The following is a 55,037-nucleotide window of genomic DNA, read 5'->3' as shown; positions in this document are numbered from 1 at the left end:
GAGGCCGTTGTGATGGTTTGGGCTGTCCTGGCCGTGCAACAGGCAGACAGGCCATCCCTCCGGTTGGAGAGATGGCCTGTCTGGCAGGGACGGAAGGGGTTTTCAGGCGACCTCGAATCCCAGACTGTTCAGGGCCTTTTCAGCCAGGTCCCGGTCCTGCTCGTAGGTACCGCCGGAGACGCCAATGCCGCCGATCAGCTGCCCCCCGGCAAAAATGGGGCATCCACCGCCTACGGCCACAAGGTGGGGTCTGCTGGCGAGGGGGGCCATGTGGGGGTTCTGCACGAGCTGGTTCCAGACATGGGTCGGCTGACCGAAGGAGCAGGCCGTCCATGCTTTGTCGATGGCGATCTCGACCGTCAGGAAGGCTGTTCCATCATGGCGGGCAAAGGCCTGGAGATGCCCGCCTGCATCCATGATGGCGACAGAAACGGGAATCTTCTGTGCAGCTCCTTCTTTGAGGACAGCCTGCACGAGGCTGTTGGCGGCCTCACAGGTGATGGTGGCCTGTGAGACATGGTGTCTGGTAGTCATTTCTGAGGACTCCTTGCTTTTGACTGTTCCCATGCCTGTTCATGCCATGATCCGGGTCACGGCGGCCATGATCTGCTCCGCACCGGGGATGTAGGCTTTCTCCAGCACGGGCGAGAAGGGCACGGGCGTGTGTGGGGCACTGACCATCTGCGGGGCGGCTTTCAGGCTGGTGAAGCACTGCCCGGTGACCTGCGCCACGATGTCGGTGGCCATGTTGCAGCGGGGATGGGCCTCATCAGCCGCTACAAGCCGACCTGTTTTCTGTACGGACTTCAGGACTGTGGCAATGTCCAGCGGGGAGAGAGTCCGCAGGTCTATGACATCGGCCTCGATTCCCGTTTCCGCCAGCCGGGTGGCGGCCTCCAGTGCCCGGGGGACCATGGGCCCGTAGGTGACGATGGAGACGTCATGTCCTTCCCTGGCGAGATGGGCCTGCCCGAAGGGAATGGCGTAAGGAGCCTCGGCAACGGGGCCGGTCGTCTCATAGAGATATTTCGGCTCGCAGAAGATCACGGGGCCCCGGTCCCGGATGGCCTCGATCATCAGCCCCTTGGCATCATGCGGCGTGTTGGGGCAGACGACCTTCAGGCCCGGAATGTGGGTGAACATGGCCGTCAGCATCTGGGAGTGCTGCGCCGCACCATTGATGCCCGCCCCGACCATCGTGCGGACGACAAGCGGGATTTCGGCCGTGCCGCCGAACATGTAGCGCATCTTGGCAGCCTGGTTCAGCAGCTGGTCGAAGCAGACGCCCATGAAGTCGATGAACGGGACTTCCGCCACGACGGGGAAGCCGGAGAGGGCGGCCCCGACGGCAGCCCCGACATAGGCCATCTCGGTGGGGGGCGCATCAATCACCCGGTCACCATAGCGGGTATAGAGCCCCCTGGTGACACCAAGCACGCCACCCCATGTATCCGTTTCTCCCCCAGCATCGACACCACCGGCGGTGTCCTGCCCGAAGATGAGCAGTTTCGGGTCTCTGGCCATTTCCTGATCCAGAGCTTCGTTGATGGCTGATTTCAGCGAGACATGTCTGGTCATGACAGATTTTCCTTCAGATGATGGGTTCAGCAGGAGACGTACACGCCGTCATGGAGTTCATTCAGGGCAGGGTGCGGGGCCTTGAGGGCTTCCTGCACGGAAGCATCGACCAGCTGCTCCACGTCCCGGTCCACTGCTTCCAGTTCTGCCGGGCTGAGGCCTGATGTCTGGGCGAAGCGGCGCAGGCAGTCCCGTTCCTCCCAGGCGTTCTTCACGTCTCCGGCAGGGCGGTAACGCTGGGTGTCTCCCTCAAAATGGCCGTAAAAACGGACGGTTCGGCATTCCAGAAGAACAGGTCCGCCTCCGGCCCGCATTCTGGCGATAAGCTCCCCGGCAGCACGGTAGACGGCGAAGAAATCCAGCCCGTCCACCGTGACGGCAGGCATGCCGAAGCCTCTGGCCCGGTCCTCATAGCTGCTGACGGAGGTTGTCCTGTGCTGTGGTGTGGACTGGGCATAACCGTTGTTCTCCACGACGAACATCAGGGGCAGCTTCCAGACGCTGGCCAGATTCATGCTCTCCAGCACGGCGCCTTCATTCACGCCGCCATCACCACCGAAGACGACGGCAACATGGCCCTTGCCCTCCAGCCTGTCGGCGAGGGCGGCACCACAGGCCAGTGGAGCCCCGGCCCCAAGGATGCCATTGGCCCCCAGCATGCCCTTGCTCAGGTCGGCAATGTGCATGGAGCCGCCCTTGCCCTTGCAGATGCCGCCCTGCCGCCCGTGAATTTCCTTCATCATGGCCATGACATCGACACCCTTGGCGATGCAGTGGCCGTGGCCACGATGGGTGCTGGCGATCTGGTCCTGATCGGTCAGATGGCTGCAAATGCCGACGGCCACCGCTTCCTGTCCCGCATAGAGATGGGTGAAGCCCGGGATGATGCCAGCCTTGAAGTCCTCATGCAGACGGTTCTCGAACGTACGGATCGTCTTCATGCGCCGGTAGGCGGACAGAAGGATGTCATGGGATATGTCTGTTTTTCCAGTATGTTGCATGACTGTCTCCATAGTGACCTTGATGCGGTTCAACGCCTCGTCTGGTCTGGTGTTACAGTCTTTTTCTAGGGTTTCATCATGGCGCAGCGGTAGAAGGATCCTGCGCAAAGCTTGCCTTATTTTCCATAAATGGAGGGGCGTTCCGTACAGGCCGGGATAAAGAACGGGCCGCCTCCCGGTGGAAGACGGCCCGTCATCAGGCTGGTATCGTGCTGGAAGGTACGGTCAGAGATAGTCCGCCAGAGACATGTTCTTCATGTCGGCGATGAGCGAGAAGGAGGCCTTCAGCTGGAGGCTGAGGTCCGAGGAGCGTGTGGCCACCTCGGCCAGATTGACGTTCAGGCCGTTGGAGAGCTGTTCTTTCACCATCAGCTGAAGGCTGGAATAGATGCCCTGCTGGCGTGTCAGGGTGTTCTGCGTCACGCCGACGCTGGTGTTCATGTCGATGAGCTGGTTGGCTGTTGTTCCCAGTGAGGTATGCAGCTGGCGGACGAGATTGGTGAAGCCGGGTGTGGTCGTGTCCATTCCCTTCATGGACGTCATGATCATCATGTCCCGCATGAGGTCCCGGATGGGGGAGCCGGTGGACGTGCTGCTGGCCTGCCCGCCCTGTGTGGCGACCGGGCCGGTCTGGACGGTGGAGCCGTCCGGCCCGATGATGGCGGAAGCCTGAAGAGCCCCTGCCTGTTCGGCAGGTTGTGACAGAGCCTGAGAGAAGACGCTCATGCTGGCACTGTTGTCCGCACTGGCGGCGGTGGCCTGGCTGAAGACTGTCCCGCTGTTGCCGTCCTTCAGGCCGGAAACGATCTGGGAGATGGTATGGGCCAGCGTGCTGTCATTCAGTGTTGAGGGGGAGGTGACGGGCGCTGTGGATGTGTTCTGTCCAGCAAAGATGAAGCTGCTGCCATCGGATGTGTTGAGGATCGTTCCCAGGCTGCCCAGCCCTGTCCGGGCGCTGTCAGCTGCGGTTGTGGTGGATGCTTTTTCTCCGCCCTCAGAGGAGAGCATGCTCAGCAGTTGGGAGTTGAGGGACTGTGCCAGATCAGTGACCTGCTTGAGGGCTGTGGAGCTGAGAGAGAGGCGGTTCTGTACCGAAGACAGGTTGCTCTGATAGCCCGTCAGCTCGGCCAGTTTCGGGCTGAGGGACAGGATGGTCTGCCGGTCACTGCCCAACCCGGAAATGCTGGACGATGTCGTCCCCTGTGAGGTCTGCCACGCAATGTCTGTCTGCTCGGATTCAATCTGTCTGATGCCTGTGTTGAGGATCAGGTTTGCACCGGCGGCGCCATATTGGCTGACATTCATGCTCATGGGTGGCACTCCTGTGATGGTCTGTAGGGTGAGGGGGGCAGGTCAGGGTAGGGCCTGCCCGGTTTCATTGCCGGGCAGGCTGCCATGTGGGGGCAGTCCGTCAGTGGACGGCATCCAGCAGCGTGCTGAACATGGACTGCACCATGGAGACGACCTTGGCATTGGCTGCGTAAGAGTTTTTCAGGGACACGATGGCGGACATCTGGCTGTTGACATCCACACCAGAGACATTGGCAACCTTTGTCGTGAGGGATGTCTTGATGGATGTTGCCGTGGAGAGGTCACTGCTGTTCTGGCTGATCACCCCGGCCTGGCTGCTGGTGAGGGAGGTTGCCAGCTGTGTAAGCCCTTGCGTGCCGTCATAGCCCGTGGCCTGTGTGCCATCTGGCCCGAGAGAGGTGGAGGGTGCCGCCAGGGAGCCGGATGTGCTGGCGCTGCCCATGGCTTTGTTCAGCACGGCATTGGCGAGGGCGCTGGTCTGTCCACCATCGCTGTTGGCTGTCAGCAGGGACGGAGTCTGCTGATAGTCCGTGGAGACGGCAATCCTGGAGGAGAGCCCGACCAGACCTGCTGGTGCTGTTTTGGTCGGATCGCTGGAGAGGGGCTGCGTCCCGCCATTGGTGAAGAGGGGCACTCCGGCCGCCTTGAAGCGGTTTATCAGCGTGTATGAGAAGGAATCGAGCTGCGCCTGCATCTGTGGATAGGTCTGGTCCCGCAGGGTCAGGTTGGCACCCAGCGTGCCATCGGTCAGGTGGGAGGTGATGTCTTTTCCGGCCAACATGATACCGGCAACACCCTGATCGCTGCCATCGGTGGCGTGATACATGCTTGGTGTCAGTGTGGCAGGGGACTTCGTGGAGAGGGGCCATGTTGCCGTGGGCGCCTGGAACTGTCCGTTGGGCAATCCGGCCTGATCCGGGCGGGTTGGCAGGCGTGTGCCGTCCTGCGTGCTGACCAGCATGTCGCCATTCGGTTTTTCGGTAAAGGTAACACCCAGCTTGCTGGAAAGGCTCTGCATGGCTTCCAGGCGCTTGTTGGCGAGGTCTGCCGTGTCAGCGTGGGAGCTGCGTGCCAGCATGATCTGCTGTGAGATCTGGCCAATGGTTGTCAGGTCCGTATTGATGCCGGAGACCGTGCTGGTGATGGCATCCTGTGCGCCCTGGCGCTGGGCCTGATAGACCGAAGAGAGGGTATGGATGTTGCTGACAAGGGTCTGCGCAGCCGAGACCACGCCCTGCTGCGAAGCACTGTTCTGCGGTGTGTTGGAGAGGCTGATGAAGGCCGTACTGACATTCTGGAGGTTGTTGGTCAGCGTGCCGATGGTATTGGCTCCATCAGAGCCTGTCGTCGTTCCCTGTACGGCAGAGACGGCCGCAAGGGAGTTGCTGGTGGCCGTCAGGCCGGAGACACGGGCATTCTGCTGGTAGAGCGCATCCTGAAGAGGCTGGGAAATGTTCAGCTGGTTGGCCGCTGAAGTCGCACCGACTCCAGTGCCGGAGACGACCGTCGAGGATGTGTTGGCAGTCTCTGACACATAGCCCGGGGTGGATGCGTTCGTGACATTGTTGGAGGCTGTTGAGAGTTCGTTCTCAATCGTCTTGAGGCCGGACGTGGCGATATTGAGGGACAGGCCAAGATCCATGGTTTCAGTCTTTCTCCGGAATGAGGGACTGGCCGAGGCCAGACAGGTCTGGATGACGGTCCGGCGACCTCACCCTAAGGCCATCCTAAGGTCATGAGTTTACAGGAAGTTAAATGGAAAGCCTGTATTTGATGATTTGTCCTTGATCTGGATCAAAAACAGCTAGGCTGTGACTTCCGTCGCAATCTTGTCGATGGCGTTCAGACGGCGGGTGAATTCGGTCTGGAGCAGCTGGAAGTTGAGATCATATTCCCGCTGGGTTTTTATCATCGCCGTGGTTTCCTCCACGGGGTTCACATTGCTGGATTCCAGCATTCCCTGCCGGATTTCCTGGGCAGGAACGGCCCGGAGGTCATTCTCGTTGGCTGGCCTGAAAAGATGGTTCCCCTCAGCATGGAGTGTATTGGGGTTATCGACTGTCGAGAGGCCGAGGCGGGTGATGTCACCTTTTTCTGTCGAGATGATGCCATCAGAGCCGATGCCAAGGGGCAGCACCTGATCATCAGGGGTCAGGGTAATGGGCTGGCGCTGGTCGTCCAGCAGGGCATTGCCCAGGGAATCGACAAGAGTGCCATCTTCACTGCGGTGGAACTGGCCGTTGCGGGTCAGCCGGATTCCCTGCTGGCTGCGGACCATGAAATAGCCCGGCCCGTTTATGGCGAGGTCCAGCGGATTTCCCGTCTGGCGCAGCTCACCCTGTAGCGTGTCCAGATAGGTGGATCTGTCCTGGTTGTAGGAGAGCGTCTTCTCGCCATTGGCCAGCTGATCGCCCTTCTGGCGGGACAGATAGTCGGAGAAAAGAACCCGCTGTTCCTTGAAGCCATCCGTGCTGCTGTTGGCCAGATTGTTGGCCGTAACCTCAAGCCCCCGTGTCAGCGCATCAATGCGTGAAAGGGCGAGATAACCGGTCACATCCATGGGAGACTGTCCTCAAGGCTATATCATGGTAGGTTTTGTTATAATGTCATTTGTTCATGGTTATTGGAAGAGAATATAGGGATTGAACATTAACAAACGGCTCAATTCATATCATATTCTGATAATTAACCTTGATAATGTTTTTCGTGTCGGTTTATGGGAGGGCACAGTCAAAATTTTTCGGTGCCTGCCATCATCAGGGTGGCCTTGCGTTTCTGGGAGCGTGGGTTGTGGCAAGTCGTGAGGATGTTCATTTATGCTGAGATCATTGGATGTTGCATCAACGGGCATGCAGGCCCAGTCCACCAATGTGGAGACCATCTCCCACAACATCGCCAACATGACGACAACCGGGTACAAGCGCCGCCGGGCTGAATTCCAGGACCTCATCTATCAGGACCTGCGTCGTGTCGGGACGATGAGTTCCGACACGGGGTACCGTGTGCCTGCCGGGGCTCAGGTGGGGCTTGGTGTGCGTACGGCGGCCATTTACCGCATCAACGAGCAGGGAACCCTGTCCCAGACCGGCAATGCGCTGGACCTCGCCGTGGAAGGCCGCGGTTATTTTCGCATCCTGCTGCCCAACGGGGAATATGCCTATACCCGCGACGGGACATTCTCCCTCTCGCAGGATGGTACGATCGTGACGGCAGACGGGTATCCGCTGACACCGAACATCTCCATTCCGAACAATGCCGAAAACATCACCATCGATCAGACCGGGCAGGTGCAGTACACGCTCTCCGGTCAGCCCAACTCCCAGGTGGCCGGGCAGATCCAGCTGACGACCTTCCAGAACGAGAATGGTCTGGCAGCCATGGGGCAGAACCTGTTTACGGAGACCACGTCCTCGGGTGACCCGATCATCGGCAACCCGGAGACAACAGGTTTCGGGACCATCCGTCAGGGGTTTGTCGAGGAATCAGCCGTCAATGCGGTGACGGAAATCACGGATCTCATCACGGCGCAGCGTGCCTATGAGATGAACAGCAAAAGCATCACCGCCTCTGATGAGATGCTCCAGACCCTGACCAACCTGCGCTGAAGGCGGGCGGCATGGCACTTCTTGGCATTGGATACCGGGGTACCGGGCGTAGCTTCCTGCCAGCCTGCTTCTGGCTGGCGGTCGGGTTTGTGCTGGCTGGAGAGCCCGCTGCCAGTACGGCCATGGCGGCGACTCTGCGACCTTCCGGTGTGGTGCATGGTGCATCGGTCTATCTGTCCGATGTTTTTGATGGGCTGGATGCCGGACAGGACCGGCTGCTTGGCCCGGCTCCTGCGCCGGGCAAGACCATCACCATCGGGGGCAGTCAGCTCATTGCACTGGCGGACCAGTACGGTGTGGACTGGGATGACCAGTCATCCTCCACCAGTCTGTCGCTGACCCGGGCCGGGCATGTGCTGGGCCGGGACGAATATGCCGCTCTTGTCCGCAAGGCCATTTCGCAGGATGGTGAGACGGGCAGTGTCGTGGTGGATGTCACCAGCTTTACTCCTCTCGTTGCCGGTGAGAATGAACAGGACCCGGCAACCCTCCTGAATCTGAACTGGGATCATAAGACCGGTCTTTTCTCGGCAACTGTACAGCCTGCTCATGCAGCAGGAGACGCCGGGGCGGACAGGTTCCCGCTGCGGGGCAGCATCCGTCCCGTGCAGCCGGTGATGGTGTATGACCATGCCCTGCCGTCCGGTCACATCATCCAGCCGGACGACATGCATATCGACCCCGCTTTTTCAGGTACGGTGCCACCGCTTGCCCGTTCTCTGCCAGAGCCGGAGCGAATGATCGGCATGGCACTTGTCCGCACTGTCGGGGCCGGACAGCCCGTGCAGGGTACGGACCTGCGGCGGGCCGTGCTCGTGCATCGGGGGGACCCTGTCCTGCTCAGCTACAACAGCACCGGCATCCGGCTGACAGCCACAGGCCGGGCGCTGGAGGATGGTGGAAGCGGGCAGTTCGTCCATGCCCTGAATCTGGGAAGCCGGATGGTCCTCATCGGCAAGGTCACGGCTTCGGGCGAGGTGCGGGTTGATGCCTCTTCCACAGCCATTCCGCCGGATTCGGAGGAAGTGAAACGTCTGGGGATCAACAGCCTGATGCTTGGTGACGGGAGCCATCCATGATCCATCTTCTTCACAGGAGTGTCTGCATGGCGGGGCTCGTTGTGGTCCTGGCCGGGCTGGCAGGCTGCATGGGCGCTGGTACGCTCAGTGAGCTGGGACATCCACCCCGCATGACACGGACGGCCGACCCCACCCTGGCCCCGGATTACCGCCCCGTGACGATGCCAACCCCGCCCCTTCAGGCTCCGCCGACTGAAGTGGGCAGCCTCTGGCGGCCGGGTAGTCGGGCGTTCTTCAAGGACCAGCGGGCTGCGCAGGCGGGTGACCTTCTGACAGTGAAAATCCAGGTGGCAGATACGGCCAACGTGACCAATAACACGACAGCCTCCGGCAGTGGTGCCGAGGCTTTCGGGATTCCAAGTTTTTTCGGCTTCAAGGGCCGCTTCATCTCCCATCTGACCAGTGCTGATGCCCTTCAGACCAACAGTTCCAGCTCCAATAACGGGGCCGGGACCATCAGGCGTATCGATACGGTCACGCTGACGCTGGCAGGTGTCATCACGCAGGTTCTGCCCAATGGCAATTTTGTCGTCGTCGCACGGCAGGAGGTCAGGGTGAATGGCGAGCTGAGGCAGATCATGGTCAGTGGTGTTGTGCGGCCGCAGGATATTTCGGAAGACAACATCGTCACACATGACCGCATTGCGGAGGCCCGGATTTCCTATGGCGGACGGGGGCAGCTCTCGCAGTATCAGCAGCCCCGTTATGGGCAGAAAGTGCTGGACAGTGTTCTTCCATTCTGAGTTGTCATGGAAGCATGGTTTGAACATTGAATGTTTTCAGGTTATGAAGATTTTATCTTGAAAATAGCCTTGTTGTGCCTGTGCTACGATGGCCATTGTGGCGGTGTAAAAGTGAGGGGGTAGTGAATGTCTGATTCAAAACAGCCGGAAGGCTTCATTCCTGGCGGCCTGGTCATCGACCATCTCTGCGGTACGCTGGAGGGTGCGCTGACCATCGCCGGTGAGGTGGAAAATGTCGAGCTTCAGGCCGGGCATCTCTGTGTCACGGAGACAGGCGTGATGAAAGATGGTCAGGTGGAGGCGGACTCCATCGTCATTGATGGCAGCGTGTCCGGGGTGACCTTCACGACGCCACGGCTTTCTGCCGGTGCCGGGGCCCGTATTTCGGACTGTGTGATCGAGATGGGCAGCCCGACTGGCTGCGCCATTCACGAAGATGCCTGTTTTGAAGGGGATGTACGCATTTCCGTGTCCCGCAAGGGCGGGGCTGGGGGCTCTGCTTCCGGCAGTGGTTCCAGCAGAACGAACAGCACCAGTTCTGCCACGCCACAGGCCAATATCCCGGCTGGAGATGATGAGCCAGACCTGCATTGGCCGGCCCAGACGCCGGACATCAGCGAGGCTGATCAGGATGCCGACATTCCGCTGGGGGGCTGATGCTCAGGAGATGCTTCCATCAGCATGACGGCTGGTTCGCCGTCTTTCTGTCGCTTGTCCTGTTTTGCGGGGTGCAGGTTGGCTGTCCTGCGGCTGTGGCGGAGGACGTGGCCATGCCTGATGAGGGTATGGCCCAGCAGATGCAGGAGCAGCAGCGCATTCTGGGGTCTGCCCGCAAGGCGCTGGAAATGCGCTTCCATCTGCTGAACCAGTCCATGGCTGTACTGTCGGACCATGTGGACAATCACAAGCTTGTCCCGCAGGAGGCAGCAGCCCGGCTGGTGGGCATTTATGAGGCCATGCGCCCCCGTGAGGCCGCAGCGGTTTTCAACGTGATGGACCCGCACGTGCTGATCGCCATCGCAGCTTCCATGAATATCCGCAAGCTCTCTGGCATCATGGCTCACATGTCGCCGGACCGGGTCAATCTGGTGTCGCAATATCTGGGGGGAGTGCGGCATTTCCATCATGCTGTTCTGTCCGTTCCCGTGGCACTGGGGGGCTCTGGTGTGGTTCTTCCGACCGGGCAGGATGATGTGCCGACTGATACGTCAGTGGAACATCTGCACTACGAGACCATGTCCCAGCACGGGCCCCTGTTGCCCTCGCGGCAGTAATGGGGCTGGCATGAAAGAGAAACGAATGATGAGGCGGTCTTTTCCCGTTCAGGTCCCGTGGCGGCACATGCTGGTTCTGTTGCCTGTTCTTGCGGGACTGTCAGCCTGTGCCCCGGATTATATTGCCAGCAAGCTGACAGGGCGGGACTGCCAGGCCGGTTATCTGGAGGAGGGGGAAGACTGGTGCAATCCACCGGAACGTGTCCTGCCTCCACAGCCTTACTGCACCCAGAGCTGGAATGGCGTGGATTGCTGGGCCCGTCCTGAGTTGACCCCGAACATGGCCCATGAAGTCTATGAAGGTCCCCGTGGCCTGACGACCCAGCAGAATGCCAACCGCCTCATGATGCCGGAAGCTAAAGTTCCTCCCTCCAGCCAGTATTATGCACCATGATGAAATTGTTATGAAATAGGTCCATTATTAACCTTGTTATTGGCTTTACACATGCTCTTCTCAAGGTTAATTGATGGCCGGTCGGTTGTCCTCTTCCGAGCAGGGCAGAGTATGGTGAATGACCGGAACCAGCATGTCTGACGTCCGGGGTGAAAGCAGCAGGTAGATACCCTTCATATGCAGTTTGATAAGCTCCGTTTGCCAAATATCATGGAAGGGCTGAAGAGTCTGGGCCGCATGCGGCTTGTGGCCCTCGGGGTTGTCGGCGTGCTGCTGCTGCTCTCTCTCGGCGTGATCGCCTTTCACAACCGGTCAGAACCCATGGCGCTGCTCTATGGGGACCTGGAGCTGAATGAAGCGGCGGAGATGGTGGATGATCTGGCCAAGGCTCACATCCCCACGACAACAGGGCCGGATGGTCGCAGCCTTTATGTTCCGGGGAATGATGTGGCCCAGGCCCGTCTTCTGCTGGCCAAGGCTGGTCTGCCCGGGGGAGGGGCCGTTGGCTATGAACTGTTCGACAAGAGCGGCACGCTGACCAGTACCCAGTTTGAACAGGGCATTGATGAGACCAGAGCGCTGGAAGGTGAGCTGGAGCGTTCCATCCGTCTGATCCATGGTGTGCGGAATGTGCGGGTCCACCTTGTCCTGCCACATAGGGACCTGTTTTCTACGGAGACGAATCCTTCGCAGGCCAGTGTCATTCTGGATGTTGGCCGCTCTGGTGCTGTGTCCGAGGATGCCATTGCGGCCATCCAGAATCTGGTATCAGCTGCCGTACCGGGGCTGCGCACGCATGGGATTTCCATTGTCGACACACGGGGCGATGTTCTGGCCCGTCCGGGGGACCCAGACAGTCTGGCAGGGCAGGAATCCTCGCTGGAGAAGCAGCGTCATTCCGAAGAGCAGCGCCTTGCCCAGGCGGTGGAAGATATCCTGACCCCCACGCTGGGCCTGGGCCATGTGCGGGCCCGTGCTGCCGTGACAATGAATACGGACATCATCCATGAAACGGATGAATCCTACGATCCCAACCAGCAGGTCCTGCGTTCCCAGAGCACAAGCACGGACAAGAGCGCCAACAGCGAGGCGAACCAGAACACCAGCGTTGGCAACAATCTGCCCAATGCCAATGCAGGGCAGAACAATCGTACTGGCTCCAGCGAAGAGCGGACGGACGAAACAAATAATTATGAGATCGGCAAACGGACCCGTGTCATCAACCAGACCCGGCCCCGTGTCTCTCGCATCAGTCTCGCTGTCATGGTCGATGGGACCGTCACGACAGACCAGGCTGGCAAACCTTCGTGGAAACCGCTGGATGAAGCTGAGGTCAAACGTCTGACCCAGCTCGTGCAGACGGCCATCGGGTATGACAAGACCCGCGGGGATGAGGTCAATGTGGTGTCCATGCCGTTCCGTGTGGATGGTGGGGCAGATATGCCTCATCAGGATACGCCTTTCTTCACCCGGGAGATGATCATTTATCTGGCGGAATGGATTGTTCCCATTCTTCTTCTTCTGGGGGCGGCGGCCATGCTGCTTGGGCCCATCCTGCGGCGTGCCCGCAAAGGGGCCGGGGCAGAAGGGGCTGTTGCCGGGGCCGAAGCTGCAGCTGATGGCAGCTCTGCTGAAGGTGGTGAGGCAGGCCGGAGTGATCGCATCAGTGTGGATGGTGTGGAAGGGGAAATGCGCCGTGAGGCTCTGGCCCGTGTGACGCAGCGTGTTGAAGAAAATCCTGATGATGCCATCGCTGTCGTCCGCAACTGGCTGGCAGAACCGGAGCCCCCCAAGCAGACAGCAGAAGGCTGAGGAGACGCAATCATGGCAGAACAGGACATCTCCGCTGAGACAGCAGGCAATGAAGCGTCATCATCCGGCATGGTTCCGTCCGGCCTGACGGCCGGGATGAGTGGCAGCCGGAAGGCCGCCATCCTGATGCTCGCCATAGGGCAGGAACATTCCGCCCGCATTTTCCGGTCACTCCAGGAGGATGAGGTGCGTGACATTTCACGGGCAATGTCTTCCCTGGGGTTGGTCAAGGCTTCCGTGGTGGAGGCTGTCTGCAATGAATTTTCGCAGAAATTCGCCAGTGCAGAGGGTTTCGTCGGCAGTTACGAAACAACGGAAGATTATCTGAAGAAGGCCCTCCCTGCCGAAATGGTCGAGAAGATCATGGAGGATATCAGGGGCCCCTCCGGGCGCAGCGTCTGGGCAAAAATGGGCAACATGCCGGAGACCGCTCTGGCAAACTATCTGCGCAACGAGCAGCCACAGACAGTGGCCGTCATTCTCAGTTACATCTCACCGGCGCATGTCGCCCGTGTCCTGTCCCTCTTCCCGGAAGATTTTGCTACGGATGTCATCATGCGCATCCTGCATATGAGCCCGGTGAGCAAGGATGTGCTTGAGAGCCTGGAGACAACCCTGCGCAAGGAGTTCATCACCGCCTTTGGCCGCTCCACGAAGCGGGACAGCTATGCTTTCGTGGCGGAGGTCTACAACAATTTCGACCGCAAGACCGAAGCCATGCTGACAGAGCATCTTGGCCGCCGGAGCGAGGAAGACATGGAGAAGGTGAACAAGCTGAAATTCACCTTCGATGACATCAAGCGTCTGACACCGGATGACATGATGCGTGTCATGGCAGCCATCAATCGTGATGGTGAGGCCAAGAGCAGGCTGCCCCTGGCTCTCAAGGGCAGCAACGAGAGCATCCGGCAGCTCTTCTTCGGTTGTGTTTCCAAACGTGCGGCGGGTTTGCTGGAGGATGAAATCCGGGGGCTGGGTGCCGTGCGTCTGCGGGACGCCGAAGCAGCCCAGATGGAGCTGATCACGCTCATCAAGACCATGGCCAATGATGGCGAGATCGATATTTCACCTTCTTCTTCTGACGATGAGATCATTGAGTGACGCCAATGGGACAGGATGTGCAGCATAGGGCAGCGCAGGCGTCTTCCCGGTCTGGAAGTCAGGCCTTCAGTGAAAGCCTGGAAGATTTTGCCGCTCATGACCCGTCTCTGGCCGCTGGAGCGGAGCCGGTGGCTGACGAGGATGCGGCGGATGAAAGCCCCGCTCCAGAGCCAGTTGTCACGCTGCATCCTGATGAGCTGGAAAGACTGAAGCAGGAGGCCTGGCAGCAGGGCCATGAGCAGGGGGAAATGTCAGCCGGGCAGCAGCTTTCCAGCCAGATGGCCGCTTCTGTGAAGCAGGTGCTTGCTTTCATGGAGGAGGAGGAAAACCGGCGCCATGACATCGTGAGCCGGATGGCCGATCTCTTCGTGCAGGGTGTGTGCCAGACGGTGGAAGAGCTGGTGGCGGGCGATCTGTCCCGGACAACACTGGGGCGGGACCTGGCAGAGGATGCGGCGGCCTTGGTCCGGCACTGTAGTGGTCCGGTCAGTCTGACCTGCGCTGCGGCGGATGAGGCCTCTCTGCGCCATGCCCTGTCCGGGATGGCGGCCGTCTCCCTGCATGTGGAGGCGGCGCAGCAGGCCGGGCATCTCACGATTGCCGCAGACAGGACACGGATTGTTCTGGACCAGGGAAAATGGGCGGAAACGGTCCGCCAGCGGGTGGCCGATGCCATGGTGGCCCTGACCCGTCCACCGGCCCCGGAGGCTGATCCCGCTACCGACCAGCCCCAGGGTGAACAGACAGCACAGCATGAAGGAGAGTGACGATGGCAGAGGATATGAACACGCCGGAGACAGCACCAGAAACACAGCAGACCAGTACGCCGGAGGTCGATCTGGCCGATTTCTCCTCGGAGGTGCCGGAGGAGGGCGCCACCCAGCATGATGGTCGGCAGGACAGGGAACGGGAGCGGGAAGCGATTCTGGATGTCCCGGTCAAGATCACCGCTGTGGTGGGAGATGTGAAGATGCCCGTGCGGGACCTGGTCCGTCTTGGCCGTGGTGCCGTTGTGCCGCTGAACCGCAAGCTTGGGTCTTCCATCGATATTTACGCCAATGACAGGCTGATCGCCCGTGGCGAGATCACCATCATTGAGGATGACAACATTGCCGTGACGATGACGGAGATCATGTCCTCCTCTGCCAGTACATGATGGCACCTTCTGTGGGAGAGAGGCACGGCCCGGATGCCATGATGCAGGCTGTCACGGGCCTGCACATGAATCCGCTTCTGGCTCTTCTGCTGGTCGTGGGGCTGATCTTTGTCACGCCCTGGTGCCTGCGGCGGCTGAAACACCGGATGCCAGCCCTGTTGCGGGATGAGGGCTTGAAAGATCGTGCCCTGAAGGTGCAGGACGCCATACCGCTCGGTGGCAAGCGGACCCTTTTTTCTGTGGCTGTCAGGGATGCAGAGGGGCGGCAGGCAACAGCCATCATTCTGACAGGTGGGCCGTCCGACCTGTGCGTGGGCTGGCTGGGGGCCGGTGCTGCCTCCATGCCGGCGAAACAGTGCGGACAGGTGGCGGAAGAGAGGCAGGAAATGACATGAGGGCAGATCGTATCATGAAAGGCCGTTCGGGTACCGGAATGGTGGCAGACATGTCAGCCTGCTGGAAACGCCTGCGGCGCGCCATGGTTCTGGGAGCGGTGGGGCTGTGCTGTCTGGCTGCTGGCATAACGCTGCTGTGTGTACTTTCCCATCCGGCCACAGCCCAGTCCATCACGCTGGATATGGGCAAGGGGGGTGGAATTGGTGAGGCCGGAACAACAAGCCGTCTGATCCAGCTGACGGCCCTTGTGGCGTTTCTGTCCCTGGCACCAAGCCTGCTGGTGATGATGACGGCCTTCACCCGTATCATCATCACGCTCTCATTGTTGCGGAGCGCCATCGGGGCGCAGGGGACACCGCCCAACATGGTTCTGGTGGCCCTTGCGCTGATCCTGACCCTGTTTGTCATGCAGCCAACGCTGGAGCGCTCATGGCAGCAGGGTATTGAACCCCTGATGGACGGTCGGGTGGAGGAGATGGCAGGTCTCCAGGCGGCGGCTGAGCCGTTCCGTGATTTCATGGTCCATAATGCCCGTCCGAATGACGTGGCCATCTTTTACCATTTGGCAGGGCTGAAGCCCCAGCCTGCACCAGCCAATGGAGCAGCTGCTCCGGCTCCACCATGGCGGGTCATTGTTCCGGCCTTCATGGTCGGTGAGCTGAGCCGTGGGTTCGAGATGGGCTTCCTGCTCTATCTGCCGTTTCTGGTGATCGACCTTGTCACGTCCAGTGTGCTGATGAGCCTGGGGATGATGATGCTGCCACCCCCGACCATTTCCCTGCCTTTCAAGCTGATTTTCTTTGTGCTGGTGGATGGGTTCCAGATGGTGTCGGGCGGGCTGGTCCGTAGCTTTGGCGGGGGGTAGCCCCGCCACCTTTCACCCCGGCAGGACCAGAAGCCTGCGGGCCAGAATGGTCGGTGTCAGCTGGGTGAAGCCTTCATTGATGCTGCCGGAATAGCTGCCATAGGTCAGCGGCAGGCCGCAGGCGGCGGCGGTGATGATGCTGCCGATCCGTCCGGACTGTTCCATGCGGCTGGCGATCATTGATTTTGCACCACATTGCAGGAAGGCGGCGGCAATATCCGTGCTTTCCTCCGGGTCCATCCCTGCGGGGATGACGAGAGACAGGCTGGCCTCCGTACGGGCCACGACATCCTTCATTTCGCTCATGGCCTTGGGGGAATAGACGCAGAGCCCCGGCAGATCTACCAGAATGATGCGGTTGTAGCTGTCGATGAAGCGGGGGTTGATGCCGCCATAGGCTTTCATCAGATCAATGTCACAGCCTCGCAGGATGGAGGCCAGCTTGATGTAGCTGCCCGGCGTGCTGTCGCAGGCCAGGACGAGCGGCCGTCTGATCCTCCCGCCGGACTGCCGGGCCTGTCGGGCATAGCGGGCGGCCAGTTTGGCCAGTGTCAGGGACTTGCCAGAGCCAGAGGCCCCGCCCAGTGCCATGGGCACGCCCAGCCGTAGCGGGAAAGGGGAAAAGTTGATCACACGTTCCAGCCCTGCCGCCAGGCTGCTGCCTGCCATGGCATTGATCAGTTCCTGCGGGATGGAATGCCACGCCAGAATCTCCGGTATGCTCAGGGCATTGGCGGGCAGGGCGACATCTCCGCCAGCCATGCCGGAAGCACCTGTGGCGGTGTGATGCTGGGGAGATGTCTGGGTGGAGGAAAAGCTGGTCATGGGTCAGGTCCGGTGTTGGAGGGGTTTCAGTCTGTCGGGGCCAGTCAGTTCACTGTGGCGACGGTACGGATGCGGGTCCGGGGATAGATTTCCGCCTGTGCCATGACGGCAACCGAAGGGCGGATTCGGTCCACGATCATACGCACGGAATCCCGTGTGGCGGAGGTCGTGACAATGACGGGCATTTCCCCCAGTGTGGCTGTCTGGTCGAAGGCACGGCGCAGGGCCGTGACGAAGCGGTCCAGCATGGCTGGGGGCATGGCCAGCGTGCGGTCATCCCCCTGTCCGACCGTGTTGTTGAGGATGTTGCTCTCCCAGTCTGCAGAGAGGGTGATCATGGAAATGCAGCCAGAGGGCCCGACATAGCTGTTGCATATCTGTCGGGCGAGGCGGATGCGGACATGGGCTGTCAGGGCCTTGATGCCCTTGGCGGCCAGGGCGTGGCCTTCCTGTATGCTTTCAAGAATGGTGGGCAGGTCACGGATGGAGATGCGCTCCTGCAACAGGGACTGGAGAACACGCTGGACCGTGCTGAGGGACACCTGTGAGGGGATGAGGTCGTTGACGAGCTTCTGCTCTTCCTGCGGCAGATCATCCAGCAGGGACTGCGTGGCGGCATAGGTCAGCAGATCGCCCAGATTCTGGCTGATGGATTCCGTCAGGTGGGTGATGATGACAGTGACCGGGTCCACCACTGTGTATCCCTGGTCTGTGGCCTGTTTCTTCAGGTCGGGATCAATCCATATGGCAGGCAGGTTGAAGGAGGGTTCGGTTGTCTTCTCACCCGGCAGGGGGGCCTGCCCATTCTTGTGGGACGGGCATATGGCCAGCAGGTGGTTGGGCCTGACCTCACCCGAGGCAATGTCGATTTCCTTGAGCTTGATGACGTAACGGTCCGTCGGCAGCTGGATGTTGTCCTGAATCCGCACGGATGGCGTAATGAAGCCCATGTCCGCTGCCATCTTGCGGCGCAGGGCCTTGATCTGTTTGGTGATCTGGGCATTGTCCCCGCTGGCCAGCGGGAGCAGGCCATAACCGATTTCCAGCCGCAGGAGGTCGATTTTCAGAAGGTCGGAAATGGGTTGCGCGGTGGGAGCGGCGGGCTGGGTGAGGGCTTCCTCACCTTCATCCTGCCGGGGAGTCCTGTAGCGGATCCACGCCCCGATCCCGGCCACGGCGGCAATCATGAGGAAGGGGAAAGCCGGCAGGCCGGGCATGACGGCAAACAGGGCTGACAGGGTGGCCGCAATGGCCAGCGGCTTGGCATTGCCCGCCAGCTGGCGGAAAAGTGTTACGTCCGCCGAGCCATCCGTACCGCCCTTCGTGACGACGATACCGGCGGCCAGCGAGACCAGCAGGGCGGGAATCTGGGAGACGAGACCATCACCGATGGTCAGGGTGGTGAAGGTCTGTGCCGCCTCACTGATGGGCATGCCATGGCGCAGCACGCCGATGGTCAGACCGCCTAGAATGTTGATGGCGGTGATGAGGATTCCGGCAATGGCATCATTGCGGACAAATTTGGCAGCACCATCCATGGCTCCGTAGAAGGAGCTTTCCTCTTCCAGTTCCTTGCGTTTGGAGCGGGCACCACGCTCATTGATGGCCCCTGAGGCGAGGTCGGCATCAATGGCCATCTGTTTGCCGGGCATGGCATCGAGGAAGAAGCGGGCCGAGACCTCCGCAATGCGGCCCGACCCCTTGGTGATGACCATGAAGTTCACCACCAGCAGGATGCAGAAGACGATCCCGCCGATCACCACATCATTGCCCATGAGAAAGCCGCCAAAGGAGGCGACAACATGCCCGGCTGCATAGGCACCTTCATTGCCATGGCTGAGGATGAGCCGTGTTGTCGCCACTTCCAGCGAGAGACGGAACATGGTCGTCAGCAGCAGCAATGTGGGGAAAGACGTGAAGTCCAGAGGCCGTTCCAGAAACAGCGCCACCATGAGGATCAGCACGGATGAGGTGATGGACAGTGAAAGCCCGACATCCAGGATCAGCGTGGGGAGCGGTACGATGAGGATGGAGATGAGCAGGATCACGCCCAGCGCCAGCAGGATGTCGGTGCCGGGCAGGCGGGCGGCAAGACGGGAGGCCGCTCCGTTGGGTGTGAAGAGGTCTGCCGGGTTTCGTATCAGCGTGCCCAGCCTTCCGCCCAGTCCGCCAGCTCCCCCTGCACCGGGAGCCGCCTTGGGGGCGGGAGAACCTGACCGTTGCGGGGAAGAAGAAGGAGCGGGCATTGTCATCCTGACTGATGATGTGCTGCCTTCCCCGGCTTGGGTGACGGGTAGGGAAGGTGGCAACAAGGTTTATTAAGGCCTGTTATCTATGAGTTTGCAATTTAGCCATTAAAGTCTTGCCCATCAAGGTTTATGGGGACATGTTGTTTTGCCATGAACATGACCTGTCAGGTCATTGATGGTTCAAGGCATGAAGAAAGGCAGCATGATGGCAGGAGCAGAGCAGCATGGCAGGGTGGAAGATGGCAGTCATGAGGCTGGTCAGAGTGCACTGACCCCGCAGGAAGTGACAGCCTGCTGCCAGCAGCTTGTTGCCCGTGGTGAGGGAGACCAGGCTGTCAGTCTGGCCATACAGATTGCCCAGGGGACGCAGGATGTGGCGCTCATTCTTGCGGCGGGCCTTTTTCTTGTCCGTTTCACCCCCCGGCATGAGGTGGTGATTGCCGTCTTCCGCAAGGCTCTGCTTTTGATGCCGGAGGCGGAACCCGCCATGGCCTCCATGCGGGGCGAGGTGAAGATTTTTCTGGCAGGGGCGCTCATGGTGGCGGGCGAACGGGAAGAGGCCATGGCCCTCTTCATGGATGTTGCCCGGACTCTGCCAGAACATCGGGTGCTTGTCGGGGAGCATCTTTCAATGGCCCTGCTGGAGGCGGGGCTGGCGGATCAGGCTGAGCAGGTGCTGTTGGCCTGGCTTGCGGATGGACCGCCCTCCGTCTCGCTGTACAACAACATGGGTTGCGCTCTGGGACGGCTGAACCGCTCCCGGGATGCCCTGGCCTATTATCGCCGGGGAATGGAGCTGTCCTCCCGGCATGAGGCTGTTTCCTTCGGCTATGCCATCGCCCTGTTGAAAGCCGGTGAGTATGAGGAGGGCTTTGCCCGCTATGTAAGGCGTGTGCCCCGTATTCCGAGCCTGAACTGCTGGTTCTATCAGGACCTGCCCAGACTGACGAACGATGTTCCGCTGGAAGGGCGCCACCTTCTTTTCTATCAGGAGCAGGGGCTTGGCGATACGATCCAGTTCATTCGCTTCCTGCCGGAGATCGTCCGCCGGGCAGGGCGGGTCACGCTGGCCGTTCTGCCATCGTTGGCCCGGCTGCTGAGGGAAAGCTACCCCATGGTGCAGGTCTGCCTTATCACGGAGCTTCTGGACCATCCGGAGCGTGTGGCAGAGTATGATTTTTCCTGCCCGATACCGGACCTTCCCTATCTCTGTCATCTCAGGCACGTGGCTGATATTCCGGCTTTTAGTCCCTATCTGGAAGTTCCGGTGCGGCGGCGGGAGCATTTTGCCCGACTTGTGGAGCAGGCCGTGGCACAGGGTGGCCGGGCAGGGGGGCACAGCCCCGCCGGGCGGCGCCTGCGTGTAGGGCTCGTCTGGGCAGGGGATTCTCGGTCCAGCGCACAGGATGTGGCTGCAGACAGGCGGCGTTCCAGCAGTTTTGCGGAGATGATGGAGGCCCTCGGGCCGGTGGAGGCTGATCTGTTCAGCCTTCAGTATGGCGACCGGCGGGGAGAGCTGGAGCCAGTGGAGGGGCAGGGAGCGGTCGTGCATGATCTGATGGGACACGTGCAGGACATGGCGGATACGGCTGCCCTGATGGAAAGTCTGGACCTTGTCATTTCCGTTGATACGGCCCCGCTGCATCTGGCTGGGGCACTGGGCCGGGAAGTCTGGCTGGTCAGTCGATGGGATGCCTGCTGGCGGTGGGGTGATGAAGGTGACCGCACCCCGTGGTACCCGACCATGCATATTTTCCGGGCGCAGGAGCTGTCTCTTGCCCCTGTTCTGAAGGACGTGGCCGCCTCCCTGAGACGGCGGATTGCGGAGGGCTGAGCCATGTCATCTTATAAGGTAGCCATCCTGCTGCGCACGAAAAACCGTCCCGTTTTTCTGCGTCGGGCTCTGGAAACACTGAGGGCGCAGAGCTTTCAGGACTTCCGTATCCATATCATCAATGACGGGGGAGACATGGCCGCCCTGCGGGCCTGCGTTGCAGAGTGTGGCCCATCATGGGGGGAGCGCCTTTCCTGCGTGGATCTGCCCCGGTCTGTCGGACGCAGCAAGGCACTGGCCCTTGCCTTGGCCGTGTCCGACGAGCCTTATATTCTCATCCATGATGATGATGACACGCTGGAGCCTTCTTTCCTGGCCGAGACGGTCGCCTTTCTGGAGCGGGACGGGACGGGTTTCTATGCTGGTGTCACGACCAGCAATTATGACGTGTATGAACGTATCGAGGATGGACGGATCATCACGGACAGGAAAACGGACCAGTTTGGCCGCAAGAGTGGCTCGCTGGTGGATTACGGCCTGTATCTCTCCCACATGTATGTCATCATGCCGATCACCTTCCTGTTCCGCCGGACGGCCCTGGCGGTGGCGGGTGGAGTGGAAACGCGGCTGGATTATGTCGAGGACCACGATCTTTTCCTGCGTGTCATGATGGCGGGTGAGGTCGGGATTCTGGAAGAGTTCCTCTGTTCATACCATCACCGTCTTGCGACTGGTGACGCCAATGATGCCAGCCAGCATGAGGTGACCTATGATTACGAGCTGGCCTACAAGAACGGCATCATCCGGAAGGCCATGCAGGGGGGAGACCGCCTGAGACAGATGCAGGCCGGTTTCATCCAGGGGAATCATCTGGGGCGTTCCCAGCTTGGGCAGCTGTCCCGGCAGGTGGCACAGCTTCAGGAGGGCTTTGCCAGCCTGTCACAGGTGATGGTGGAGCTGCTTGGTCATATCAGGCGCTGAGGGCCACTCCTGTCGGAATGGTCAGTAGGCCGTGGCGTAAGGGACATTGCTGGCAGCGTGGACAGGCATGGCCCGGTAGGCGGCAAGACTCCGGCCATTCTGTGAGCTTTTCATTCGCTGGTGCGGTGGTGGTGGCATGGCAGGGCGGAAATAACCCCGGAAGGGACGGAAAGGACGATGCCCCTGTGAGGGAGCCTGTCCCGGTGTGGCCGCAGCAGCAGGCTGCGCCACAGGGGGTAGGGGGCGTGTTGTTTCCTGATGGCGGAGAGCGGCCAGAAAACTGGCGGGCCCTGTAGTGGCGTGGGTTATGCCGGTCCCTGATGGGGAGGCTGATGCCGGCCTGATGACGAAGGGCCGGTACGGCCTGGTCGTCTGCACCGGGTGGTTCTGACCAGCGCCAGAATGATCGCCAGTCATGACAGCCGCCACAGCGGGATGTGGCGATGTGGAAAGAGGGGGGTGTGGCAGAGGCGTGTCCAGCGGTGTGGCCCATTGCTGGAGAACCTGTTGCAGGTAGGTCGTGCCCAGGGTGCCTGTCTGTGAATGATAAGCAGCAGCGGCCCGTGGCCAGCTGCCGGTCTGGTCCTTCATTTTCTGGAGAAACAGGCCAGCATAGCGGGCATTGCTGTAGGGGTCGAAGGCTGTATCCAGAGAGGGGAAGGCTGTTGGATGGTGGAGGAGATTGACCTGAAGGCAGCCGACATCAATGGACTGTATGCCCTGCTGCTGGAAGGCTTTTACAGCCTCTACCGCTTCCTGGCGTGAGGCATAATAGTGACCTGTCCCGGCAACATTGATGCTCCACGGCCATGGGGTGAGGGTGCCATTGCCATCCGGGCGGCCTGTTTCCACCCGGCTGATGGCCGAAAGGAAACCATCCGGCAGTCGCAGGGCCCGTTCTACCTGCTCCGTGGCAGTGCGGCAGAGGCGGGACTGGGTGGGGTCCATGGGGGGGAGTGAAATCTGGGCCATGGCAGGCGGGGTCAGGAACATGCCCAGAAGAAGCCTCGGGACCCGCCAGAGGGCGAGGTGGAGCCAGCGCCCGGGTTTGTCATGCTGAAAGATGGAGGTCATGGGTCTCTCAAGGCTTTCTTTTGACGGACTTTCAGGGTAACCAAGGCATACCATTAAATAATTTTCCTTGTATAATCCATATATAAGGTTAAGTTGGAGCGTAGGAGACTATGCTTGATGTTTTTGAAGAGCTGTTGCGCCTGGCTGTCCCGAAGTCTGGATGGGATTCGGCCTGCCTGTCGCTGTATGATGCTGGCGATCTTCGGATGCGTGCTGTCTGGCATGTTTTCGGGTGGTTCAGCCCATGCCTCTGCGGTCCGTATCAAGGATATTGTGGATTATGAAGGAATCCGGGACAACCAGCTCGTCGGTTATGGGCTTGTTGTCGGTCTGAACGGCACCGGGGACCGGCTGACCAATACGCTTTTTACCCGTGAAACCCTGGTCGGCATGCTCAACCGTCTTGGTGTCAATATCCGGGACAAGGCCATCCAGCTGCAGACACACAACACGGCCGCTGTCATGGTGACAGCCAGTCTGCCGCCGTTCTCGCATGGTGGCAGCCGGATTGACGTAACGGTTTCTGCCGTGGGTGATGCCCAGAGCCTGACAGGCGGTACGCTGATCGTGACGCCTCTTCAGGCTGCAGATGGTGAGGTTTATGCCGTGGCGCAGGGGTCGCTGGTGACGAATGCCTTCACGGCCAGAGGGCCGGGGGCCGTCGCCACCCGTAATGTGCCAACCAGTGGGCACATCGCCAATGGTGCCGTGGTGGAGCGGGAAGTGCCCGTTCTGCTGGGGGCTGGTGGGGTGATCCATCTGTCTCTCAAGAATTCGAATTACACGACGGCGGTTCGCATTGCCGATGTCATCAACCGGCACATGGGCCGGGGGACAGCTCGGGTGGATGATCCCAGGACGGTGGCCGTCAACCTGGCCGGGCGCAACGTCTCCGAGGCCCTGTATGAGATCGGGGATCTGACCGTCACGCCGGACACGATGGCCAAGGTCATCGTGGATGAAGCCGCTGGGACCATCGTCATCGGGGATAATGTCCGTATCACCACGGTGGCCATTGCCCAGGGGAACCTGACCGTGCAGGTGACCAACAGCCCTGAAGTTGTCCAGCCCAACGCCTTTGGTGCAGGGCAGACTGCTGTCGTGCCCAGGACGCAGATCAATGCCACGACCGATCGTGAACACAGGATGGGCATTCTTTCTGATGGCCCCTCCCTGGCCAATCTTGTAACGGGCCTGAATGCCCTTGGAGTTGGCCCCAGAGACATGATCAGTATTCTCCAGGCCATCAAGGCGGACGGTGCCTTGCAGGCTGAGCTGGAAGTGCGCTGATCGCAGGGATGAATCCAGTCTGACTGTCTGTCTTTTACAGGAGAAAATACCGGTTCATGAGTATTTCGTCAGTCTCACATGCGGCGTCTGCGCATGTGGCGGCCCCGTCCGCCGGAAAGCAGGCAGACCGGAGCCATCCCATGTCTCCGCAGGATGAAAACAGGGTCCGTAAAACGGCCCGGGATTTTGAGGCCATGGCGCTGGGAGAAATGCTTCAGCCCATGTTCGATACGGTGGACAATTCCGCAGCGCCCTTTGGGGGAGGCAATGCCGAGAAGCAGTTCCGCTCCATGCAGGTGCTGGAACTGGGCAAGGAGGTTGCCCGTAGCGGGGGGATAGGGATTGCCCATCAGGTTTATGGCCGGATGAAGGCCATGCAGGAGCAGGCCGCCCAGGCCAGCAGCATACATCCCAGCAACAGGACAGGAGGATACAGACCGTGACATTGCAGAGGCTTGGCAAAGCCGCACGTCGGCTTGCCGGGCATTTTTCCAGACGGGACGAGGATGAACTGGACGGCTCTTTCCTGCCCCATCTGATGGGCAGTTTTGCCCGGGCCGCGGACATCATGGCGCAGGAAAACCGCTTTCTTCAGGATAATGACGTGTCAGCTGCTGCAGCACTTCTGCCTGAAAAGACAGCGACCATGGAAGAGCTGACAGCCCTTGTGGCCAGGGCACGGAAGCATGATGTACGGGTGGAGAATCTTTCTCCTGCCTTTCGGCAGGTGCAGAGGCGTTTTACTGAAATTGCTGCCCAGAATGGGGAGCTGTTGCAGCAGGCTCTTGTCACGCAGGAGGCCGTGATGAAGCTGCTCATTGAAAGTGCGGTGGAGGCCAACCGTCATGGCTATGGCCGGACGGGCGAGGTGGGATCTGATACGTCCTGCGGGTCACTTTCACTGAATGACCGGGCCTGAGCAACGGGCCAAAGGCCCGTTGCGTCTCTTTTACCAGTATCCGCCGATCATGTGGCGTGGCTGGTTGTTGTCCGGGTCTGCGGCTGGGCTCCAGACGGTCCAGTCCCATGAGGTTGTATCCCGGTAATTTTCAGCCATCATGGCGGGCAGGGGCGGGTCCTGCGGTGGATGATGGGCGTGTTTGCGCTGCATGATGGCCTGCATGTGGGCCTGAAGGGTGCCATAGGCGGTTTCATCCCCCATATACACACAGCCACAGGCCAGTGGGTCAGCATAGAGGTAGATGCGCTGCCCGCTCGGGGCCATGCGGTAGGTCAGGCTACCGGGTGGCAGGCTGTTCATGAGGGCAAAACGGGCGGTCGTGTTGGCTGGGTGGGCGACAAATCCGGCATGGCTGAGCAGGCTGCCTTTCTCCAGATAGGGGGCGGCCGGTCGTACGCAGCCAGCCAGAGCCAGGCCGAGCAGGGCCGTGCAGGCATGTCTCGCCATGGCAGAGGGTGAGGGGATGGTCAGGGCCATGGTTGTCACTCCCGGTTCAGGCTTTTGGCTGTCTGATTGTCCGTCAGAACCAGGGGCGGCACACAGCAATAGGCCTTCATGTCGGCATAATGGCGGTTCATGAGATGGTCGACACTGGTGCTCATCAGGGTCCTGTTGCCCAGTGAAGGGTAATTGATGGGCAGTGTGGTCATGGGCAGGCAGCGTTTCATGAGGGAGACGGCCCCACGGGGAGACAGGGCGTAACCACAGATGCCAAAGGCCTGCTTCAGGCGGAAAGGAAGTGTCTCGACCGTCTGGTGCCGGAATTCCTCAATGCCGCAGCGAACATCATCCTGGTTGAAATAGGCGAAACAGTCTGTCTGCCCCGGCAGAACCTCATAATGGAGAGGGGCATCCGAATTCTGTCCCCACAGGATGATCTCCCAGTCTTCCGGCAGCTGCTGGATGATCTGCTGGCTCTTCTGTTCAAAATTCTGGCAGAGGAAAGCGTCATCTTCAAAGATGTTGGCAGGCTCTCCGCTCTGGGCGACTGTTCCCCACAGGGCAACATGGGTCAGCCCCGAGCCAATGGCTCCGGCCGTGAAGTGGCAGTCCTGTGCCAGAAGGCCGGCCTGTATGGCATCCTGTTTGTCCAGCGTTTTGCCATCAATGCCGGGCGCATGAGTGATGTCAGGGCCATGCCGGTTGACCCGCCGGAACCTCTCAAGCCGGTCTGGTGTTCGGGCGAGGCTGATGACGTAATGTTTCATGAATATCCTTCTTGTCATGACAGGCCTGTTTCATGTCGTGTTGCGAAGATATGGCATGTTTCCAGGTCATGCCATATCTGTTATGGTTAAAACATGATCATTTTAGCCTTGCATTAATCATTCGTGTTTTAATGTGAGGCCAGATGCTGGCAGATGTCGTGCCAGCCTTATGGTTTTATGGAGGAGGCGGCTTATGGGGCTTGGTGGCATTTCACCCGTGGCACAGTTTCTTATGGCCCAGAAAAATGAGGTCCAGACAGCAGCTGACAGCGTGAAGGGCGACAATACGGCCAAACGCATGGTGTCGGACTTCCAGGACAAGGCACCATCCATCACCACGGCCAAGCAGCTCATGAGCAACTACTCTGCCAATCAGGTGGTGCTGAAGGCCTACAATCTCAGTTCCCTCAGCGGGCAGCAGGCTGTGGAAAAGGCCCTGCTGACGCAGGACCCCACCTCCTCCTCTTCTCTGGCCCAGACCTCCCGGAATGCCAGCTGGCTGGCCTTTGCTGATGCCTTCGCCAGCATGGGGGCGGGGCATGGCACGGCCAGTGCAACGCCTTTTACTTCAGACATGATGGCATCGACGGTGAGTGCCTACGAGCAGCGCCAGTATGAGACAAGCGATGCCCAGCAGAAGAATGGCGTGGGGGATGCGCTCTATTTCACCCGGAGGATGCAGTCCGGCAAGATCAAGACGGTGGATGACCTCATGGCGGACCCGACCCTGCTGCGTGTGGCAGAGGTTGTCAGCGGGTATGATCCGGACCAGTTCGGGGCTCTGGATTTCGACCAGCAGAAGCGCATCATCAGCAACAAGGTTGACATGAAGACCTTCTCGCAGCCGGAGAATGTCCAGCGCTATGCCGAACGGTACCTGACGCAGTTGCAGATTCACCCCAGCTATAACAGTGATGACAAGCCGGCCAGCATGATCGATCTTTTTGGTGGGGATGATGGTGGAGACGGCATCCTCGCCCTGTTTGGGGGTAGCGGTGATGGCGGGACTTCGTCCTCCGGTCTCTTCTGATGCCCGGAGCCCTCACCCTGCCGGATATTGAAACCCAGTGCCGGGCCGTGCGGGAACGCCACGTGATGCTCTCCGTCCAGCTTGCCCGGCAGAAGGATCTCATGGAGACCCTGACAGGGACCATCCGCCCCGCTGCGGAGGATGCCCCCATAGGGGAGCTGACCGGGCATGTGGTGGATGTCTCTGGCTTGTGCGTGACGGTGGATGGTCTGGCATCCTTTACGGCCGTAGGGGACCAGATACGCATCAGGACGCTGGATGGCCGGGACATTCTGGCGGAAATCATTGCCTTCCGCCATGGTCAGGCGCTGGCGATGACCTACGAATCCATAGAAGGAATCGGAGCCGGCTGTCCGGTCTTTCATGAACTTCACGGCCAGGGGCGGCAGGGTCTGTCTGGCGGGCTGGCGGTCAATGAATCATGGATTGGCCGTGTTGTGGACCCGATGGGGCAGCCGCTGGACGGTAGAGGGCCTCTTCTGCCATCGGCAGCCCGGCAGCAGCGTCATGCCCGCCCGCCGGAAGCCGCCGGACGGGCCCGGCTGGGGGCAAGGATTGATCTGGGAATCAAGGCCCTGAACCTCTTCACGACCTGTCGGCAGGGGCAGCGCCTGGGGCTTTTTGCGGGCTCCGGTGTGGGCAAATCCACGCTCATGGGGATGCTGGCCCGGGAGACGGCCTGCGATGTCACGGTCATTTCTCTTGTGGGGGAACGGGGCCGGGAAGTCCGGGAGTTCATGGAGGATGACCTGGGGCCGGAGGGGTTGGCCAAGTCCGTGCTTGTTGTCGCTACTTCGGACAGTTCCGCCCTCATGCGGCGGGAGGCTGCCTATAGCGCCATGGCCGTGGCGGAGCATTTCCGCAATCAGGGCAAGTCCGTCCTGCTGTTGATGGACAGTGTGACCCGCTTCTGTCAGGCCCTGCGGGAGATAGGTCTTTCAGCCGGAGAGGTGCCTGCTACCCGTGGTTATCCGCCCAGCGTGTTTGCAACTCTGCCTCGCCTGCTGGAGCGTGCTGGCCCCGGTGCATTGGATGAACAGGGCCAGGCAGGCCAGATGACGGCTTTCTTCTCCGTTCTCGTGGAAGGGGATGACCAGAACGAACCGGTGACGGACACGGTACGGGGGATTCTTGATGGTCATGTGGTGCTGGAACGCTCCATTGCTGAATCGGGCCGGTATCCGGCCATCAATGTTCTGCGGTCATTGTCCCGTTCCGTACCGGGTTGCAACAGCGAGAGTGAAAATGAGCTGACAGTCCGGGCACGGCGTCTTCTGTCCCAGTGGGATGAGGTGCGGGACCTTGTCCGGCTGGGCGCCTACAAGGCTGGGAATGATCCGGAAGCCGATCTGGCCGTACAGCTTGGCCCGCAGCTGGAAGAATTCCTCATCCAGAAAAAGACGGAGCGTGTCTCCCTTGAGGACTCTTTTGCCGGTCTGCGGGAGCTTCTCTCACAGGGTGAGCGTGTAGAAGCGCACCCCGCCTGACGTGTGAGGAGGGAACGTCATGAAACCGGCACGGCTCAAGGCCCTGACATCTCTGCTTACCCTCCAGAAGCGTAACACGACTTTGGCCCGTACAGAGCTGGCCCACTGTCTGGCCGAGGAAAAACGCCTTGAGAACAGCATAAGCGAGCTGAAGGCCCAGATGCAGGAGAACCGGATTCTTGTCAGTCAGGCCCGGGAGGAAGAAGCGCAGGACCTGACCCTGTGGAACGGATACCGGTACTGGCTGCCCATCGCACAGGAAGAGATGGACCGTCTGGAACAGGCGCTGGACAATGCCAGGGCGGTAAGTACTGCGGCCCGTGGCCGGGTGATGGACTGCGTGCGTGCTCAGGAGGCGACGGATGGCCTGCTGCGGCAGGACAGGCTGGAGCAGGCAGACAGGCTGCGACAGCAGGAACAGGTGGCTCTTGATGAACGGGCGCAGCATCAGAAGATGTTGGAAGAGCTGGAACTGTAAACAGAACATTTCCTTCCCATGACGAAAAGGCTTCCATCTGGTTCCATCAGGATTACATGGGCGTGGTTTTGGCAATCATTTAATATTATTCCTTATAAAATCCTTGAGACTCAACAATTCGCTGCGGTATTTCCATGATTAAACTTATTTTTTCATGTCCTTTTCGCATGGGCATACTTCATGGAGGGAATCGCAACGATGCAGATGGGGACCACGCCTTCAGGCAAGATCATGCTGGCGACGCCCTGCTTTGGCGGGATGGTGACGACAGGCTACATGCTGTCCGTCATCGGTTATGCCTCCAGCGGTCAGAGCATCCCCATGACGGTCATGCATGTCGGTGATGATGCCCTCGTGACACGGGCACGTAATACACTGCTTTCCAATTTCTATTTCCGGTCAGACTGTTCGCACATCCTTTTTGTCGATGCTGACATCAGCTTCCCCGCCAATGCCCCGACACGTCTGTTTGAAACAGGGAAAGATGTGGTGGCCGGGATGTACCCACTGCGTGAGCGGTTCTGGGACGAAGAAACAAAACACAACATTCTTGCCGGGGAACGCCAGCAGACAGCCTCTTTGCGTTATGTGGGCGAGACGGCGGCCATGCATGAGACCTATGAACGTGGCCCGCTGTTGCAGACCGCCTATGCCGGGACGGGATTCATGATGATCAGCCGTCATGCGGTCAGCCGCATGATCAAGGCCTATCCCGAGCTGGAATACAGGCGCATTGATGCCCCCGAGGGTGAGGATGGCCGACGGTTTGCCCTGTTCGAGGGCAGCGTGGATACCGAGAGCGGTACCTATCTCAGTGAAGATTACACGTTCTGCAAACGCTGGCGGGAGATTGGTGGAGAGGTCTGGCTGGATACGTCCATTGAGTTGACCCACACCGGCACGGCGTCTTTCTCCGGCATGCCGTCCGTACGTGTGGGCATCGCCCATAACAGGGGCCGTTGATGATGGCCAGGACCGTTGGTGGCCTGCCGGTGATGGGTGGCCCGGGGGCGTGGTGGTGCTGCCATGGCTGACCGGAAGAATGCCCGACCCATCATCATCAAGCGGGAAGAGGTTGTGGAGGCAGGGCATCATGGCGGTGCCTGGAAGGTCGCTTATGCCGACTTCATGACAGCCATGATGGCATTCTTCCTGCTCATGTGGCTGCTGAACATCACCACGGATGAGCAGAAGCGTGGCATTGCCCTGTTCTTCAATCCGATGGCGGACAGGACGGGCAAGGCGACATCAGACCAGGCGCTGCTGGAAACCTCGCCCCTTTCGGCACCTTCCTCCCTGCGTACGGTGCACAATTCCGATCATGAGCCGCCGCCGAAGCCGGATTCCTCGGAGACTCACCCAGAGGATCAGGGCTCAAGAGGCGGCCGGGCAAGTGAGGGTATCCTGACCGCCAGTGGCGTCAGCATCCTTCCGCCCGGTATGGCGGACCGTCCGGATGAGGATGAAGCCAGTGTCGGCCGTCCCGAGATCATTCCTCTCGGAGGGCCGAAGAGTGGGGCGGCAGAGAATGTTGGGCAGGTTGGCCAGGGCAATGCCGCTGCTGATGGCAGTGCCGGGGGACCAGCCTCTGCTGCTCAGTCCACCGGGGCTTCTGCCGACCATGAGAGCAGCCATGAAGCTGGTACGGAAGGCGTGGCGGCAGGTCTGCATCAGGCCGCCCAGGAGGATGCCCATCTCCGTCAGACCGTGGAAGGGCTGAAGGCCAGCCTGGCCCATCAGGCCGGACTGAATGAGCTGAAGGATAATCTCGGCTTCAGGATGGGGGCGGATGAAATCCGCATCGAGGTGCAGGATACGGCCCACAGGCCGATGTTCGACAATGGCGAGACCATGCCCAACAGGGAAGGCATGGCCCTGCTCGGGCAGATCGGTTCCTGGCTTGGCAGCCTGCCGGAAGATATCTCCATCATCGGGGAGACGGATGGTGTTCCGTACCATCTGCGGCAGGTCAATCCACATGGCCTGTCCAACTGGACACTCTCCGAGATGCGGGCCGACCGGGTGAGGGAGCTTCTGGTCCGGGCGGGTTATCCAGACCGGCGGATCAGGAGCGTGGAAGGGCGTGCGGACCGCAGTCTGGCTAACCCCGCCCACCCGGAGGCACCGGAGAACCGGCGGATTGTTCTGCTCATCCATCGTCTGCATCCGCTGCCGGCATCCTTTCAGGCCGGTACACAGCAGGCCCCGCCGCAGGGGGCAGCACGATGAACAGGCAGGAAGAGATGATGGATCATGATGTCAGAGCCGTTTTGAGAGGGGAACAATAGGATGCTGTATATCGGTGGGCTGATTTTTGCGTTGCTCTGCGTGTTTGGTTCCTTTGCGGCTTCGGGCGGGGCACTGGCTCCACTTCTGGCATCCATGCCGTTTGAGCTGCTGACCATCCTGGGGGCTGCCGTGGGCGTGTTTGTCATGAGCAACAGCATGGCAGCGCTGAAGTCGGTTTTCGGCTACCTGATGCTGGTCGTGAAAGGCCCCCGGCACAGTCAGCAGAGCTACATGGACCTTCTGGCCCTCATGTACCGCCTGCTGCGGCAGGCCAACATGAAAGGCATCGCCTCTCTGGAAAACGATTTTGAAGAGCCGCAGGAAAGCAGCATTTTTGCCACGTCTCCACGCATCAAGCAGGATGAGAAGACCCGTGACATGATCTGCGACTACCTGCGGCTCATCAGCATGAATCTGGATGAAAGCCACCAGCTGGACGAGATCATGGGCAGGGAGCTGAAGAAGAACCTGCATGAGGATCTTCACGTTGCCGAATCACTTTCCGGCATTTCCGATGCCCTGCCTGCTCTTGGCATTGTGGCGGCCGTGCTGGGTGTGGTGAAGACCATGGCTGCTATCAGCAAGCCGCCTGCCGTGCTGGGGGAAATGATTGCCGGTGCCCTTGTGGGAACCTTTCTCGGGGTGCTGCTGGCCTATGGTGTGGTCGGGCCGCTGGCCTCGCGGATGCAGGCCATCGTGAAGATGGACAATCGTTATTATGAAACGATCCGCACCGTGCTGGTGGCGTACCTGCAGGGGCAGCCGCCGCAGGTGTGCATCGAGATTGGCCGCAAGGACATCCCGGAAGAATTCATGCCCGGCTTTGCAGAAGTCGACAGCATGTTGAGTGAGCTGACCTGACAGACATGATGCTGCCTGAATGAATGTGAGAACGCCATGGTAATGCCCCGTCCTTCACTCTCCAGCCTTCCCCTGCCTTCTGCTGGTGGCAGCCGGTCTTCGGCGGCCATGTCCGCTGGGAGGGGCGCCGTGCGCTCTTCATCGGGCGGGAAAGGCTTTGCCGGAGTTCTGGCAGGGCAGACACCGTCCGATCATGACGGGGCGGATGTGCCGTCTTCTGATCAGGACCAGCCCAAGGCGGCCGCCCCTCATACAGGCGGGACGGATGGGACAGATCGTGGAGACAGGTCGCAGGGCAGGTCATCTGCTCCGGCCGCCGGGGCTCACGATGATCAGACGGCTTCTTCTCCCGCCGACAGGGGGGACGGAGCGGACGGGTCGCAGAAGGCCGATACATCCGCAAAGGCAGCGCCTCATGCTGACCGGCAGATGACAGGGGATCAGTCGTCCCAGAATGGGGTAGCGCCAGAGGGGCTGGCCACGCAGAGTCTGTCTCTGGCAGCGTTCATGGCGTCCCCTCAGGTGTCTATGGTCACGATGGAAGCGGGACAGCCCCAGTCTGGCCCGGCGGGTGGTGGGACGGCCACGGCCATGCCGTCTTCCAGCCTTGGGCAGATGACCGGCGGGCGGAGTGATGCCGGAGTGGCAGCGCTTGCGGGGCTGGGTACGGTTCCGGCTGGTGGTGAGGCTTCCATGGCGTCAGCTCATGCTACGGCCAGTGCCACAGCCATTTCCTCTTTCTCATCCATGGAGCATCTTTCCCAGGCTTCTGCTGCGGCGGGCACTGCTGGAAGTTCTGCCATGGTTTCGACATCGGATCTGATGCGCCTCGTCAGCAGGTCCGGTGATACGGCGTCTTCTCATGGGCAGGATACCGGGGTGCGTGATGACGTGTCGTCCCGTCATGCTGCCGCCGGACGGATGATGGATGCAGCCCTGCTGGCCCGGCAGTCCACACAGGTTCCCACAATGGTGAATGCCGCCACACAGGGCCCGAAAGACAGGGCACTGTCGGCTGTGCAGGCGATGAATTTCCAGTCCGGCATGGCGGGTGTCCTGTCCGGTCCGTCTTCCATGGTAGGAAACACGGTGACTGCCTCCCGGCAGGGGGATTTGCGCAGCGGGCCTGAGGGCCAGACAACAGACAGTCTGTTCAGCCTTATGGTGAAGGCTTCGTCTGGAGAATCGGAGGCGTTTTCTGCTGGTCATGGCGACCAGGGCGCTTCCGGTGAGGGGCAGGACATGCCCGGGCATGAGAGTGCCGGGGTGACGGGAGGCTCTGGTGGGGATGGCGGGCAGGAGGTGCAGGGCAGCCTGTCGTCCTTCGCTGGCCTTGTGACATCCTCCGAGGGGCACATCATCCAGCCGGAAACCCGTGGCGTGACAGCGGGCGTGACATCGCATGAAGCACGGCAGGCCGCTGCAGAAACAGGTCTTTCTGCCCTTCAGACAGGTGGTTCCGCAGCTGGTGTGCTGGCAGGGCGGGCGACTGCCGGGCAGGCCGGGACGCTGACCATGACCGTCATGACAGCGGATTCAACGCCGGTTCATGTGCAGCTGGACCGCTCCGCAGCAGGTCTGTCGGCCCTTTCCTTGCAGGGCCAGGATGATGGCACGACCGAGGCCCTTCAGAAAACACATCATGTTCTGGCCAGAGAGCTGGATGAGGCAGGCCTTCATGCCAGCCTGATGAAGATTGATGTCCTGCCTGCCGATGCCGGCCATATGGCCGGAGGCCAGGAGCAGAACATGCCGCAGCATCAGTGGCAGGGGGGGCATCAGTCTTCAGGGCAGCAGGCCGGTGCCTTTTTCTCTGGAGGGGAAGGCGGCAGCTCCCAGGAACAGCGCTCCCGCTCGGGAGATGATGTGCCTGCTCCAGCCCGGCAGGAACCGTCTCTTCAGGCAGAGGAGAGCGCCGTCACCCCCGCCACGGTCAGGCCCGCACGGATGGGCCATCTCAATATTTCAGTCTGACATGCATCATCTCGGAAGGAGAACCACATGGTGAATTCACTGTCTTCCAACAATCTTCTGGCCTTGCAGCAGGCGACAGACAGCGCCGCCCGCAGTGGGGCAGCGTCTCTCTCCGGCGCCGGGCAGAGCGGGTCATCCGCAGGGACCACGGAAGGTGCCTTTGCCTCGATGGCAAAGAATGAAAACAACTTCCTGACCCTTCTGACAGCCCAGCTGAAGCATCAGGACCCCAGCAGCCCGATGAATACGGAGAACATGGCAGCCCAGTTGGCGCAGTTCTCCAGTGTGGAGCAGCAGGTCCAGACAAACAGCAACCTCAACACCCTCATTTCTCTGAATGAGACAGCCCAGTTGACGCAGGACAAGGGGCTGGTCGGGCGGCAGGTCAGTGCTTCCGGGTCCACGCTGCCCCTGCAGTCCGGTTCGGCTGGTCTGTCCTTCCAGGCAGGAGCGGGCCAGATGGTTGGCATTTCCGTGGCCAACAGTGCCGGGCAGGTGGTCTATCACGACGTGGTGCGGGCGGATGGCGGCCAGACATCCTGGAACTGGGATGGCAAGGACGACAATGGCACGACCCTCAGTGATGGGGCCTATAGCGTGGCGGTGAAGAGTGTGGACAGCCGGGGCAATACGGCTGACGTGCCCTTTACCGTGCGTGGCACGGTCACGGGGATGAAGAAGACCAGCACGGGCATGAATGTCATGATGGGTGGGGCTGAGGTTCCGCTCTCCAGCGTGCAGGCCACAAGCTGAACCACGCCTGATGATGCATGAACAGGGCAGGCAGCCACGACGTATTGGCTGCCTGCCGGATGGAACGGGAGGTTGTGAGGGAGCATGTATCAGAACAACGCCATGAATGCTTATCGTATGGCGGCCAGTTCGTCTCTGTCGGACAGGGAAGCGGATGCGGAATGTTTCCGCAGGTTGATTGCCATGCTGGAAAGCGTGGCCCATGAGATGGATGTCATCACGCGGAATCAGGTCATCGCGAAGAATCAGCGTCTCTGGTCGCTCATCCAGCGTGCCAATGCGGTGGAAGCTGGCATGGTCGAGACGGAAGACAGGCTTCTTTTTGCCCGGATGGCCGATCAGGCCCAGAAGTATGGCATACGGGCTATGCTGGACCCCACGCTCAGCCTTGCTCCCCTCATAGAGACAGCCCGCAACGTGCTGGACGGGCTGGAAATGGCCATTCAGGAGGGCTGAAACGCCTTCCCGCCCTTCAGAGCGGATTGGTGAAAAAGACTGGCAGTGGCCTGCCCTCGGCGAGATGGTCGTCCATGATCTGGCAGGCCGCAAGAGCCTCACCAATGGTGACATCCATGTCCAGATAACGGTAGGTCCCCAGCCGCCCGAGGAAAGAGACGTTTCGGGCAGTCATGGCCGTGCGGACATAGCGGTCCAGCATGGCTGTCTCGCCTGCCAGCCTTATGGGGTAATAGGGGGCATCTTCCGGCCCGGCCAGGCGGCTATATTCACGGAAGCAGACTGTCCTGCTGAAGCGTGCGGCCTCCCAGGGGGCGAAGTGCTTGTGCTCGCTGATGCGGGTATAGGGGATGGATTCGTCGCAGTAATTGATGACCGCCGTCCCCTGATAGTCACCTTTCGCATCGATTCGTTCAAAATTCAGCGTGCGATAGCCAAGACGGCCATGGCAGAAGCTGAAATAGCGGTCCAGCGGGCCAGTATAGAGTGTATGGTCCATGCTGTTGCAGGACTGGAATGTTTCGAAAGATGTGTTCAGCCGTACGGTGATGCGGGGATGGGTGAGAATCGTTTCGATCAGGGTGGTATAGCCTTCCACCGGAATGCCCTGATAGGGATGACTGAAATAGTTGTCATCGTAATTGAAGCGTACCGGCAGTCTCTTCAGGATGGCGGCGGGAAGGTTCGCCGGGGGCAGGCCCCACTGTTTGGTCGTGTAACCTTTGAAGAAGGCCTCATAGAGGGCAGGGCCGATCATGTGCAGGGCCTGCTCCTCGAAATTGCGGGGTGAAGCCATGTCCTGCACGGCCTGCTGCCGGATGAATTCCCGGGCTTCTGCGGGTTGCATGGTCTTGCCGAAAAACTGGTTGATGGTCAGCAGGGTGATGGGAAGGGTGTAAACCCGCCCCTGGCTGATGGCCTTGACCCGATTGATGTAGGGGGCAAACCGTCCGAAGCGCTGCACATACTGCCAGACCGTTTCCTGTGCGGTATGGAAGATATGGGGCCCATAATGGTGAAGCATGATGCCCGTCTGCGGGTCCCGGGCTGTATGGCAGTTGCCACCATTGTGTGGGCGTTCATCAATGACAGTGATGCGGTGGCCTCGCTCAGCCAGATGACGGGCCGTGACCGCCCCGCTGAATCCGGCACCGACGATACAGAAATGCATGGCAGGCTGGTCTCAGGGGCCAGTACAGTTCTGGTCTATGCAGCTCCGGCTTGGTGGGGCTGGTGGATAGGGCAGGCCGGGATAGGGGGCCTGGGTCTGGATGTAGGTGTTCCATGGCATGAAGCCGGGTTCGTCCCAGCCATTCTGGCGGGAGTAACGGGGTGTCTGGTACGTTCCCCAGAGCGGCGCTGCCCACGGTGCCGGTATGCCCTGCTGGCGGTACTGGTCCTGCTGCCATGTGCCGGAAAAGGATGGCGGCGGCGGTGGGGGCGGTGGCAGATGGGTGAATTCCCCGGTGGGCGGCGGTGGAGGAGGGGGCGGGCTGAGCAGGTATTCACTGCCGCCGTAGAATCCCTGGGCTCTGGCAGGCAGGATGCCCCCGCCGGCCAGGGCAAGAAGAATGATGGCAATGGATGGACAGTGCAAACGGGTCATCTCACGGTTCCTGCATCATGTGGCCACTTTGCTGGCAGTCAGTCTATGACCTTCTCATGTCATGATAGCTTAGAAAGTATTAAATGCTGGGAAATCATGGTGTTATTTTTGTTCTGGCCTTTTGTGATGGTTATGTGATGCTTACTGTGAGTGCTGTTTAATATATATTTAACGATAGTAATGTATATGAGCGCTCCCGGTTAGCTTTGCACGCAAAGACTTCTGGCTGGTTTTGCTGATTTCTGTGACATGATCGACCTATGTACCGTGTTCTTGGCAACGTGATATGAGGACAAGGTCTGCCATGACAAAACTTTGGAGAAGGATTACCTGATGCCTCGTATAGCTGGTTCTTCCTGTCCTGCGGAAACCGAGGGACGTATGAAGGATTTTCTTGCCGATATACGTGCGCTTGCTGAAGGGAGCATGGTGGATTCAGCTGACCGGCAGGGCAGAAGGCTGAGACGCTGCGGCCCTCCGGCCATGTGTGTTGCAGGGTATGAGCAGGACAGGGGCCTTTATGAGCGGGCTCTGGATGCTGGGCTGGGGCTGGCAGGCATGGTGGCCTTCAGTGTGGATGGCATGGGGGGATGACCTTGTATTTGCCTTTGTGAGTGGCATCATCCCTGTTTGGGGGTGAATGGTCATGGGAGGCTACTTTTTTCAATCTGTTACGGGGAGACCTGCCGGTGGATTGTTCCGGCAGGTCTTATTTTTTTAAAGGCCATTTTCGGAAAATGTTCATATGGCCATTTTTTTGGCTTTTTCCGGCAGTATGGTCATGACTGTCCGATTGATGGGCATTGTCTGTTTGAAATAGGATCGTATTGATCTTATTAATGTGATGGCCTTATGAAAGGTCTTGTAGGCAAGGCTGCAACAATCATTTAATGTGGCGTTAAGGAATAGGCCGGAGAAGGGAGTGGGATATGACATCACAACCAGCCAGTACGTTTATTGAAAAAGGGATTGGGCGCCTGCTGTCACGGTTTCAGCAGGAGTTTTCTCCTTCCCAGACATTAAGCGATATTGTTGGGCAGGCAGAGCGTCTGCGTGGGATGACAGAAACCTTGCTGGAACTGTCCCACCATTATCCGGACCGGGCGGGTGCCGTGCTGCATGTCCTTTCTGGCCTTGCAGATGTCGGTATCATCCATGACATGGCCAGTGCCGCAGATGAGATTGCCATCATTGCCCGCAAGATGGAGGCAGGGCTGGCGTCGGAGAAGCGGGAAGGCAGCCATTCTTTTGCCGGTTTTTCCGCTCTGGCTGCACAGCATGAAGGCCACGGTGTGAACGGGTTTGGCGGTCATTTCGTGCAGGGCATGTCCCCGGAAGTGAAAGAAAAGCCCGGCCAGTGGATCGCAAGCCGTGATGAACCTTACTGTGCCCCGGAAGAATCCATTTTCAGTGACGAGATCATCTGTCTGCATTGTGGTGGGGCCTTCAGCATGCTGAAGCGCCATATCGAGCGGCAGCATCGCCAGAGTCCGGATGGCTATCGTGTCTATTGGGGGCTGTCCCCGGATTATCCCATGGCCTGTGAGAGCTATTCGGCCATGAAGAAGCTGGAGGCCTCCAGGACCGGTCTTGGCCATTATGACCGCAAGAAGAAAGGCCGCTCCCGCATCAAGGCATGAGGATGCCACGCCAGGGCCATGCAGAAAGGGCGCAGGGGGATGAACCCTCTGCGCCTTTTTCCTGTGTGAAGTCTTGCAGATGTTACTGCTTCATGGCGATGGTCTGCTGGAGCAGATTGTCTGCCGTCGTGACGGTTTTTGTATTGGCGCTGTAGGCTTCCTGCGCCACGATGAGGGCAGAAAGATCGCCTGTCAGGTTTGTTGTGGAGGATTCCACATACCCGACGGCGAGTGAGCCCGTTCCATTTTCGCCAACAAAACCGGTCTTGGGTGTGCCAGACCGTGCCGTGGCCAGATAGGCCTGACCATCGACGGCCTGAAGCCCGTTGACGTTGTTGAAATTCGTCAGAGCCACCTTGCCGATCAGCTGGCTGTAACCGTTGTCGAACTGCGCCATGACAGAACCATCGCTTTCAATCTCCGCACCCTTGTAGGTCCCGGAGGTGATGCTGTCGTTGCTCAGGGCACTGGTATCGGCTCCGGTGGAAGTGCCGGTTGTCAGAGAAGCGTTGGAAAGGTCCAGGCTGTAGCTGCTGCCATTGATGGTCAGATTTGCCGTGACCGGGCTGCCCTTGCTGACAGGCTGGCCATCAAAGCTCTGCATCGTGCCATCCTTGTTGAAGATGACGGAATGGGCTTTGTCCATCTGCACGGCAGAGGAGGCGGAGCCGTCATAGGGATTTACAGCCTGCACGGACCATGTGGGCGGGGAGGCGGCTGTCTGTGTCCATTTCACGGCAACAGGCGTGTTGGTGGCCGTGCCGTTCTTGTCCGTGCTGCTCACCGTCAGGGGGGAGCTCATGTAGCTCTGTCGGCTGTCGGTGGTGGTGCCGAGCGTGGTGGCCGGCATGGTGAGTTTCGTGCCGGAAAGGGTGAGGGGGTTGGCCTGGTTGGTTGCAGCCGAATTGTTGGATGTCACCATGGTCGTACCGCTGGTTCCGCCAATCGTGCCGAGAGAGAGCGTCATGGTCTGCTCTTCATTGTTGGCGTAATGGGCGGTGACGGGGATTTCCGCAGCGGATCCCGCCGTGGTGGAGCCAACGGCCTTGCCTGTCTGCATGTCGGTGATGGAGGCTAGGGAGCCGGAATGGTCGAAAGCGACCTGGTAGCTGTTCGGAGAGACGGTCCCGTTGCCATCAGCATCATAGGCAGAGACGGTCCAGATGAGCGGATTGGTGTCGCTCTCCTGCCACTGCACGGCGATCTTGTGTGGATTGGAGCTGGAGTCGTATGTCGTGGTGGGAGCGGTGGTATAGCTCTGCGGCGTGTAGTTTGTGGAATCGGCCGGCAGCTTCCCGACGGCCGCATTCAGTGTCATGGTTGTTGTGGCCGTGGGCTTGAAGCCGATGTTGCTGACATTGATGGGTGTGAGGGTATTGTTCAGCGTACCGGTGGAATCTGCCATGTAGCCATCAAGGTAATAGCCTGATGTGTTGACCAGATAGCCTTTCTTGTCCTGCTGGAAGTCGCCATTCCTCGTGTAGAATTTCTGTTCGGAGAAGTTGGTGACACCGGCATTGGCCGTCCCGGCGCCTGTCGGCTTGGAGGTGACGAACATCCCACTGCCGGAAATGTCCATGGCCAGACCATTGGTGCTGCTGGTGGCTGTGCCGGAATTGTCGACATGCTGGACAGTAATGGCCTGGACAGTGTTGGATTCCGCCTGCGAGGCGGAATTGCCGGTGATGTTGCCGGCCACGAAGTCGGCAAAGGATGTCGTGTCGGCCTTGTAGCCGACGGTCTGGCTGTTGGCGATGTTGTTGCTCAGGTTGGTAAAGGCGTCTGACTGGGCATTGATGCCGCTGACAGCCGTCGTAAGTGCATTGAACACACCGGACATGATTCTATCCTTGTCTGTGACCTGATGATTAAGGCTATTTGTAGGCAAACCCTAGAAAACGCTTTTTATAAAAGCAAATATAACCTGCTTATTTCATGAACAGGCTGTTAAAGTCAGGAAGGACCTGCTTCTGCAGGGCGTGCTGCACGGGCACCAGGGGTTTTGAGCCGTACGACGTAGGCAATGATGGTGGCGACAGGTTTCCAGAATTCTTCGGGGATTTCACTGTCCAGCGGCAAGGCATGCAGGGCCCGTGCCAGTGGCGGGTTGGACATGACAGGAATCTTCGCCTCCCGGGCGATGTCACGGATGCGGAATGCCAGTTCGTCCGTTCCCTTGGCAACGATCTGCGGAGCCGTCCCGTCATGCTGGTCATAGCGTATGGCAACTGCATAATGGGTCGGGTTGACCACGATGACCGTGGCTTCCTGCACGGCTTTTTTCATGTGGCGGCGGGAGCGGCTCAGCCGGAGCTGCCGGAGGCGGGCTTTCATCTGCGGGTCACCCTCGCTCTGCTTCATCTCATCCTTGATGTCCTGAAGGCTCATCCGCAGTTTGGAAAAGCGGTGATAGCGGGACCAGACCTCATCCAGCCCGGTGATGATGCACTGTATGGCCAGCACCATGAAACCTGCGTAGATGAACCATGACTTCATGGCGTTGACGAGCTGCCAGGTTGTCCATCGTTCTGTCTGTGGGGCCAGAGACACGGTCTGAAGGGCAACCTTGTAGAGAATCAGGCTGAATACGGTGATCTTGGCAATGGTCTTGAGCAGCTCGATCAGATTATTGAGGCCGACAATCCGCTTGATGCCTTTCAGGGGAGAAAGACGGCTGATATCCGGCTTCAGGGCGGCGGGGCGGAAGAGGAACCCTGTCTGGAGCACGCCGCCCATCAGGATGGCGCAGGCCCCTGTGCCCATGAGCGGGGCGATGAGGTGCAGGCCCGCCATGATGGCGTGGAGGGTGAAACCATACAGGGCAGCCGGGTCGTTGGGGACAAGGCCGAAATTGAGAAGAAGGCCGTTCATCTCATGCATGAACTGGCGTGCCGAGGCCGGAATGCTCAGGGCGAATACGAGGAGAAACGTCCCCAGGGCCACAAGGATCAGCAGTTCCTTGGACTGGGCAACATTGCCTTCCTCACGGGCTTTCTGGAGGCGCTTTTCTGTTGGGGCTTGTGACTTTTCACCACCGCCACTGCCATTCTCTTCCGCCATGGGAGGTCAGACCGGAGGACTGGCGGGAGCGATGAGACCTGGCAGGGTGGAGAGGTGGAGCTGCATCTTTTCGGCCCATGTGCCTGTCAGAATCTGGATCAGCAGGGCCAGGAGCAGGATGCCTCCCAGAATCTGGGCCGGAATGGCCAGGGAATAGACCTGTATGGAGGGCATGAGGCGGTTCAGCACGCCCAGCATGGCTGGCCAGAGGGTGCCCAACAGCAGATAGGGGGCTGCCAGCTGCATGGCAATGAGAAAGCTGGTGCTGACAGCCCGTGTCATGTCGGTGGCCATGTCTCCGACGATCATGGCTGTGACATGCCCCGCCGGGAAAAGCGTGTAGGAACCGGACAGCGCCAGCAGGGGCAGGGCGTACAGACCGGTGGAAAAGAGAATGATGGGCGCCAGAGCGCTTGTCATGTGGCTGACGGCTGTGCTGGAGGCCCCAAGCTGGCTGTCTGTCTGGATGACACTGGCCATGCCGGTGAAGACGGCAATGATCTGCCCGGCAATGGCAAGCGACATGGTCAGCAGCCGGGCCAGCATCCCGAGGAAGAAGCCACAGAGGAGCTCCCCGGCAATCAGTCGGAGAGCCATGGCGGGCATCCGCAGGGCCTCCCCTGACACGGCTACCAGGCGCTGCTGGAGGACGGGCAGAAGCGCCAGCGTGATTACCAGGCAGAGGCCGGCCCGTACCCGTGCTGGTGCTCCGCTTTCACCCAGCCCTGGTGCCAGCATGACAACCGCACTGACACGGCAGAGAATGATGGCAAACATGCCCGTCAGTACGGCCAGCGATCCGTGAGGGGCAGCGAGGTCAGGCGAGCCGAAAAAGTCGGAGAGGGACAGCATTCACACTCCCCCGGCCTTGATGAGCTGGTCGAAGATCATTTCCGCATAGGCATGGATGGTGGCATGCATGAAGGAAGCTGTCAGGATCAGCGTGGCCATGGCGGCGATGAATTTCGGCACGAAGGACAGCGTGGCCTCACTGACCTGTGTCATGGCCTGGAACAGTGAAACACAGAGCCCGGCCAGGAGGGACGCCAGAAGAGAAGGAGCTCCCAGCTTGACAGCAACCAGCAGTGTCTGACGCAGGATCTCCTGAACATCAACAGCGTGACCCATGGGTGTCCTCCTGTTTCCTGCCGTGCCGGTCAGACGGACATCCGCATGACATCCTGATAGGCGCTGACAAAGCGGTCCCGCAGGGTGGTGACCGTCTGGAGTGTCAGTTTGGCTTCTTCGACAGAGGCGACGACATCGGACATGTTGCCTTTGCCGGAAAGTGCCTGGGCGGTCTGGCTCTCGGCGACTTTGCCTGTGTTGATGGCACCCCGGATGGCGTTGTCCAGCACGTGGCTGAAGCTGGAAACGGCATCGGTGCTTTCTGTTTCGTCGGCAGGGCCTGCGCTGGCGGGGCTGCTGGTCTGGCTGAGCTGCTGTGCCCGGCCATAGGCCTGCCCGGCATCGAAGCTCTGTGCTGCGGAACTGGCAATGCTGGATAGGGACATGGGCTGGTTATGGCCTCCTTTCCGTCATGGGTATGATGGTGGCCTGTTTGTAATAGCCATTTCGGCATAACGCCATGTTTTTTCTTTTAACAGAAGGTTTATGTAAGGTTATTTTCATATATACGTCTGCAAATGGCTTTGTTTTTCCTTCTGTATTCGGTATCAGAAGGGCCATCTGAGTGTTGCAGAATGAAATATCAGGGAGAAAAGAATCATGTCAGACGCATCAGTGGCTTCCGAAATCGCTTCAGCCATGCGGGTCAAGACAGCCCAGCAGGCCAATGAGATGCGTAAAGCTGCCATGTCGGAGAAGGCAGGCCGTGTGCAGGTTTCTTCCCAGCGTAGCAATGGGGCGGAGGCCTCCATGCAGTTCGATGCTACGGGTCAGGTCGTGCCCAGTGCCAAAGGAGTCCGTAAAAACTCTGCCACGGCCAGCTTCGTCAATCTTCTGGCCTGATGGCCGGTCATGTCATGTGGGGCGGTCTCCGCTCTGCGTGAAAATAGGGGATGCGGGAACGGATCAAGGAGCATGAAGGGGTGCAGCACCATGCTATGCGCTGTTCATAAGGCTGTCTCTAAAGCCATGGCAGGCGATGGAATCTGGCGCAGGGCCGGCTGTGGTGTTGCCGGTCTCATCATGCTGGGTGGGCCTGTGGTGGGCAGCCAGATGTGGCTGTCGGGTACGGCGCTGGCTGCGCAGGGGCCCGCCAGGACGTCTTCACCCTTCATGGATGAGGCCTCGGCTGGAGCTGGTCCGTCACACTCTCAGCCAGCATCGGAGCACAGGCAGTCCCAGGCGAATCCCCATCATGGCCATCCCCGTCCCGTTTCTCCGCATCATCAGGTGCGGGGGCGCCCTGCCGTGCCGCCGCCCCTGCAGGTGCAGGACCATGTGAAAGCAGGCGATCCGCTTTTGCAGGGGGTTCCTGCGGGGTGGGGGGCGCATGTGCTTGGTGTTGGCGCTGCCCAGGGTGGGGCGTCCCCGCAGAAAACACCTCCAGAGGCGCCTTCAGCTGATCACAGGGCGGAGCACAGGGATCAGTCCCTTCATCAATTTTTACAGGCGGAGGGGCGTGAGGCAGATGCTGCAAAACCGGGGCTGGCTGTGCCTTCCCAGCCAGCGGGAAACGAACCGGCTGTATCTGCGCCGTCCCGCAACAGGATTCTGATTCCCGTGCCCGGGCAGATGGGCATTGCGGCTTATCAGAGTGGAGACCGCTTCATCATTCTGGTGGATGCCCGTCAGCCCATGGATGTCTCTGCCCTGCGTGGGGATGGCATGTTCAGCCGCCTGGGTGTGACAACCCTGCCTGACCTGACAATGATCAGCCTGCCAGTGCCTGATACGCGCCAGCTTTACCTTTCCCAGCAGAGTGATGGATGGGTGCTAGGGGATCAGCCACCGCCGGGCATGGATTATACGGACAGGCCGGAGATCACGCCCCGGTTACGGGGGGATGGCCTCCTGTTCCCCATGCGGCGGCCGGGACGTGTCTTTTCCATCAAGGACCCGGCATCAGGCACGTCTCTGGTCGTGGGGACCACGACACTGGATGATGGCGGCCTGCTCTCCCTGCGCAAGGGCAGGGATTATGATGTCTGGCCTTCCATGGAAGGCGTGGTGATTGCCCAGCATGAGCCGCCGCAGGTGGTCATGCGGGCCATCATGCAGGGAGACCTGCTCCAGCGGGCTGATGACCGCCCTCTGGCTGATATGGACCGGGCCGTTTACGCCAGTGATGTGGACCTGAACTGGCTTGGCCTGAAACATCTTGCCGCTCCACAGGCGCAGGAGCGTTATCGTCAGGCTCTTGTGGCGGCAGCGGATTCATCTCCTGGTGAACGTTTTGGTAAACGGCTGGACGCAGCCCGGGCTGCTCTGGGTGTTGGTGCCTTCCCCGATGCACGGGCCATCATGGATGTCGCTCTGGAAGATGACCCGGAAGAAGCTTTCCGGCCGGATGTAAGATTTTTTCTGGCGGCGACTGACCTGCTTGCAGGCCGGATGAAAGGTGCGGCCCAGCTGATGCAGGAATGGCCGGAGCAGGCCATGCGGGCCACAAAACTGTGGCAGGGCCTGTATGAGGCTGCCGCCGGGGGGAATGACGCCGAGGCGGCCCGGCTGCTGGCCCGGGACATGCCACGTCTGCTGAATTATCCGGAGCCGTTGCGGGCGTCTCTGCTGCCCATGGCGGCGGAACTCATTGCCCGCCGTGGCACGCCAGCGGACCGCAAGGCGCTGGATTCCCTGCCAGAGGGCAGTGAATTCCGTTTCATTCAGGCCGTGCGTGCTCTGCGGGATGGGGATGAGAAGAAGGCCACCAGCCTGCTGGAGGCCCTCTCTGTGGATCATGACCCTGTCATTGCCGAGAAGGCGATGGAAGAGGGTGTGGCCCTGAGCCTGCGGGACGGGCACCTCCCGGCAGAAAAAGCGGCCCGGCAATATGCGTCGCTTTTGCCAGATGCCCGGCTGTCTGGTCGTGATGGGATTGTCAACATGCTGCGGGCTGGGGCCGATATACGGGCCCATCAGTGGGAAGCTGCTCTTCAGGCGCTGGATCAGGCCCGTCAGGCAGCACCGCCTCATGATGAAGCAAGGATGCAGGCCCTGCTGTCCGCAGCGCTGTCGGGCGTTGTTCAGGGGCTGCCCGGGCCTGATGGTGGTGGGTCGCAGAATGAGGCCACCCTGCTGCATGAAGCCGCCCTGCTGAAGGCGCACATGCAGGATCTCCCGGCCAGCGCAAAGAAGGGCAACCTGCTGTTGGCCTATGGGCGGCTGCTTGGCCGGCTGGGGCTGGAGGAACAGGCCGGGAATGCCATGAACACGGCCATTCCCATGATGACAGACCCGCAGGACCGGGCTGCTGCCGGGGATGCCTTGGCCGAGAATGAGATCAGACGGGGGCAGCTGGACAAGGCCTCGGCCACATTGGCGGATACGGGTGGGGCGTCCCTGCCCCCACAGGAAACGGCACGCCGGACCCGTCTCATGGCCAGCATGGCGGCTGCCTCGGGCAAGCCGGAGGTCGCCCTGTATCTTCTGGGAGCGGATCAGGACCCGCAGGCAGCGGACATACGGGCCCATATCCATGAGAATCGGGAAGAATGGTCTCCTGCCGTGGCGGATCTGCGCAGCATGGTGATGCAGCTTCTGCCACCGCAGGGAGACATGACGGTGTCTCAGCAGCTTCTTGCCCTGCGGCTGGCATCGGATGCTTCCCGGGCCGGAGATGCAGGTGCGCTGGAGTGGATACGCAATCGTGTGGGGGATCGGCCTTTTGAGGGTGATGCCGGACGGATGTTCCGTCTTCTTGTATCGGCCCAGCAGGCACAGTGAGCGCATGAGGAAGGAGTGACGTGGGATGAGTGTGACACATACGGGCGGGACGGACCTTCTGAACCTGGCCGAGCGGCGGATGAGCTGGCTCCAGAATCGTGAATCCGTGCTGGCGGGCAACGTCGCCAATGCCAACACGCCTCATTACAGCCCGAAGGATGTTTCGCCGTTTCAGGGTGTTCTGGAGACTGCCCATGCCGTGGCGCTGACGCGTACACAGCCGGGGCACATGCTGGGGCCTGCGGGGGAAACACATGCCCGCAGGCAGGGCGGTCGGGCCTCGCTGGATGGCAACCGTGTGGTGCTGGAGGACGAGCTGGGGAAAATCGCCCAGACGAGTGATCAGCAGCGTTTCGCCACTACCGTATATGGCCGGTACATGGGGCTTTACGGCATGGCCCTTGGCGGTAGTGGCCAGTAAGTCGTGGTGCGGTAAAGGAGAGAGGAGGAGAGGATGGATTTTTCCGACACGATTGGTGTTTCAGCGGCCGGGATGAGAGCACAGACAGCCCGCCTGCGGGTTGCTGCCGAGAATCTTGCCAATGCGGAGACGACGGGCGCATCGCCCGGGGCTGACCCGTATCGCCGCAAGACAGTGACATTCCGGGAAGCACTGGACCGTGCGAGTGGTGTTTCCAGTGTGTCGATCCGCTCTGTCGGGGAGGATCAGTCCGACTTCCAGATGCGGTATGACCCGGCCCATCCGGCGGCCAATGAACAGGGCTATGTGAAGATGCCAAATGTCAGCTCCATCGTGGAGATCATGGACAGTCACGATGCCCAGCACTCTTACGAGGCCAATCTCAATACGATGCAGGTGACCCGGTCCATGCTGGCACGGGCCATCAATCTGATGAAGGATTGAGGAAGAACGCCATGAGAGGGAATGTCAGATCCATGAGAAAAAAGGGATTCTCCCTGAGCAGGATCACCAATCTTGCCTCCTGCCTGATGACGGTGCTGCTGGCGTTGAATCTTCATTCCCTTGCGGCACAGATCAGCAGTTCTTCTGCCCAGACCGAGACAGCTCATGGAAAGTCGGGGGAGGCCGCCCCGCAGGGCAAGGCTGCAAAGGCGGTACCTGCACCGCCGCCTGCGGGTGTGAAAGCGCCAGAGACAGTGCGGCCCAGCAGGCAGCGCCTGTTTCTGAACCACCTCCAGGGCTGGACGCCAGCCAATGGTCTTGCGGATGATGATCCTGCCACCGGGCAGGTTGATGAGGAACAGCCTGATTCCCGTGTCCGTCTGGCTGAACGGGGGCTGAATGACGACCTTGCCTCGCATCGGCAGGCCATGCAGGGAGAGGCGGAACGTTTCCAGCACCAGCAGAAGGCTCTCGAGCAGGAGCAGAAGGAGCTGGACGAAAAATTACAGGCACTGGGCCGGAATGCTTCCGAACTTTCTGCCCAGCAGGAGCAGCGCCGGCAGGATGTCGAGCAGAGCATTGCTCGGCTGGCCCATATCTATGAGCAGATGCCTCCACGTGATGCGGCGGCCATGTTCAATATTCTGGATATGCGGGTGCTGGTCCCTGTGGCCCAGCACATGATTCCCCGCCGGATTTCGGATGTTATTGGCAACATGCAGCCCGACCGTGCCAATATTCTTTCCCAGTATCTGGCGGGCATCCGCAAGCTCAGTCCCGATGCGATCAACCGTATGAACAGTCCGATCGATTCCAACATCGCACCGTGAGGTTCGCTCCCTCCGTGATCATTGGGAGGGAGCCGTGATGTGTCTTACTGGCCCTGCATGCAGCCATCGGGTGCTGTGCCGGGGGGGAGAGGCTGTTTGAGGAAGGAGGCCAGAGCTACCGTGCTGTTGCAGTATCCGCCCATGGGCAGGGTAGCGATTTCCTCGAAGTAGTTATTTTCCGGCGTGGCCCCGTCTGTGTCATGGGGAGCCAGCCTGAAGAGGCTGACATGGGCTGTTGTTTCCGTTTTTGCGTAGGTTGAATCCCCCAGAGGCCGTTCCATGCGGATCATGAACAGGTTCCATCGTCCCTGTGCGCTCTGCACTGTGTAGAAACCAACGGTGGTCAGGGCATCTTCACCGTCATGTGGTGCATCTCTCAGGCTGTACTCCTTTCCCTGCGTGTCCCGGAAAGGCACGGCACAGAGAAGGGCTGCTTCGTGGGGGCAGGGTTCAAAGGCGAGATATTCGTTCCATGACCACGCATTGGCATTGTCGTGATAGAGCTTGAGAAGTTTCAGGACTTCCCCTTTCTGGATGGGAACCTGCGCTTCCGTGTCCAGCTTGATGGGAATGACCCGGACCGTATCACGGACATCCTGAATTGTGGACCCTGCACGGCCTGCGCCGGGCAGGAGCAGCAGCGCAAGGGCCAGAATGGTGCAGAGGGGTTTGGGGAGGCACTTTTTCTGTTTTTTCATGCTGGTCTCAAAAGATGGATTGGTGAAAGGCTGATCCCATATCGTAAAATTCTGAACAACATCAGGTCATAAAGCAGTTGTGATGGTGTTCTGCAGAAAATACGTCCGCACGATTTTACAGTTCCTCGGGGAGGTGTGCCAATTCAGCAATCTGAAGCTGTGGGATCATGACCGGAGTCATGTGATCTTACAGCTGTCGATAGTAAATAAAATACAGATTTACCCTTAAAACAGGTTAAGATTTGATGGTTTATTCATTGTTTTCAAAAAAATGTCTTTTATTCCGTTAAAAATTTCATCATGTTTTGGGCATAATCAAGTCTAAACCATGCATTTGTATGGTCTTTTTTAGAATTCATGTCTTGAGTCTCTGTCATCAGCCAAGCCTTTGGTCATGTTGACGGAAGGAATGAAATTTCTAGAGGGATGGGACGTTTTCATGTTCAACTGGTTGTATAAGTCAGCCCCGTTCCGCGTGCAGGTACGGGTGGCAATGCTGGCCATCGAGCTCTATCTCGCCGTGCAGCTTCTCGTGGAGGGTGTCGGTTATGTTCAGAGTGGCATCTTCAGCCGTGTTTCCATCATCAATATGGCAACACTTCTCTTTGGGATGGTGCTTGTCTGGACTGTATGGTTTTTCCTTACCAAGGCCCTGACCGAACCCATTGAAAAGCTGACGGCAATGGGTATGGGCCTGAGCCGTGGTGAAAGTCCTGATCTCAGCCTGTATGAGAACAGGACAAACTGTGTTGGACGCGTTGGCCGGATGCTGGCCTCTTTCGCCCTGAGCCTCCAGGAGCAGAAGGCAGCAGAAAAGGCGCACAGCGAGGCTGTGAACAAGGCGCTGGAAACGACGGAAAAGCTCAAGGAGCGTGAGGCCCGCACACATGCCGTCGTGGAAGAGCTGAACCGTGTCATGCAGCTTCTGGCACAAGGCAATCTGTCCATCCGCATTACCAGTGCCCTGTTTGATGGTGAATTCGGTCCCGTGCGGGAGGCTTTCAATGAATCCCTGACAGGCCTTGGCGGCGCTTTGTCCGTCGTGGCGGAAAGCTCCAACATGATCGCCAACGGGGCCAGTGAAATCTCCACGGCATCAGATGATCTGGCAAAGCGTACGGAGCGTCAGGCCGCAAGCCTTGGCCAGGTAACGGCTTCTGTCAAATCGATCGCTTCCGGCTTCAAGGTCACGGCCAGCAACTGTTCCCATGCCAGCAGCGAGACCAAGGCAACGCTGGAAAAGGTCAAGACGGCCTCTAACGGGATGGAACAGACTAGCGTGGCGATGAACTCCATCAAGACCTCGTCTGATGATATCGTGCAGATCACACGCTCTGTCAGTGACATTGCGTTCAAGACCAACGTGCTGGCACTCAATGCCAGTGTGGAGGCGGCCCGTGCCGGTGAAGCCGGACGTGGTTTTGCCGTGGTCGCCAAGGAGGTCCAGTCCCTGGCAGAGCAGTCCGCCAAGGCGGCTGACATGATCCGTGACGTGCTGGAAACCGCCACAGCCCATGTGCAGGAGGGTGTCCGCCTTGTGGCCCGGACCAGCGGTCTGCTCAAGGATGTGGAAGAAGGGACGGAAGCTCTGGCGGATCGGGTGGAGGTTGTCTCCAAGGCGACTGAGGAACAGGCCCGCAGCCTGGCAGAAGTCTCCGATGCTGTGAGCAGCATGGATGGCATGACCCAGCAGAATGCGGCGATGGTCGAAGAATCCACGGCAGCCAGCCATAACCTGACCACTCAGACCGTCAAGCTGCGTCAGACACTGGCAACTTTCACCATTGGTTCCAGCCAGAGCCTGAAGCTTTCTCATGAGCGTCCGGCCCTTCCCAATGAGACAGCTGCCCAGACACAGCCGAAGAGCAGCACGCCAATGCTGAGCAGCCAGCGTGGTGAGATCCAGCAGGATGGCAAGATATTGCCGACCCACTCTGATGATGAAGCAGGCTGGGATCATTTCTGATGGCGGCGGCAGTACAGGAGGGAACCCCCCTCATTTCTCTGCCGCAGCGTCTGGATACCGGTGCGGCGGCAGGGCTGAAGGCTCTTCTGCTGGAGGAGATCGGAGCGGCAGACGGGACGACGCCACTGCTGGATGCTTCCGGGGTCGATTATGTCGGGGGGCTGTGCCTTCAGCTCCTTCTGGCCAGCGGGCTGAAAGTTGGCCCGTGTTCTGACAAGGCAGCGGAAGCCTTCACGCTGTTTGGTGTCCAGCAGCAGCTTCTGGAATCGATGGATGAGAAGGAGAGCCGCCATGACGGATGAACCGAAGGTGAGAGTCCTGACGGTTGATGACTCCCGCACCATGCAGGGTGTCCTGCGCAAGGCCCTCAGTGAGGCCGGTTATGATGTCATCCAGGGGGGTGATGGTGTTGAAGGGCTGGAGGTGCTGCAGCAGGCGGACCCCATGCCGCAGGCCATCATCACGGACATCAATATGCCCCGGATGGACGGTTTCCAGTTCATCGAGGCGGTGCGGAAACTGGAGGCTTTCTCCAGTATTCCCATCATCTGCCTGACGACCGAAACGGATGAGGAGAAGAAGAACCGGGCCAGATCCCTCGGGGCTACGGGGTGGATAGCCAAGCCCTTCAATGCCGAGAAGCTCGTATGGGCCATCCGGCGGGTTACAGCGTAAGGGAGCGTGGATATGGGCGACGTCATGGATGATATTCTCAAGATATTCTTTGAGGAATGTGATGAGCTGCTCCCCGAGCTGGAAAGCGGGCTGGGTGAACTTTCTGCGGAGGAGTCCAGTCAGGAAACCATCAATGCCATTTTCCGGGCGGTACATTCCATCAAGGGTGGAGCGGCGTCCTTCGGTCTGGACCGTCTCGTCCGTTTTGCCCATGTCTATGAAAGTGCGTTGGATGGTCTGCGGTCCGGTCAGGTGGAGCCGGACCCGGCCATCATCAAGACGTTCTTTCTGGCGATGGACCTTCTCAGTGATCTGGTGGCCGAGGCGAAACAGGCCGGGGATGAGGTTGATGGCGGGCGGATAGACGAGACTGTCCGCAAGCTGGAGGCGATCATCGGTCAAGGGGGGGATGCCCCCGCTGCTTCTGACGTGGGGGAAACCCCTGTTCCGGAAGATTTTACCCCCGTGACGGTAGATTTGGGTGGCTTCGATTTTGATGAGCCAGCCGAAGAGGGCGGTGAATCTTCCCGGCCGAAGCTGGTCGTGACCTTCCGGCCACAGGCTGAACTGTACAGCCGTGGCGATGACGCCCGGAATCTTCTGCTGGGGCTGAAGGAGCTGCTGCCGGCCGAAGATGCCGGGGCCATGGATGTAACCTGCAACACGCAGGACCTGCCCGTGCTGTCAGAGCTGGCGCCTGAGGAGTCTTGCCTGGGCTGGACGGTCCGTCTGCCGGAACCTCCGGGCGGCACGGCCGAGGATGATATCCAGGCCGTCTTCGACTGGGTTGGTGATGTCTGCGATTTTCAGATTGCCCGTGAGGAGCAGACTGACGATACGGTCGAGGCGGATGCTGTGGAAAGTCCGGCTGTCCAGGAGATGGCTCCGGCGGTTCCCGTGCCTGCCGAGACCGTGGAAAGTGAGGCACAGGCCGCCGCTCCTGCTGCTCCGGCAAAATCGGGGCGCAAGCGGGAGCAGAACGCTTCCATCCGTGTTGATATCGGGCGGATCGGCATGTTGATGGACATGGTCGGGGAGATGGTCATTGGCCAGGCCTCTCTTGAATCAGCCCTGACACGGGAGGGAGCCTTGTATGACCCGGAACTGCTCAAGCGGCTGGCTGTCATCAAGACACTGACACGGGATATTCAGGAAGCCGTCATGGCGATCCGTGCACAGCCTGTCCGCAACGTGTTCCAGCGGATGCAGCGTGTAGTGCGGGAGGCCAGCAGCCTGGCGGACAAGGATGTGGCGCTCGTGCTGGAAGGGGAGGAGACAGAGGTTGACCGGACCCTTATCGAAAACCTGACGGATCCGCTGACCCATATGCTGCGCAATGCGGTGGACCACGGGATTGAGACCCCGCAGGCCCGTCTTGCGGCAGGGAAACCGGCTCAGGGTACGATATGGCTCTCCGCCCGTCACCGTTCCGGGCGCATTCTCATCGAGATCAGGGATGATGGCGGTGGGATCAATACCCAGCGTGTCCTTCAGACAGCCATCAAACGGGGGATTGTCCCCTCCGGGGCATCGCTCGGGGAAAATGAGATCAACGAGCTGATCTTCGCTCCGGGCTTTTCCACCGCTGAAACCGTATCCGACCTTTCGGGGCGGGGTGTCGGGATGGATGTGGTCAAGCAGGCCATCCAGAATCTTGGTGGGCGTGTGAACATCAAGAGCACGCAGGGCAAGGGGACACTCTTCACCCTCAGCCTGCCGCTGACCCTCGCCGTGCTGGATGGGATGCTCATCGAGTGCCGTGGGTCCACCATGGTTGTGCCGGTATCATCCGTTGTGGAACTTGTCACGGTGCAGCTGAAGGATGATGTGTACACCATTCCGGATGGCAGTCATGTCGTTTCCGTGCGGGGGCGCTGCATCCCGCTGATCTATCTGGGAGACGAGCTGACCCTCCCGGAGGTTGAGAGTGTGCAGGAAGAGACCCATCACATGGGTCGCGCCGGGGAAGAGGGGCAGCTGATTGTCCTTGTTGTGGAGAACGAGGCTGGTGCCCGGGCAGCGCTGGTGGTGGATGGTGTCCGCGACCAGGCTCAGGTTGTCATCAAAAGCATCGAGAAGAATTACCGCCAGATCAAGGGTGTTTCGGCTGCAACCATTCTTGGGGATGGCAGCGTGTCTCTCATTCTTGATGTTTCAACACTGATTGTTTCCGCAACGAAACGTGTTGATACCCGCGCGCTGGAAGCCATCGCAGAGCGGGCAGCATAACAGGCAGGTCAGGAAAGAAAGTCATGGATCTTATGTCTCTGGAAGAAAAGAAACAGACAGACGGACAGGTGAACGGGGCTTCGGCCCTTCCCTCCGGGGGACGGGAGCAGATGATCATCTTCACCGTGGGGGACCAGCGATACTGCATTCCCATCCTGAGCATCAAGGAAATCAGGGAGTTCGAAGACCCGACCTACCTGCCGCATTGCCCTGCCTATGTGGAAGGGGCCATCAATATCCGCGGCAATATCGTAACGGTCGTCAATCTTGCCAACTATCTGGGGGCCGTGCCGGAGGCTGACAATGAGCGGCGTGTGGTCATCATCATTGAGGATGGCCAGAACCGTGCTACATGCGGGCTGCTTGTGGACAGTGTGATCGGCATCACGGAGATTGCCCTGGATGAGATACAGCCCATTTCCGTTGATGGTGGTGCAGCTGAGCTGAGTGGTCTTGTCAGCATTGGGGAGCGTGTCATCCGCATCCTGCGGCTGGATACTGTTCTGACCCGCCTGCTGGGAGATGGGGCCGTCGGTACGGCCGCAGGATGAGGGCAGGCCGATGATGAACATGGAGCCACAGGGCGGTTTCTCCTACTCGGAGGCTGATTTC

58 protein-coding genes (1 of these 58 running past the window's edge) are annotated in these 55,037 nt (G+C 59.7%); 39 read left to right on the top strand and 19 right to left on the bottom strand.

Translation table 11 applies throughout. The annotated features are described in order from the left end of the window. Positions 1-102: 102 nt before the first annotated feature. From DTI93_RS07235 to flgF, 6 genes are all read right to left on the bottom strand, one after another. On the bottom strand, positions 103-534 hold the full coding sequence (locus tag DTI93_RS07235; protein ID WP_043558496.1) for a heme-binding protein: 432 nt from the start codon (positions 532-534) through the stop codon (positions 103-105). 39 nt (positions 535-573) lie between these two features. Then, complete coding sequence (locus tag DTI93_RS07230; protein ID WP_249080131.1) at positions 574-1,578, bottom strand: alpha-ketoacid dehydrogenase subunit beta; 1,005 nt, start codon at positions 1,576-1,578, stop codon at positions 574-576. A gap of 26 nt (positions 1,579-1,604) precedes the next feature. Continuing rightward, positions 1,605-2,579: a thiamine pyrophosphate-dependent dehydrogenase E1 component subunit alpha gene (locus DTI93_RS07225; protein ID WP_249080129.1), complete on the bottom strand. Its 975-nt coding sequence runs from the start codon at positions 2,577-2,579 to the stop codon at positions 1,605-1,607. A gap of 225 nt (positions 2,580-2,804) precedes the next feature. Next, positions 2,805-3,890, bottom strand: a complete 1,086-nt coding sequence (locus DTI93_RS07220) for a hypothetical protein (protein ID WP_043558137.1) — start codon at positions 3,888-3,890, stop codon at positions 2,805-2,807. 100 nt (positions 3,891-3,990) lie between these two features. Next, positions 3,991-5,532, bottom strand: coding sequence for a flagellar hook-associated protein FlgK (gene flgK, locus DTI93_RS07215; RefSeq protein ID WP_249080127.1), 1,542 nt, complete (start codon positions 5,530-5,532; stop codon positions 3,991-3,993). 162 nt (positions 5,533-5,694) lie between these two features. Beyond that, positions 5,695-6,450 carry a flagellar basal-body rod protein FlgF gene (gene flgF, locus DTI93_RS07210; RefSeq protein ID WP_043558141.1) on the bottom strand — a complete coding sequence of 252 codons (756 nt, stop codon included), beginning with the start codon at positions 6,448-6,450 and terminating at the stop codon, positions 5,695-5,697. 256 nt (positions 6,451-6,706) lie between these two features. Between flgF and flgG the strand changes: the two genes are divergently transcribed. From flgG to fliP, 12 genes are all read left to right on the top strand, one after another. After that, a complete protein-coding gene (gene flgG, locus DTI93_RS07205; protein ID WP_043558144.1) occupies positions 6,707-7,495 on the top strand; it encodes a flagellar basal-body rod protein FlgG in 789 nt (262 codons plus the stop codon). Between the two features lie 11 nt (positions 7,496-7,506). Beyond that, positions 7,507-8,574 carry a flagellar basal body P-ring formation chaperone FlgA gene (gene flgA / locus DTI93_RS07200; RefSeq protein ID WP_052348899.1) on the top strand — a complete coding sequence of 356 codons (1,068 nt, stop codon included), beginning with the start codon at positions 7,507-7,509 and terminating at the stop codon, positions 8,572-8,574. Between the two features lie 26 nt (positions 8,575-8,600). Then, positions 8,601-9,317 (top strand): flagellar basal body L-ring protein FlgH, encoded by a 717-nt coding sequence (flgH, locus tag DTI93_RS07195; RefSeq protein ID WP_227449687.1) that lies wholly within the window; start codon positions 8,601-8,603, stop codon positions 9,315-9,317. Between the two features lie 126 nt (positions 9,318-9,443). Next, positions 9,444-9,974, top strand: a complete 531-nt coding sequence (locus DTI93_RS07190) for a polymer-forming cytoskeletal protein (RefSeq protein ID WP_043558150.1) — start codon at positions 9,444-9,446, stop codon at positions 9,972-9,974. Continuing rightward, complete coding sequence (locus tag DTI93_RS07185) at positions 9,974-10,591, top strand: MotE family protein (protein ID WP_154981150.1); 618 nt, start codon at positions 9,974-9,976, stop codon at positions 10,589-10,591. Before DTI93_RS07190 ends, DTI93_RS07185 begins: the two co-directional genes overlap by 1 nt. Positions 10,592-10,601: 10 nt before the next feature. Beyond that, positions 10,602-10,985 carry a hypothetical protein gene (locus tag DTI93_RS07180; protein ID WP_227449686.1) on the top strand — a complete coding sequence of 128 codons (384 nt, stop codon included), beginning with the start codon at positions 10,602-10,604 and terminating at the stop codon, positions 10,983-10,985. Between the two features lie 177 nt (positions 10,986-11,162). After that, entirely contained in the window at positions 11,163-12,797 is a 1,635-nt protein-coding gene (fliF, locus tag DTI93_RS07175; protein ID WP_227449685.1) for a flagellar basal-body MS-ring/collar protein FliF, read from the top strand. A 12-nt stretch (positions 12,798-12,809) separates the two neighbouring features. Next, positions 12,810-13,898, top strand: a complete 1,089-nt coding sequence (locus tag DTI93_RS07170) for a flagellar motor switch protein FliG (RefSeq protein WP_193599725.1) — start codon at positions 12,810-12,812, stop codon at positions 13,896-13,898. A 5-nt stretch (positions 13,899-13,903) separates the two neighbouring features. Then, complete coding sequence (locus DTI93_RS07165; RefSeq protein ID WP_043558152.1) at positions 13,904-14,665, top strand: hypothetical protein; 762 nt, start codon at positions 13,904-13,906, stop codon at positions 14,663-14,665. 2 nt (positions 14,666-14,667) lie between these two features. Then, positions 14,668-15,054, top strand: coding sequence for a flagellar motor switch protein FliN (gene fliN, locus DTI93_RS07160; protein ID WP_227431519.1), 387 nt, complete (start codon positions 14,668-14,670; stop codon positions 15,052-15,054). Continuing rightward, the gene (locus tag DTI93_RS07155) at positions 15,051-15,449 is read left to right on the top strand and encodes a hypothetical protein (RefSeq protein WP_192848414.1); all 399 of its coding nucleotides are present in this window, start codon (positions 15,051-15,053) and stop codon (positions 15,447-15,449) included. The genes fliN and DTI93_RS07155 overlap by 4 nt, the downstream gene beginning before the upstream one ends. An 83-nt stretch (positions 15,450-15,532) precedes the next feature. Next, a complete protein-coding gene (gene fliP, locus DTI93_RS07150; protein WP_052348930.1) occupies positions 15,533-16,315 on the top strand; it encodes a flagellar type III secretion system pore protein FliP in 783 nt (260 codons plus the stop codon). A 12-nt stretch (positions 16,316-16,327) separates the two neighbouring features. On the opposite strand, the gene DTI93_RS07145 is transcribed toward fliP, so the two are convergent. Both DTI93_RS07145 and flhA read right to left on the bottom strand, forming a co-directional pair. Then, positions 16,328-17,140 (bottom strand): hypothetical protein, encoded by an 813-nt coding sequence (locus DTI93_RS07145; protein WP_043558159.1) that lies wholly within the window; start codon positions 17,138-17,140, stop codon positions 16,328-16,330. A gap of 44 nt (positions 17,141-17,184) precedes the next feature. Then, the gene (flhA, locus tag DTI93_RS07140) at positions 17,185-19,386 is read right to left on the bottom strand and encodes a flagellar biosynthesis protein FlhA (RefSeq protein ID WP_249080125.1); all 2,202 of its coding nucleotides are present in this window, start codon (positions 19,384-19,386) and stop codon (positions 17,185-17,187) included. 205 nt (positions 19,387-19,591) lie between these two features. Here flhA and DTI93_RS07135 point away from each other — a divergent pair, with 205 nt between their 5' ends. Together DTI93_RS07135 and DTI93_RS07130 are read left to right on the top strand one after the other, a co-directional pair. Then, complete coding sequence (locus DTI93_RS07135; RefSeq protein WP_249080123.1) at positions 19,592-21,223, top strand: tetratricopeptide repeat protein; 1,632 nt, start codon at positions 19,592-19,594, stop codon at positions 21,221-21,223. 3 nt (positions 21,224-21,226) lie between these two features. Next, positions 21,227-22,144: a glycosyltransferase family 2 protein gene (locus tag DTI93_RS07130; RefSeq protein ID WP_081562788.1), complete on the top strand. Its 918-nt coding sequence runs from the start codon at positions 21,227-21,229 to the stop codon at positions 22,142-22,144. Between the two features lie 21 nt (positions 22,145-22,165). On the opposite strand, the gene DTI93_RS07125 is transcribed toward DTI93_RS07130, so the two are convergent. Beyond that, positions 22,166-23,218, bottom strand: a complete 1,053-nt coding sequence (locus DTI93_RS07125) for a transglycosylase SLT domain-containing protein (RefSeq protein WP_249080120.1) — start codon at positions 23,216-23,218, stop codon at positions 22,166-22,168. Positions 23,219-23,404: 186 nt separating this feature from the next. On the opposite strand from DTI93_RS07125, the gene DTI93_RS07120 reads away from it, so the two are divergent. Genes DTI93_RS07120 through DTI93_RS07110 form a run of 3 tightly spaced genes read left to right on the top strand, consistent with a single transcriptional unit; the run spans position 23,405 to position 25,427 of the window. After that, the gene (locus tag DTI93_RS07120; RefSeq protein ID WP_052348903.1) at positions 23,405-24,508 is read left to right on the top strand and encodes a flagellar basal body P-ring protein FlgI; all 1,104 of its coding nucleotides are present in this window, start codon (positions 23,405-23,407) and stop codon (positions 24,506-24,508) included. Positions 24,509-24,564: 56 nt separating this feature from the next. Further along, on the top strand, positions 24,565-24,951 hold the full coding sequence (locus DTI93_RS07115; RefSeq protein WP_081562786.1) for a rod-binding protein: 387 nt from the start codon (positions 24,565-24,567) through the stop codon (positions 24,949-24,951). Continuing rightward, positions 24,948-25,427 carry a hypothetical protein gene (locus DTI93_RS07110; RefSeq protein WP_143539866.1) on the top strand — a complete coding sequence of 160 codons (480 nt, stop codon included), beginning with the start codon at positions 24,948-24,950 and terminating at the stop codon, positions 25,425-25,427. Before DTI93_RS07115 ends, DTI93_RS07110 begins: the two co-directional genes overlap by 4 nt. Positions 25,428-25,457: 30 nt before the next feature. Here DTI93_RS07110 and DTI93_RS07105 read toward each other — a convergent pair whose 3' ends face one another. Then, positions 25,458-25,946: a hypothetical protein gene (locus tag DTI93_RS07105; protein WP_249080119.1), complete on the bottom strand. Its 489-nt coding sequence runs from the start codon at positions 25,944-25,946 to the stop codon at positions 25,458-25,460. A 5-nt stretch (positions 25,947-25,951) separates the two neighbouring features. Next, positions 25,952-26,677 carry a glycosyltransferase family 25 protein gene (locus tag DTI93_RS07100; protein ID WP_043558168.1) on the bottom strand — a complete coding sequence of 242 codons (726 nt, stop codon included), beginning with the start codon at positions 26,675-26,677 and terminating at the stop codon, positions 25,952-25,954. A gap of 217 nt (positions 26,678-26,894) precedes the next feature. Between DTI93_RS07100 and DTI93_RS07095 the strand changes: the two genes are divergently transcribed. The 9 genes from DTI93_RS07095 to DTI93_RS07055 all read left to right on the top strand — a co-directional run bounded on the left by DTI93_RS07095 (position 26,895) and on the right by DTI93_RS07055 (position 36,005). Further along, positions 26,895-27,707 carry a DUF1217 domain-containing protein gene (locus DTI93_RS07095; protein ID WP_227449684.1) on the top strand — a complete coding sequence of 271 codons (813 nt, stop codon included), beginning with the start codon at positions 26,895-26,897 and terminating at the stop codon, positions 27,705-27,707. 101 nt (positions 27,708-27,808) lie between these two features. Further along, positions 27,809-29,194 (top strand): flagellar protein export ATPase FliI, encoded by a 1,386-nt coding sequence (gene fliI, locus DTI93_RS07090; RefSeq protein WP_052348932.1) that lies wholly within the window; start codon positions 27,809-27,811, stop codon positions 29,192-29,194. Positions 29,195-29,213: 19 nt separating this feature from the next. Continuing rightward, the gene (locus DTI93_RS07085; RefSeq protein ID WP_043558171.1) at positions 29,214-29,672 is read left to right on the top strand and encodes a hypothetical protein; all 459 of its coding nucleotides are present in this window, start codon (positions 29,214-29,216) and stop codon (positions 29,670-29,672) included. Between the two features lie 180 nt (positions 29,673-29,852). Continuing rightward, positions 29,853-30,635, top strand: coding sequence for a hypothetical protein (locus DTI93_RS07080; protein ID WP_227449683.1), 783 nt, complete (start codon positions 29,853-29,855; stop codon positions 30,633-30,635). Between the two features lie 63 nt (positions 30,636-30,698). Beyond that, positions 30,699-31,901: a flagellar motor protein MotB gene (locus tag DTI93_RS07075; protein WP_143539865.1), complete on the top strand. Its 1,203-nt coding sequence runs from the start codon at positions 30,699-30,701 to the stop codon at positions 31,899-31,901. A gap of 60 nt (positions 31,902-31,961) precedes the next feature. Continuing rightward, positions 31,962-32,822: a flagellar motor stator protein MotA gene (motA, locus tag DTI93_RS07070; RefSeq protein ID WP_043558177.1), complete on the top strand. Its 861-nt coding sequence runs from the start codon at positions 31,962-31,964 to the stop codon at positions 32,820-32,822. A gap of 36 nt (positions 32,823-32,858) precedes the next feature. After that, complete coding sequence (locus tag DTI93_RS07065) at positions 32,859-34,796, top strand: hypothetical protein (RefSeq protein ID WP_249080117.1); 1,938 nt, start codon at positions 32,859-32,861, stop codon at positions 34,794-34,796. Between the two features lie 27 nt (positions 34,797-34,823). Beyond that, positions 34,824-35,549 (top strand): flagellar hook assembly protein FlgD, encoded by a 726-nt coding sequence (locus DTI93_RS07060; protein ID WP_086431291.1) that lies wholly within the window; start codon positions 34,824-34,826, stop codon positions 35,547-35,549. 102 nt (positions 35,550-35,651) lie between these two features. Then, on the top strand, positions 35,652-36,005 hold the full coding sequence (locus DTI93_RS07055) for a flagellar biosynthesis regulator FlaF (protein ID WP_249080115.1): 354 nt from the start codon (positions 35,652-35,654) through the stop codon (positions 36,003-36,005). A 16-nt stretch (positions 36,006-36,021) separates the two neighbouring features. Here the strand turns inward: DTI93_RS07055 and glf are convergent, their stop codons facing one another. Together glf and DTI93_RS07045 are read right to left on the bottom strand one after the other, a co-directional pair. After that, a complete protein-coding gene (glf, locus tag DTI93_RS07050) occupies positions 36,022-37,176 on the bottom strand; it encodes a UDP-galactopyranose mutase (RefSeq protein ID WP_043558188.1) in 1,155 nt (384 codons plus the stop codon). A 12-nt stretch (positions 37,177-37,188) separates the two neighbouring features. Then, positions 37,189-37,611: a hypothetical protein gene (locus tag DTI93_RS07045; RefSeq protein WP_043558192.1), complete on the bottom strand. Its 423-nt coding sequence runs from the start codon at positions 37,609-37,611 to the stop codon at positions 37,189-37,191. Positions 37,612-37,944: 333 nt separating this feature from the next. On the opposite strand from DTI93_RS07045, the gene DTI93_RS07040 reads away from it, so the two are divergent. Together DTI93_RS07040 and DTI93_RS07035 are read left to right on the top strand one after the other, a co-directional pair. Next, positions 37,945-38,205 (top strand): hypothetical protein, encoded by a 261-nt coding sequence (locus DTI93_RS07040; RefSeq protein ID WP_143539915.1) that lies wholly within the window; start codon positions 37,945-37,947, stop codon positions 38,203-38,205. A 335-nt stretch (positions 38,206-38,540) separates the two neighbouring features. Further along, the gene (locus tag DTI93_RS07035; RefSeq protein ID WP_103765243.1) at positions 38,541-39,251 is read left to right on the top strand and encodes a MucR family transcriptional regulator; all 711 of its coding nucleotides are present in this window, start codon (positions 38,541-38,543) and stop codon (positions 39,249-39,251) included. Positions 39,252-39,333: 82 nt separating this feature from the next. On the opposite strand, the gene DTI93_RS07030 is transcribed toward DTI93_RS07035, so the two are convergent. The 5 genes from DTI93_RS07030 to fliE all read right to left on the bottom strand — a co-directional run bounded on the left by DTI93_RS07030 (position 39,334) and on the right by fliE (position 43,825). Continuing rightward, positions 39,334-41,091, bottom strand: coding sequence for a flagellar hook-basal body complex protein (locus DTI93_RS07030; protein ID WP_043558197.1), 1,758 nt, complete (start codon positions 41,089-41,091; stop codon positions 39,334-39,336). Between the two features lie 113 nt (positions 41,092-41,204). Further along, positions 41,205-42,311, bottom strand: coding sequence for a flagellar biosynthesis protein FlhB (locus DTI93_RS07025; protein WP_081562778.1), 1,107 nt, complete (start codon positions 42,309-42,311; stop codon positions 41,205-41,207). Positions 42,312-42,317: 6 nt separating this feature from the next. After that, positions 42,318-43,163, bottom strand: coding sequence for a flagellar biosynthetic protein FliR (locus tag DTI93_RS07020; RefSeq protein ID WP_227449682.1), 846 nt, complete (start codon positions 43,161-43,163; stop codon positions 42,318-42,320). Then, complete coding sequence (locus DTI93_RS07015; RefSeq protein ID WP_043558202.1) at positions 43,164-43,439, bottom strand: EscS/YscS/HrcS family type III secretion system export apparatus protein; 276 nt, start codon at positions 43,437-43,439, stop codon at positions 43,164-43,166. Between the two features lie 29 nt (positions 43,440-43,468). Continuing rightward, positions 43,469-43,825 (bottom strand): flagellar hook-basal body complex protein FliE, encoded by a 357-nt coding sequence (gene fliE, locus DTI93_RS07010; RefSeq protein WP_043558205.1) that lies wholly within the window; start codon positions 43,823-43,825, stop codon positions 43,469-43,471. Positions 43,826-44,039: 214 nt separating this feature from the next. Between fliE and DTI93_RS07005 the strand changes: the two genes are divergently transcribed. The 5 genes from DTI93_RS07005 to DTI93_RS06985 all read left to right on the top strand — a co-directional run bounded on the left by DTI93_RS07005 (position 44,040) and on the right by DTI93_RS06985 (position 48,857). Further along, a complete protein-coding gene (locus tag DTI93_RS07005) occupies positions 44,040-44,282 on the top strand; it encodes a hypothetical protein (protein WP_081562777.1) in 243 nt (80 codons plus the stop codon). A gap of 126 nt (positions 44,283-44,408) precedes the next feature. Continuing rightward, positions 44,409-47,162, top strand: a complete 2,754-nt coding sequence (locus DTI93_RS07000) for a hypothetical protein (protein WP_249080114.1) — start codon at positions 44,409-44,411, stop codon at positions 47,160-47,162. A gap of 25 nt (positions 47,163-47,187) precedes the next feature. Then, on the top strand, positions 47,188-47,583 hold the full coding sequence (locus DTI93_RS06995) for a flagellar basal body protein (protein ID WP_043558209.1): 396 nt from the start codon (positions 47,188-47,190) through the stop codon (positions 47,581-47,583). 33 nt (positions 47,584-47,616) lie between these two features. After that, positions 47,617-48,027, top strand: coding sequence for a flagellar basal body rod protein FlgC (gene flgC / locus DTI93_RS06990; RefSeq protein WP_043558212.1), 411 nt, complete (start codon positions 47,617-47,619; stop codon positions 48,025-48,027). Positions 48,028-48,059: 32 nt separating this feature from the next. Beyond that, positions 48,060-48,857: a MotE family protein gene (locus DTI93_RS06985; RefSeq protein ID WP_154981159.1), complete on the top strand. Its 798-nt coding sequence runs from the start codon at positions 48,060-48,062 to the stop codon at positions 48,855-48,857. Between the two features lie 44 nt (positions 48,858-48,901). Here the strand turns inward: DTI93_RS06985 and DTI93_RS06980 are convergent, their stop codons facing one another. Beyond that, complete coding sequence (locus tag DTI93_RS06980) at positions 48,902-49,555, bottom strand: hypothetical protein (protein WP_249080112.1); 654 nt, start codon at positions 49,553-49,555, stop codon at positions 48,902-48,904. A 439-nt stretch (positions 49,556-49,994) separates the two neighbouring features. Here DTI93_RS06980 and DTI93_RS06975 point away from each other — a divergent pair, with 439 nt between their 5' ends. The 6 genes in view from DTI93_RS06975 to DTI93_RS06950 are tightly spaced (at most 23 nt apart) and all read left to right on the top strand, a layout consistent with a single transcriptional unit that may run on beyond the window. Then, a complete protein-coding gene (locus DTI93_RS06975; protein ID WP_043558218.1) occupies positions 49,995-51,521 on the top strand; it encodes a methyl-accepting chemotaxis protein in 1,527 nt (508 codons plus the stop codon). Then, the gene (locus tag DTI93_RS06970) at positions 51,521-51,823 is read left to right on the top strand and encodes a hypothetical protein (protein ID WP_154981162.1); all 303 of its coding nucleotides are present in this window, start codon (positions 51,521-51,523) and stop codon (positions 51,821-51,823) included. Before DTI93_RS06975 ends, DTI93_RS06970 begins: the two co-directional genes overlap by 1 nt. Then, the gene (locus DTI93_RS06965; RefSeq protein WP_043558224.1) at positions 51,813-52,196 is read left to right on the top strand and encodes a response regulator; all 384 of its coding nucleotides are present in this window, start codon (positions 51,813-51,815) and stop codon (positions 52,194-52,196) included. The genes DTI93_RS06970 and DTI93_RS06965 overlap by 11 nt, the downstream gene beginning before the upstream one ends. Positions 52,197-52,208: 12 nt before the next feature. Continuing rightward, complete coding sequence (locus DTI93_RS06960; RefSeq protein WP_249080110.1) at positions 52,209-54,425, top strand: chemotaxis protein CheA; 2,217 nt, start codon at positions 52,209-52,211, stop codon at positions 54,423-54,425. 23 nt (positions 54,426-54,448) lie between these two features. Next, a complete protein-coding gene (locus DTI93_RS06955) occupies positions 54,449-54,976 on the top strand; it encodes a chemotaxis protein CheW (protein WP_227431512.1) in 528 nt (175 codons plus the stop codon). A 10-nt stretch (positions 54,977-54,986) separates the two neighbouring features. Beyond that, a protein-coding gene (locus DTI93_RS06950; RefSeq protein WP_043558227.1) for a protein-glutamate O-methyltransferase CheR crosses the window boundary here: on the top strand, positions 54,987-55,037 show its beginning. 792 nt of this gene lie beyond the right edge of the window; only the first 51 of its 843 coding nucleotides appear in the window; the start codon lies at positions 54,987-54,989; its stop codon lies beyond the right edge, outside the window.

The organism is Parasaccharibacter sp. TMW 2.1884 (assembly GCF_023337695.1).
GTDB classification, from domain to species: Bacteria; Pseudomonadota; Alphaproteobacteria; order Acetobacterales; family Acetobacteraceae; genus Bombella; species Bombella apis.
The sequence above is the reverse complement of the archived record's forward strand: the minus strand, read 5'-3'. Positions and strand labels throughout refer to the sequence as shown.

Excerpts from the sequence above, each read along its gene's own strand:
- DTI93_RS07235 (WP_043558496.1), bottom strand. The coding sequence starts at position 534 with ATGACTACCAGACACCATGTCTCACAGGCCACCATCACCTGTGAGGCC.
- DTI93_RS07230 (WP_249080131.1), bottom strand. The coding sequence starts at position 1,578 with ATGACCAGACATGTCTCGCTGAAATCAGCCATCAACGAAGCTCTGGAT.
- DTI93_RS07225 (WP_249080129.1), bottom strand. The coding sequence starts at position 2,579 with ATGCAACATACTGGAAAAACAGACATATCCCATGACATCCTTCTGTCC.
- DTI93_RS07220 (WP_043558137.1), bottom strand. The coding sequence starts at position 3,890 with ATGAGCATGAATGTCAGCCAATATGGCGCCGCCGGTGCAAACCTGATC.
- flgK (WP_249080127.1), bottom strand. The coding sequence starts at position 5,532 with ATGGATCTTGGCCTGTCCCTCAATATCGCCACGTCCGGCCTCAAGACG.
- flgF (WP_043558141.1), bottom strand. The coding sequence starts at position 6,450 with ATGGATGTGACCGGTTATCTCGCCCTTTCACGCATTGATGCGCTGACA.
- flgG (WP_043558144.1), top strand. The coding sequence starts at position 6,707 with ATGCTGAGATCATTGGATGTTGCATCAACGGGCATGCAGGCCCAGTCC.
- flgA (WP_052348899.1), top strand. The coding sequence starts at position 7,507 with ATGGCACTTCTTGGCATTGGATACCGGGGTACCGGGCGTAGCTTCCTG.
- flgH (WP_227449687.1), top strand. The coding sequence starts at position 8,601 with ATGGCGGGGCTCGTTGTGGTCCTGGCCGGGCTGGCAGGCTGCATGGGC.
- DTI93_RS07190 (WP_043558150.1), top strand. The coding sequence starts at position 9,444 with ATGTCTGATTCAAAACAGCCGGAAGGCTTCATTCCTGGCGGCCTGGTC.
- DTI93_RS07185 (WP_154981150.1), top strand. The coding sequence starts at position 9,974 with ATGCTCAGGAGATGCTTCCATCAGCATGACGGCTGGTTCGCCGTCTTT.
- DTI93_RS07180 (WP_227449686.1), top strand. The coding sequence starts at position 10,602 with ATGAAAGAGAAACGAATGATGAGGCGGTCTTTTCCCGTTCAGGTCCCG.
- fliF (WP_227449685.1), top strand. The coding sequence starts at position 11,163 with ATGCAGTTTGATAAGCTCCGTTTGCCAAATATCATGGAAGGGCTGAAG.
- DTI93_RS07170 (WP_193599725.1), top strand. The coding sequence starts at position 12,810 with ATGGCAGAACAGGACATCTCCGCTGAGACAGCAGGCAATGAAGCGTCA.
- DTI93_RS07165 (WP_043558152.1), top strand. The coding sequence starts at position 13,904 with ATGGGACAGGATGTGCAGCATAGGGCAGCGCAGGCGTCTTCCCGGTCT.
- fliN (WP_227431519.1), top strand. The coding sequence starts at position 14,668 with ATGGCAGAGGATATGAACACGCCGGAGACAGCACCAGAAACACAGCAG.
- DTI93_RS07155 (WP_192848414.1), top strand. The coding sequence starts at position 15,051 with ATGATGGCACCTTCTGTGGGAGAGAGGCACGGCCCGGATGCCATGATG.
- fliP (WP_052348930.1), top strand. The coding sequence starts at position 15,533 with ATGGTTCTGGGAGCGGTGGGGCTGTGCTGTCTGGCTGCTGGCATAACG.
- DTI93_RS07145 (WP_043558159.1), bottom strand. The coding sequence starts at position 17,140 with ATGACCAGCTTTTCCTCCACCCAGACATCTCCCCAGCATCACACCGCC.
- flhA (WP_249080125.1), bottom strand. The coding sequence starts at position 19,386 with ATGCCCGCTCCTTCTTCTTCCCCGCAACGGTCAGGTTCTCCCGCCCCC.
- DTI93_RS07135 (WP_249080123.1), top strand. The coding sequence starts at position 19,592 with ATGATGGCAGGAGCAGAGCAGCATGGCAGGGTGGAAGATGGCAGTCAT.
- DTI93_RS07130 (WP_081562788.1), top strand. The coding sequence starts at position 21,227 with ATGTCATCTTATAAGGTAGCCATCCTGCTGCGCACGAAAAACCGTCCC.
- DTI93_RS07125 (WP_249080120.1), bottom strand. The coding sequence starts at position 23,218 with ATGACCTCCATCTTTCAGCATGACAAACCCGGGCGCTGGCTCCACCTC.
- DTI93_RS07120 (WP_052348903.1), top strand. The coding sequence starts at position 23,405 with ATGATGCTGGCGATCTTCGGATGCGTGCTGTCTGGCATGTTTTCGGGT.
- DTI93_RS07115 (WP_081562786.1), top strand. The coding sequence starts at position 24,565 with ATGAGTATTTCGTCAGTCTCACATGCGGCGTCTGCGCATGTGGCGGCC.
- DTI93_RS07105 (WP_249080119.1), bottom strand. The coding sequence starts at position 25,946 with ATGGCCCTGACCATCCCCTCACCCTCTGCCATGGCGAGACATGCCTGC.
- DTI93_RS07100 (WP_043558168.1), bottom strand. The coding sequence starts at position 26,677 with ATGAAACATTACGTCATCAGCCTCGCCCGAACACCAGACCGGCTTGAG.
- fliI (WP_052348932.1), top strand. The coding sequence starts at position 27,809 with ATGGAGACCCTGACAGGGACCATCCGCCCCGCTGCGGAGGATGCCCCC.
- DTI93_RS07085 (WP_043558171.1), top strand. The coding sequence starts at position 29,214 with ATGAAACCGGCACGGCTCAAGGCCCTGACATCTCTGCTTACCCTCCAG.
- DTI93_RS07080 (WP_227449683.1), top strand. The coding sequence starts at position 29,853 with ATGGAGGGAATCGCAACGATGCAGATGGGGACCACGCCTTCAGGCAAG.
- DTI93_RS07075 (WP_143539865.1), top strand. The coding sequence starts at position 30,699 with ATGGCTGACCGGAAGAATGCCCGACCCATCATCATCAAGCGGGAAGAG.
- motA (WP_043558177.1), top strand. The coding sequence starts at position 31,962 with ATGCTGTATATCGGTGGGCTGATTTTTGCGTTGCTCTGCGTGTTTGGT.
- DTI93_RS07065 (WP_249080117.1), top strand. The coding sequence starts at position 32,859 with ATGGTAATGCCCCGTCCTTCACTCTCCAGCCTTCCCCTGCCTTCTGCT.
- DTI93_RS07060 (WP_086431291.1), top strand. The coding sequence starts at position 34,824 with ATGGTGAATTCACTGTCTTCCAACAATCTTCTGGCCTTGCAGCAGGCG.
- DTI93_RS07055 (WP_249080115.1), top strand. The coding sequence starts at position 35,652 with ATGAATGCTTATCGTATGGCGGCCAGTTCGTCTCTGTCGGACAGGGAA.
- glf (WP_043558188.1), bottom strand. The coding sequence starts at position 37,176 with ATGCATTTCTGTATCGTCGGTGCCGGATTCAGCGGGGCGGTCACGGCC.
- DTI93_RS07045 (WP_043558192.1), bottom strand. The coding sequence starts at position 37,611 with ATGACCCGTTTGCACTGTCCATCCATTGCCATCATTCTTCTTGCCCTG.
- DTI93_RS07040 (WP_143539915.1), top strand. The coding sequence starts at position 37,945 with ATGCCTCGTATAGCTGGTTCTTCCTGTCCTGCGGAAACCGAGGGACGT.
- DTI93_RS07035 (WP_103765243.1), top strand. The coding sequence starts at position 38,541 with ATGACATCACAACCAGCCAGTACGTTTATTGAAAAAGGGATTGGGCGC.
- DTI93_RS07030 (WP_043558197.1), bottom strand. The coding sequence starts at position 41,091 with ATGTCCGGTGTGTTCAATGCACTTACGACGGCTGTCAGCGGCATCAAT.
- DTI93_RS07025 (WP_081562778.1), bottom strand. The coding sequence starts at position 42,311 with ATGGCGGAAGAGAATGGCAGTGGCGGTGGTGAAAAGTCACAAGCCCCA.
- DTI93_RS07020 (WP_227449682.1), bottom strand. The coding sequence starts at position 43,163 with ATGCTGTCCCTCTCCGACTTTTTCGGCTCGCCTGACCTCGCTGCCCCT.
- DTI93_RS07015 (WP_043558202.1), bottom strand. The coding sequence starts at position 43,439 with ATGGGTCACGCTGTTGATGTTCAGGAGATCCTGCGTCAGACACTGCTG.
- fliE (WP_043558205.1), bottom strand. The coding sequence starts at position 43,825 with ATGTCCCTATCCAGCATTGCCAGTTCCGCAGCACAGAGCTTCGATGCC.
- DTI93_RS07005 (WP_081562777.1), top strand. The coding sequence starts at position 44,040 with ATGTCAGACGCATCAGTGGCTTCCGAAATCGCTTCAGCCATGCGGGTC.
- DTI93_RS07000 (WP_249080114.1), top strand. The coding sequence starts at position 44,409 with ATGGCAGGCGATGGAATCTGGCGCAGGGCCGGCTGTGGTGTTGCCGGT.
- DTI93_RS06995 (WP_043558209.1), top strand. The coding sequence starts at position 47,188 with ATGAGTGTGACACATACGGGCGGGACGGACCTTCTGAACCTGGCCGAG.
- flgC (WP_043558212.1), top strand. The coding sequence starts at position 47,617 with ATGGATTTTTCCGACACGATTGGTGTTTCAGCGGCCGGGATGAGAGCA.
- DTI93_RS06985 (WP_154981159.1), top strand. The coding sequence starts at position 48,060 with ATGAGAAAAAAGGGATTCTCCCTGAGCAGGATCACCAATCTTGCCTCC.
- DTI93_RS06980 (WP_249080112.1), bottom strand. The coding sequence starts at position 49,555 with ATGAAAAAACAGAAAAAGTGCCTCCCCAAACCCCTCTGCACCATTCTG.
- DTI93_RS06975 (WP_043558218.1), top strand. The coding sequence starts at position 49,995 with ATGTTCAACTGGTTGTATAAGTCAGCCCCGTTCCGCGTGCAGGTACGG.
- DTI93_RS06970 (WP_154981162.1), top strand. The coding sequence starts at position 51,521 with ATGGCGGCGGCAGTACAGGAGGGAACCCCCCTCATTTCTCTGCCGCAG.
- DTI93_RS06965 (WP_043558224.1), top strand. The coding sequence starts at position 51,813 with ATGACGGATGAACCGAAGGTGAGAGTCCTGACGGTTGATGACTCCCGC.
- DTI93_RS06960 (WP_249080110.1), top strand. The coding sequence starts at position 52,209 with ATGGGCGACGTCATGGATGATATTCTCAAGATATTCTTTGAGGAATGT.
- DTI93_RS06955 (WP_227431512.1), top strand. The coding sequence starts at position 54,449 with ATGGATCTTATGTCTCTGGAAGAAAAGAAACAGACAGACGGACAGGTG.